The sequence below is a fragment of the Cronobacter muytjensii ATCC 51329 genome (assembly GCF_001277195.1).
Taxonomy (GTDB): Bacteria; Pseudomonadota; Gammaproteobacteria; order Enterobacterales; family Enterobacteriaceae; genus Cronobacter; species Cronobacter muytjensii.
The window spans coordinates 1,486,419-1,542,115 of sequence record NZ_CP012268.1 but is presented as its reverse complement, the minus strand read 5'-3'; the positions used below and the strand labels follow the sequence as shown (position 1 = coordinate 1,542,115).

Annotated in this window: 56 protein-coding genes (2 of these 56 cut by a window edge); 27 read left to right on the top strand and 29 right to left on the bottom strand. The window is 58.2% G+C overall.

The annotated features are described in order from the left end of the window. From ispE to dauA, 3 genes are all read left to right on the top strand, one after another. Positions 1-252, top strand: the end of a protein-coding gene (ispE, locus tag AFK63_RS07195) for a 4-(cytidine 5'-diphospho)-2-C-methyl-D-erythritol kinase (RefSeq protein WP_038862509.1). Its footprint begins 618 nt before the window's first position; the window shows 252 of its 870 coding nt (coding positions 619-870); its start codon lies beyond the left edge, outside the window; its stop codon occupies positions 250-252. 127 nt (positions 253-379) lie between these two features. Continuing rightward, positions 380-1,327, top strand: coding sequence for a ribose-phosphate diphosphokinase (prs, locus tag AFK63_RS07190; RefSeq protein WP_007729920.1), 948 nt, complete (start codon positions 380-382; stop codon positions 1,325-1,327). A gap of 119 nt (positions 1,328-1,446) precedes the next feature. Then, complete coding sequence (dauA, locus tag AFK63_RS07185) at positions 1,447-3,126, top strand: C4-dicarboxylic acid transporter DauA (protein ID WP_038862507.1); 1,680 nt, start codon at positions 1,447-1,449, stop codon at positions 3,124-3,126. A 6-nt stretch (positions 3,127-3,132) separates the two neighbouring features. Here the strand turns inward: dauA and AFK63_RS07180 are convergent, their stop codons facing one another. Next, positions 3,133-4,179, bottom strand: coding sequence for a MerR family transcriptional regulator (locus tag AFK63_RS07180; RefSeq protein ID WP_038862505.1), 1,047 nt, complete (start codon positions 4,177-4,179; stop codon positions 3,133-3,135). Between the two features lie 117 nt (positions 4,180-4,296). Next, complete coding sequence (gene ychH / locus AFK63_RS07175) at positions 4,297-4,569, bottom strand: stress-induced protein YchH (RefSeq protein ID WP_007682132.1); 273 nt, start codon at positions 4,567-4,569, stop codon at positions 4,297-4,299. A gap of 267 nt (positions 4,570-4,836) precedes the next feature. Here ychH and pth point away from each other — a divergent pair, with 267 nt between their 5' ends. The 3 genes from pth (at position 4,837) to AFK63_RS07160 (ending at position 7,548) form a co-directional block, all read left to right on the top strand. Beyond that, entirely contained in the window at positions 4,837-5,421 is a 585-nt protein-coding gene (gene pth, locus AFK63_RS07170) for an aminoacyl-tRNA hydrolase (protein ID WP_038862503.1), read from the top strand. Between the two features lie 139 nt (positions 5,422-5,560). Beyond that, on the top strand, positions 5,561-6,652 hold the full coding sequence (gene ychF / locus AFK63_RS07165; RefSeq protein WP_038862499.1) for a redox-regulated ATPase YchF: 1,092 nt from the start codon (positions 5,561-5,563) through the stop codon (positions 6,650-6,652). Positions 6,653-6,879: 227 nt separating this feature from the next. Continuing rightward, positions 6,880-7,548, top strand: coding sequence for a YecA/YgfB family protein (locus AFK63_RS07160; protein ID WP_038862498.1), 669 nt, complete (start codon positions 6,880-6,882; stop codon positions 7,546-7,548). A gap of 196 nt (positions 7,549-7,744) precedes the next feature. Here AFK63_RS07160 and AFK63_RS07155 read toward each other — a convergent pair whose 3' ends face one another. Continuing rightward, entirely contained in the window at positions 7,745-8,530 is a 786-nt protein-coding gene (locus AFK63_RS07155) for a DUF3750 domain-containing protein (RefSeq protein ID WP_038862497.1), read from the bottom strand. A gap of 159 nt (positions 8,531-8,689) precedes the next feature. Next, on the bottom strand, positions 8,690-9,277 hold the full coding sequence (locus AFK63_RS07150) for a TetR/AcrR family transcriptional regulator (RefSeq protein WP_038862496.1): 588 nt from the start codon (positions 9,275-9,277) through the stop codon (positions 8,690-8,692). 113 nt (positions 9,278-9,390) lie between these two features. Here AFK63_RS07150 and AFK63_RS07145 point away from each other — a divergent pair, with 113 nt between their 5' ends. Then, positions 9,391-9,987 (top strand): NAD(P)H-dependent oxidoreductase, encoded by a 597-nt coding sequence (locus AFK63_RS07145; RefSeq protein WP_038862494.1) that lies wholly within the window; start codon positions 9,391-9,393, stop codon positions 9,985-9,987. 6 nt (positions 9,988-9,993) lie between these two features. Here AFK63_RS07145 and AFK63_RS07140 read toward each other — a convergent pair whose 3' ends face one another. From AFK63_RS07140 to AFK63_RS07130, 3 genes are all read right to left on the bottom strand, one after another. Beyond that, entirely contained in the window at positions 9,994-11,652 is a 1,659-nt protein-coding gene (locus tag AFK63_RS07140; protein ID WP_038862492.1) for a DUF6138 family protein, read from the bottom strand. A 192-nt stretch (positions 11,653-11,844) separates the two neighbouring features. After that, complete coding sequence (locus AFK63_RS07135; RefSeq protein WP_038862491.1) at positions 11,845-12,552, bottom strand: phage antirepressor KilAC domain-containing protein; 708 nt, start codon at positions 12,550-12,552, stop codon at positions 11,845-11,847. 257 nt (positions 12,553-12,809) lie between these two features. Beyond that, positions 12,810-13,289, bottom strand: coding sequence for a carboxymuconolactone decarboxylase family protein (locus tag AFK63_RS07130; protein ID WP_038862490.1), 480 nt, complete (start codon positions 13,287-13,289; stop codon positions 12,810-12,812). Between the two features lie 121 nt (positions 13,290-13,410). Here AFK63_RS07130 and pdxR point away from each other — a divergent pair, with 121 nt between their 5' ends. After that, entirely contained in the window at positions 13,411-14,808 is a 1,398-nt protein-coding gene (gene pdxR, locus AFK63_RS07125; protein WP_038862489.1) for a MocR-like pyridoxine biosynthesis transcription factor PdxR, read from the top strand. A 6-nt stretch (positions 14,809-14,814) separates the two neighbouring features. On the opposite strand, the gene AFK63_RS07120 is transcribed toward pdxR, so the two are convergent. The 4 genes from AFK63_RS07120 to AFK63_RS07105 are packed head-to-tail and all read right to left on the bottom strand — an operon-like array spanning position 14,815 to position 18,721. Beyond that, a complete protein-coding gene (locus AFK63_RS07120) occupies positions 14,815-15,666 on the bottom strand; it encodes an ABC transporter permease (RefSeq protein WP_407638551.1) in 852 nt (283 codons plus the stop codon). A 5-nt stretch (positions 15,667-15,671) separates the two neighbouring features. Next, on the bottom strand, positions 15,672-16,505 hold the full coding sequence (locus AFK63_RS07115; RefSeq protein ID WP_038862488.1) for an ABC transporter permease: 834 nt from the start codon (positions 16,503-16,505) through the stop codon (positions 15,672-15,674). Positions 16,506-16,565: 60 nt separating this feature from the next. Beyond that, entirely contained in the window at positions 16,566-17,711 is a 1,146-nt protein-coding gene (locus AFK63_RS07110) for an ABC transporter substrate-binding protein (RefSeq protein ID WP_038862485.1), read from the bottom strand. A gap of 32 nt (positions 17,712-17,743) precedes the next feature. Further along, on the bottom strand, positions 17,744-18,721 hold the full coding sequence (locus AFK63_RS07105; protein ID WP_038862484.1) for an ABC transporter ATP-binding protein: 978 nt from the start codon (positions 18,719-18,721) through the stop codon (positions 17,744-17,746). A gap of 155 nt (positions 18,722-18,876) precedes the next feature. Here AFK63_RS07105 and AFK63_RS07100 point away from each other — a divergent pair, with 155 nt between their 5' ends. From AFK63_RS07100 to AFK63_RS07085, 4 genes are all read left to right on the top strand, one after another. After that, positions 18,877-19,626, top strand: a complete 750-nt coding sequence (locus tag AFK63_RS07100) for an MBL fold metallo-hydrolase (RefSeq protein WP_038862482.1) — start codon at positions 18,877-18,879, stop codon at positions 19,624-19,626. Then, entirely contained in the window at positions 19,623-20,639 is a 1,017-nt protein-coding gene (locus AFK63_RS07095; protein WP_038862481.1) for a LacI family DNA-binding transcriptional regulator, read from the top strand. The genes AFK63_RS07100 and AFK63_RS07095 overlap by 4 nt, the downstream gene beginning before the upstream one ends. Positions 20,640-20,772: 133 nt before the next feature. Beyond that, positions 20,773-22,704: an alpha,alpha-trehalase gene (locus tag AFK63_RS07090; RefSeq protein WP_038862480.1), complete on the top strand. Its 1,932-nt coding sequence runs from the start codon at positions 20,773-20,775 to the stop codon at positions 22,702-22,704. A 205-nt stretch (positions 22,705-22,909) separates the two neighbouring features. Beyond that, entirely contained in the window at positions 22,910-25,024 is a 2,115-nt protein-coding gene (locus AFK63_RS07085) for a TonB-dependent siderophore receptor (protein ID WP_038862479.1), read from the top strand. Positions 25,025-25,079: 55 nt separating this feature from the next. Here the strand turns inward: AFK63_RS07085 and AFK63_RS07080 are convergent, their stop codons facing one another. Continuing rightward, positions 25,080-25,334, bottom strand: coding sequence for a GlsB/YeaQ/YmgE family stress response membrane protein (locus AFK63_RS07080; protein ID WP_038862478.1), 255 nt, complete (start codon positions 25,332-25,334; stop codon positions 25,080-25,082). Between the two features lie 216 nt (positions 25,335-25,550). Between AFK63_RS07080 and ycgR the strand changes: the two genes are divergently transcribed. Beyond that, positions 25,551-26,282 (top strand): flagellar brake protein YcgR, encoded by a 732-nt coding sequence (gene ycgR, locus AFK63_RS07075; protein WP_038862476.1) that lies wholly within the window; start codon positions 25,551-25,553, stop codon positions 26,280-26,282. On the opposite strand, the gene emtA is transcribed toward ycgR, so the two are convergent. Then, positions 26,283-26,894 (bottom strand): membrane-bound lytic murein transglycosylase EmtA, encoded by a 612-nt coding sequence (gene emtA / locus AFK63_RS07070; RefSeq protein ID WP_038862473.1) that lies wholly within the window; start codon positions 26,892-26,894, stop codon positions 26,283-26,285. A gap of 129 nt (positions 26,895-27,023) precedes the next feature. On the opposite strand from emtA, the gene ldcA reads away from it, so the two are divergent. Beyond that, positions 27,024-27,959 (top strand): muramoyltetrapeptide carboxypeptidase, encoded by a 936-nt coding sequence (gene ldcA / locus AFK63_RS07065; RefSeq protein WP_038862472.1) that lies wholly within the window; start codon positions 27,024-27,026, stop codon positions 27,957-27,959. A gap of 414 nt (positions 27,960-28,373) precedes the next feature. On the opposite strand, the gene AFK63_RS07055 is transcribed toward ldcA, so the two are convergent. The 3 genes from AFK63_RS07055 to AFK63_RS07045 all read right to left on the bottom strand — a co-directional run bounded on the left by AFK63_RS07055 (position 28,374) and on the right by AFK63_RS07045 (position 30,444). After that, positions 28,374-29,006, bottom strand: coding sequence for a TetR/AcrR family transcriptional regulator (locus AFK63_RS07055; RefSeq protein WP_038862467.1), 633 nt, complete (start codon positions 29,004-29,006; stop codon positions 28,374-28,376). Continuing rightward, a complete protein-coding gene (locus AFK63_RS07050; RefSeq protein WP_038862466.1) occupies positions 29,003-29,398 on the bottom strand; it encodes a DoxX family protein in 396 nt (131 codons plus the stop codon). Before AFK63_RS07050 ends, AFK63_RS07055 begins: the two co-directional genes overlap by 4 nt. Positions 29,399-29,649: 251 nt before the next feature. Beyond that, positions 29,650-30,444 carry an AraC family transcriptional regulator gene (locus tag AFK63_RS07045; RefSeq protein ID WP_038862465.1) on the bottom strand — a complete coding sequence of 265 codons (795 nt, stop codon included), beginning with the start codon at positions 30,442-30,444 and terminating at the stop codon, positions 29,650-29,652. An 88-nt stretch (positions 30,445-30,532) separates the two neighbouring features. On the opposite strand from AFK63_RS07045, the gene AFK63_RS07040 reads away from it, so the two are divergent. Together AFK63_RS07040 and AFK63_RS07035 are read left to right on the top strand one after the other, a co-directional pair. Next, positions 30,533-31,723, top strand: coding sequence for a CynX/NimT family MFS transporter (locus tag AFK63_RS07040; RefSeq protein WP_038862464.1), 1,191 nt, complete (start codon positions 30,533-30,535; stop codon positions 31,721-31,723). Positions 31,724-31,794: 71 nt separating this feature from the next. After that, positions 31,795-32,376 carry an NAD(P)H-dependent oxidoreductase gene (locus tag AFK63_RS07035; protein WP_038862462.1) on the top strand — a complete coding sequence of 194 codons (582 nt, stop codon included), beginning with the start codon at positions 31,795-31,797 and terminating at the stop codon, positions 32,374-32,376. A gap of 138 nt (positions 32,377-32,514) precedes the next feature. Here the strand turns inward: AFK63_RS07035 and AFK63_RS07030 are convergent, their stop codons facing one another. Next, positions 32,515-32,808, bottom strand: a complete 294-nt coding sequence (locus tag AFK63_RS07030) for a DUF1330 domain-containing protein (protein ID WP_038862461.1) — start codon at positions 32,806-32,808, stop codon at positions 32,515-32,517. Between the two features lie 68 nt (positions 32,809-32,876). After that, the gene (locus AFK63_RS07025; RefSeq protein ID WP_038862460.1) at positions 32,877-33,935 is read right to left on the bottom strand and encodes an aldo/keto reductase; all 1,059 of its coding nucleotides are present in this window, start codon (positions 33,933-33,935) and stop codon (positions 32,877-32,879) included. 179 nt (positions 33,936-34,114) lie between these two features. Here AFK63_RS07025 and AFK63_RS07020 point away from each other — a divergent pair, with 179 nt between their 5' ends. Then, entirely contained in the window at positions 34,115-35,020 is a 906-nt protein-coding gene (locus AFK63_RS07020) for a LysR family transcriptional regulator (protein ID WP_038862458.1), read from the top strand. 259 nt (positions 35,021-35,279) lie between these two features. Beyond that, positions 35,280-37,010, top strand: coding sequence for a potassium/proton antiporter (locus AFK63_RS07015; protein WP_038862456.1), 1,731 nt, complete (start codon positions 35,280-35,282; stop codon positions 37,008-37,010). Between the two features lie 75 nt (positions 37,011-37,085). On the opposite strand, the gene dadX is transcribed toward AFK63_RS07015, so the two are convergent. Continuing rightward, complete coding sequence (dadX, locus tag AFK63_RS07010; RefSeq protein WP_038862455.1) at positions 37,086-38,156, bottom strand: catabolic alanine racemase DadX; 1,071 nt, start codon at positions 38,154-38,156, stop codon at positions 37,086-37,088. Between the two features lie 12 nt (positions 38,157-38,168). Next, entirely contained in the window at positions 38,169-39,467 is a 1,299-nt protein-coding gene (locus AFK63_RS07005; RefSeq protein ID WP_038862454.1) for a D-amino acid dehydrogenase, read from the bottom strand. 323 nt (positions 39,468-39,790) lie between these two features. Here AFK63_RS07005 and AFK63_RS07000 point away from each other — a divergent pair, with 323 nt between their 5' ends. Next, complete coding sequence (locus tag AFK63_RS07000; RefSeq protein WP_038862529.1) at positions 39,791-41,326, top strand: SpoVR family protein; 1,536 nt, start codon at positions 39,791-39,793, stop codon at positions 41,324-41,326. A 61-nt stretch (positions 41,327-41,387) separates the two neighbouring features. On the opposite strand, the gene fadR is transcribed toward AFK63_RS07000, so the two are convergent. Then, entirely contained in the window at positions 41,388-42,107 is a 720-nt protein-coding gene (gene fadR, locus AFK63_RS06995) for a fatty acid metabolism transcriptional regulator FadR (protein ID WP_038862453.1), read from the bottom strand. 211 nt (positions 42,108-42,318) lie between these two features. Between fadR and nhaB the strand changes: the two genes are divergently transcribed. From nhaB to yncL, 5 genes are all read left to right on the top strand, one after another. After that, positions 42,319-43,881 carry a sodium/proton antiporter NhaB gene (gene nhaB, locus AFK63_RS06990; RefSeq protein WP_038862452.1) on the top strand — a complete coding sequence of 521 codons (1,563 nt, stop codon included), beginning with the start codon at positions 42,319-42,321 and terminating at the stop codon, positions 43,879-43,881. A 135-nt stretch (positions 43,882-44,016) separates the two neighbouring features. Further along, complete coding sequence (gene dsbB / locus AFK63_RS06985; protein ID WP_038862451.1) at positions 44,017-44,550, top strand: disulfide bond formation protein DsbB; 534 nt, start codon at positions 44,017-44,019, stop codon at positions 44,548-44,550. A 151-nt stretch (positions 44,551-44,701) separates the two neighbouring features. After that, on the top strand, positions 44,702-44,791 hold the full coding sequence (locus tag AFK63_RS21610; RefSeq protein ID WP_225318200.1) for a hypothetical protein: 90 nt from the start codon (positions 44,702-44,704) through the stop codon (positions 44,789-44,791). A 222-nt stretch (positions 44,792-45,013) separates the two neighbouring features. Next, positions 45,014-45,241, top strand: coding sequence for a hypothetical protein (locus AFK63_RS06980; protein ID WP_038862528.1), 228 nt, complete (start codon positions 45,014-45,016; stop codon positions 45,239-45,241). A 164-nt stretch (positions 45,242-45,405) separates the two neighbouring features. After that, entirely contained in the window at positions 45,406-45,498 is a 93-nt protein-coding gene (gene yncL / locus AFK63_RS20270) for a stress response membrane protein YncL (protein WP_071601081.1), read from the top strand. Positions 45,499-45,685: 187 nt separating this feature from the next. On the opposite strand, the gene AFK63_RS06975 is transcribed toward yncL, so the two are convergent. From AFK63_RS06975 to AFK63_RS06965, 3 genes are all read right to left on the bottom strand, one after another. Continuing rightward, positions 45,686-46,132 (bottom strand): YcgN family cysteine cluster protein, encoded by a 447-nt coding sequence (locus AFK63_RS06975; protein ID WP_038862450.1) that lies wholly within the window; start codon positions 46,130-46,132, stop codon positions 45,686-45,688. Between the two features lie 88 nt (positions 46,133-46,220). Continuing rightward, positions 46,221-46,880, bottom strand: a complete 660-nt coding sequence (locus tag AFK63_RS06970; protein WP_038862449.1) for a fumarylacetoacetate hydrolase family protein — start codon at positions 46,878-46,880, stop codon at positions 46,221-46,223. A 137-nt stretch (positions 46,881-47,017) separates the two neighbouring features. Beyond that, a complete protein-coding gene (locus AFK63_RS06965; protein WP_038862448.1) occupies positions 47,018-47,293 on the bottom strand; it encodes a YcgL domain-containing protein in 276 nt (91 codons plus the stop codon). A gap of 125 nt (positions 47,294-47,418) precedes the next feature. On the opposite strand from AFK63_RS06965, the gene minC reads away from it, so the two are divergent. The 3 genes from minC to minE are packed head-to-tail and all read left to right on the top strand — an operon-like array spanning position 47,419 to position 49,221. After that, entirely contained in the window at positions 47,419-48,114 is a 696-nt protein-coding gene (gene minC, locus AFK63_RS06960; RefSeq protein ID WP_038862447.1) for a septum site-determining protein MinC, read from the top strand. 24 nt (positions 48,115-48,138) lie between these two features. After that, entirely contained in the window at positions 48,139-48,951 is an 813-nt protein-coding gene (gene minD / locus AFK63_RS06955) for a septum site-determining protein MinD (RefSeq protein WP_038862445.1), read from the top strand. Positions 48,952-48,954: 3 nt separating this feature from the next. After that, positions 48,955-49,221 (top strand): cell division topological specificity factor MinE, encoded by a 267-nt coding sequence (gene minE, locus AFK63_RS06950; RefSeq protein WP_004384978.1) that lies wholly within the window; start codon positions 48,955-48,957, stop codon positions 49,219-49,221. 101 nt (positions 49,222-49,322) lie between these two features. Here the strand turns inward: minE and rnd are convergent, their stop codons facing one another. The 5 genes from rnd to AFK63_RS06925 all read right to left on the bottom strand — a co-directional run. Next, complete coding sequence (gene rnd, locus AFK63_RS06945; protein WP_144420893.1) at positions 49,323-50,447, bottom strand: ribonuclease D; 1,125 nt, start codon at positions 50,445-50,447, stop codon at positions 49,323-49,325. Positions 50,448-50,517: 70 nt separating this feature from the next. Beyond that, positions 50,518-52,203, bottom strand: coding sequence for a long-chain-fatty-acid--CoA ligase FadD (fadD, locus tag AFK63_RS06940; protein ID WP_038862444.1), 1,686 nt, complete (start codon positions 52,201-52,203; stop codon positions 50,518-50,520). Between the two features lie 205 nt (positions 52,204-52,408). Next, entirely contained in the window at positions 52,409-52,993 is a 585-nt protein-coding gene (locus AFK63_RS06935; RefSeq protein WP_038862443.1) for a Slp family lipoprotein, read from the bottom strand. Positions 52,994-53,033: 40 nt separating this feature from the next. Next, the gene (gene tsaB / locus AFK63_RS06930; RefSeq protein ID WP_038862441.1) at positions 53,034-53,729 is read right to left on the bottom strand and encodes a tRNA (adenosine(37)-N6)-threonylcarbamoyltransferase complex dimerization subunit type 1 TsaB; all 696 of its coding nucleotides are present in this window, start codon (positions 53,727-53,729) and stop codon (positions 53,034-53,036) included. 69 nt (positions 53,730-53,798) lie between these two features. Beyond that, positions 53,799-55,697 carry the 3' portion of an ATP-dependent DNA helicase gene (locus AFK63_RS06925; protein ID WP_038862440.1) on the bottom strand. The gene runs 12 nt beyond the window's last position, so the window shows 1,899 of its 1,911 coding nt (coding positions 13-1,911); the start codon falls outside the window, past its right edge; the stop codon is at positions 53,799-53,801.

Here is a 55,697-nt window from a genome sequence, read left to right as displayed (position 1 = left end):
TTTCGCAACGATTGCGAGCATATCGCAAGAAAACGTTTTCGTGAGGTTGATGCCGCGCTTTCCTGGCTGTTAGAATACGCGCCGTCGCGCCTGACCGGCACCGGAGCTTGTGTGTTTGCTGAATTTAACACCGAATCCGAGGCCCGCCGGGTGCTTGAGAAAGCCCCGGAATGGCTGAAAGGTTTTGTTGCGCGAGGCGTCAACCACTCTCCGTTACAGCAAGCCATCGCCGGGCAAACTGAGTCCTGGTGACAACGTCACCCCTGTTCCAGACGTTGCGCCATGCTCTTTAAATACACCGCCTGGATGGCGAACCTGCTTCCTGTCGCGTTTTGCGGCGCCGCCATCCACCACTGGACGCATGCCTGAGGTTCTTCTCGTGCCTGATATGAAGCTTTTTGCTGGTAACGCCACCCCGGAACTAGCACAACGTATTGCCAACCGCCTGTACACTTCCCTCGGCGACGCTGCTGTCGGTCGCTTTAGCGACGGCGAAGTCAGCGTACAAATCAATGAAAATGTACGCGGTGGTGATATTTTCATCATCCAGTCCACTTGTGCCCCCACCAACGACAACCTGATGGAACTGGTTGTTATGGTCGACGCCCTGCGCCGCGCTTCCGCAGGTCGTATTACCGCCGTTATCCCCTATTTTGGTTATGCCCGTCAGGACCGTCGCGTGCGTTCTGCGCGTGTGCCGATCACCGCGAAAGTGGTGGCGGATTTCCTGTCAAGCGTTGGGGTTGACCGCGTTCTCACTGTGGACCTGCACGCAGAACAGATTCAGGGCTTCTTCGATGTGCCGGTAGACAACGTATTCGGCAGCCCGATTCTGCTGGAAGATATGCTGCAGCAGAACCTGGATAACCCGATCGTGGTTTCTCCGGACATCGGCGGCGTGGTGCGCGCCCGCGCCATCGCTAAACTGCTTAACGACACCGACATGGCGATTATCGACAAGCGCCGTCCGCGCGCCAACGTCTCTCAGGTGATGCATATCATCGGTGACGTGGCAGGCCGCGACTGCGTACTGGTTGACGACATGATCGACACCGGCGGCACCCTGTGCAAAGCCGCGGAAGCGCTGAAAGAGCGCGGCGCGAAACGTGTTTTCGCCTACGCCACCCACCCTATCTTCTCCGGTAACGCGCTTAACAACCTGCGCAACTCCGTGATTGATGAAGTGGTGGTTTGCGACACTATCCCGCTGGCGGAAGAGATCAAGGCGCTGCCCAACGTGCGCACCCTGACCCTCTCCGGCATGCTGGCCGAGGCGATTCGTCGTATCAGCAACGAAGAATCTATCTCCGCTATGTTCGAACATTAATCGGACTGTGCTTAAAAACCCGCTACGGCGGGTTTTTTTATTCCTTTATTTTTATTTGTATGATTTATCAATTCATCATCATATATTGATTGAGATGATGAGATCATGGACCGCGTATCGTGAACACTCAGTATCTTTCGCAAATTCTTCCTTTCCGCGCGCTGGTGGAGGCCTGCTGGCGTGAAAAATACACGCTTTCCCGGCTGAGCCGCGACCTGATTGCGGGTATCACAGTCGGGATCATCGCCATTCCGCTCGCAATGGCGCTGGCTATCGGCAGTGGCGTGCCGCCGCAGTACGGACTTTATACCTCTGCCGTCGCCGGGATCGTGATCGCGCTGAGCGGCGGGTCGCGCTTTAGCGTCTCCGGGCCAACCGCCGCGTTTGTTGTAATCCTCTATCCTGTCGCCCAGCAGTTCGGGCTGTCGGGCCTGCTGGTGGCGACGCTCATGTCCGGCGTGTTCCTGGTGCTGTTTGGCCTCGCGCGCTTCGGGCGGCTGATCGAATATATTCCGCTGCCGGTGACGCTCGGCTTTACCTCCGGCATCGGTATTACCATCGCCACCATGCAGATCAAAGATTTCTTCGGCCTTGAGATGGCGCACGTGCCGGAACACTATCTGCCGAAAGTGGCGGCGCTGGCGATGGCGCTGCCGGGTTTTAACGCCGGCGATGCGGCGATCGGTGTTGTCACGCTGGCAGTGCTGATCCTCTGGCCGCGTCTTGGCATCCGGCTGCCGGGGCATTTACCTGCGCTGCTGGCGGGCTGCGCGGTCATGGGTATTGTGCATCTGCTTGGCGGCAACGTTGCCACCATCGGCTCGCGCTTCCACTACCTGCTCGCGGACGGCACCCAGGGCAGCGGCATTCCACCGCTTCTGCCGCAGCTGATGCTGCCGTGGGATCTGCCGGGCTCAGGCTTTACGCTGAGCCTCGATTCGCTGCGCGCCCTGCTGCCCGCCGCGTTTTCGATGGCGATGCTCGGGGCTATCGAGTCGCTGCTGTGCGCGGTGGTGCTGGACGGCATGACCGGCACGCGTCATAACGCGAACAGCGAGCTTATCGGTCAGGGGCTCGGCAATCTGGTGGCGCCGTTTTTTGGCGGTATCACCGCGACTGCCGCCATCGCCCGCTCGGCGGCGAATGTGCGCGCCGGGGCCACCTCGCCTGTCGCTGCCGTTTTTCACGCGCTGCTGGTGCTGCTGGCCCTGCTGGCGCTGGCGCCGCTGCTCTCGTGGCTGCCGCTCTCGGCGATGGCCGCGCTACTTTTGATGGTGGCGTGGAACATGAGCGAGGCGCATAAGGTTATCGGCCTGCTGCGCCGCGCGCCGCAGGACGATATCATCGTGATGCTGCTGTGCATGTCGCTGACGGTGCTGTTTGATATGGTTATCGCCATCAGCGTCGGCGTGGTGCTGGCCTCGCTGCTGTTTATGCGCCGGGTGGCGCGGATGACGCGGGTTGCACCGCTTAACGTTAGCGTGCCGGATGACACGCTGGCCGTACGGATAACCGGGCCGCTGTTTTTCGCCGCGGCGGAAGGCGTCTTTACGCCGCTGCTGGCGCAGGCGGCGGGCAAACGGGTTATCGTGATGCAGTGGGACGCGGTGCCGGTGCTGGATGCAGGCGGTCTTGATGCGTTACAGCGCTTTATTGAACGCCTGCCGGAGGGCTGCGAGCTGCGCCTGTGTCATCTGGAATTCCAGCCGCTGCGCACGCTGGCGCGCGCAGGCGTCCAGCCCATCCCTGGGCGTCTCGCGTTCTTCCCGGACAGCCACGCGGCCTTAGCCGCACACTAAGTTAAGTTAACGCGCAGGCGCAGCCCCCTGCGCCTGCATCAGCGCGCCAAACGCCTGTTGCAGCCAGCCCAACACTTCCGGCGTCATCCAGGTGCCTTTAGAGAGATGCGGCTCGCGCATCATCGCCTCCCGAAATTTCTGCTGCGTTTGCGGGTTACGCCCCGCGAACGACTCAAACAGCGCCAGCCAGTGCGCGGCGAGCCCGCGCGCCTCTTCGCTTTCAGGATCGAGCTGCGCGTCTACCGCTTCATGCAGTTTCGCCACCAGCGGCGGCCACTCCATCATGCGATCGAAATAGTGCTCGCGGGTGAACGCAAACTCTTCCGGCGTCAGATAGCGCTGGTAGATAGCGAGCTTACTCTCGGCAAACGCGTGCGTTATCCAGTCGATGATATCAGGCGTAATCCCGGTCTGGTCGCGCATCATGGGTTCGGCAGCATGCATTTCATTAAGGCGCGTCAGAAACGCCGGATTGCCGGCGGTATCGCGCTCCAGCGTCTCCATCCAGCGTGTGGCGAGCGCCTGCGCGGCCGGGTCGCTTACCGACATACCCCGACGCACGGCTTCCTTTACCTCACTCACCAGCGCCGCCCACTGCGCCTCGCGATCGGTATTTTGCTGCGCGAACGGCAGCTGTTTCAGTTCGTCCGGGGAAAACCATTTCTCATACATCGTCATCAACTCCAGTGTCTTAAGCCATTCCTGAAGATCCGGTTCGTCGCCCGCCAGAAGCCCTTCACGCAGCGCCACCAGCCGGTCGCGCAGCGTCTCGGTACGTTTGAGCTGCGCGTTAAGCATGGCGATTTGCGTGTCGATAACCTCCGGCAGCGTCACGCTACCGCTCTCCAGGCACTCCCGCACCTGCGCCAGGCTCAGCCCCATCCGCGTTAGCGCCTGAATATGATGCAGACGCTGAATATCATCACGGTTATAGAGCCGATAGCCGGCGGCAGTACGGCCGGAGGGAATGAGCAGCCCGAGGCTTTCGTAGTGGTGTAGCGTGCGAACCGTCAGTCCGGCGCGCTTCGCGAGTTCACCCACCTGTAGCAACATAAACGCTCTCCTCTTCCCTTGCGAAGTCCACTGTGAGCCCTGACGTAACGTGAGGGTCAAGAGACTACCATAAAAAAAGCTCCCGACCGGCGGGAGCTTTTTCACAGCATTTAAGCATTAGCTGGAGTGATGGTTTCGCTTACAGCGTTTATCATAATGGCGCACCCACCAGTAGCGATCGCATACCTGTTCATGACCGCCGATACGGGCGCCCGCAAGCCAGAGCACAGCCCCGACAAAAATACTCAATATGGCGCCGTGCGCGAAAAATTGTGGCAGATTAAGCTGCGGCAACTGGTTAAGAATGGAGTAACCGACCCCGACGACCATGACAACTAACCCCAGCCCCATCAAAAAGTTGCCGAGCAACGACGCGTTTTTGCGTTTCATAGTCACCTCCGGAATGTTGGGCGGGAAAGTATCCCTGCGATTTATGTGTAAAGTATAGGCAACGCTTATGCGTGAGGGTTGCGCCGGGGATCACATTTATGAACATTCCAGGAACGAAACTTTACAAATAAGCCAATGAATTGAATGAAAATCTAATTATTCATGACAGTGATTATTGATTTTGCCGCCCCGCCGCGTCGCGGTTTTGTGATCTGCGCGGCGTCACAGTAAACTACGCCGCAAACAGAGATGTTCAGGAACAATAACGTGACGATTAAACTGATAGTGGGCCTTGCCAACCCCGGCGCGGAATATGCTGCCACTCGCCATAACGCGGGCGCATGGTATGTAGATTTGCTGGCGGAACGCTTTCGCGCGCCGCTGAAAGAAGAAGCCAAATTTTTTGGTTATACCTCGCGCATTAATATCAACGGCAATGATGTGCGTCTGCTGGTGCCGACCACTTTTATGAACCTGAGCGGTAAGGCTGTGGCGGCGTTGGCCACCTTTTACCGCATCACGCCCGATGAAATCCTGGTCGCGCATGATGAGCTGGATCTCCCGCCGGGCGTGGCGAAATTCAAGCTCGGCGGCGGTCACGGCGGTCATAACGGCCTGAAAGACATCATCAGCAAGCTTGGCAATAACCCGAACTTTCATCGTTTACGACTCGGCATTGGTCATCCGGGCGATAAAAATAAAGTTGTCGGTTTTGTACTTGGCAAACCGCCGGTCAGCGAGCAAAAGCTCATAAACGAGGCCGTTGACGAAGCGGCGCGCTGCACCGAAATCTGGCTGCAGGACGGCTTAACCAAAGCCACTAATCGCCTGCACAGTTTTAAAGCGCAATAACCGGCGCGGCGGCGCGGCGCGAGGGTGATTTCTCCCCCGTTGCGCGCCTGTTACGTGTATAATAGCCAAATAACACCATTTCTCATCATCGGGTTATTTCTAACCCCCTGATAAACCAGCAATTAAGGTAATGTAAAACATGGGATTCAAATGCGGTATCGTCGGCTTGCCGAACGTCGGTAAATCCACTCTGTTCAATGCGCTGACCAAAGCAGGTATTGAGGCGGCGAACTTCCCGTTCTGTACCATTGAGCCGAACACCGGCGTCGTGCCTATGCCCGATCCGCGTCTGGACAAGATTGCCGAGATAGTCAAGCCGCAGCGCATTCTGCCGACCACGATGGAGTTTGTGGACATCGCGGGCCTGGTGAAAGGCGCGTCGAAAGGCGAAGGTCTGGGCAACCAGTTCCTGACCAACATTCGCGAAACCGAAGCTATCGGCCACGTGGTGCGCTGCTTTGAAAACGACAACATCATCCACGTCGCGGGCAAAGTGAACCCGGCAGAAGATATTGACACCATCAATACCGAGCTGGCGCTCTCTGACCTCGACACCTGCGAGCGTGCGATTCATCGCATCTCCAAGAAAGCCAAAGGCGGCGACAAAGACGCCAAAGCCGAGCTGGCCGTGCTGGAAAAATGCCTGCCGCAGCTCGAAAACGCCGGTATGCTGCGCGCGCTGGATCTGAGCAAAGAAGAGAAAGATCTCATCAAATACCTGAGCTTCCTGACGCTCAAGCCGACCATGTACATCGCGAACGTCAACGAAGATGGTTTTGAGAACAACCCGTTCCTCGACCAGGTCCGTGAAATCGCCGCGAAAGAAGGGTCTGTCGTCGTGCCGGTGTGCGCCGCCGTGGAATCCGATATCGCTGAGCTCGACGATGAAGAGCGCGATGAATTCATGCAGGAACTGGGCCTTGAAGAGCCGGGCCTGAACCGCGTGATCCGCGCCGGTTATTCCCTGCTGAACCTGCAAACCTACTTCACCGCAGGCGTGAAAGAAGTGCGCGCATGGACCATCCCGGTTGGCGCGACCGCGCCGCAGGCGGCCGGTAAAATCCACACCGACTTTGAAAAAGGCTTTATCCGCGCGCAAACCATCGCCTATGACGATTTCATCACCTACAAAGGCGAACAGGGCGCGAAAGAAGCGGGCAAAATGCGCGCGGAAGGGAAAGACTACATCGTCAAAGATGGCGACATCATGAACTTCCTGTTCAACGTCTAAAGAAAATGTGCGCCGTATGAGGTTGTATTACCTCTCCTGAGGCAAACTTATTAAAATCCACGCCATCGCGTGGATTTTTGTTTTTATGTTTAGACACGCATTCAGAGCGACGGGCGATTACGAATAACGCCGCGGTTTCTCTCAGGCAGTCAGATTTATCGCTAAGCGCAGGAGAAAAGCGTGTACACTGCTGCGCTCTTTAACGTAAGCGCCCGGGAGGCAACAGTATGAACGAAGGCCCATTGACCGAAAAAGAGCTGCAATGGCTTGACGATATGCTGGAAAAATATGGCAGCGAGGAGTCGATTGTCGATGTCGCCGAGCTGGATGGCCTGCTGACCGCCGTGCTTTCCGGCCCACGCAGCATTGAACCGAGCGAATGGCTGGTGGCGCTCTGGGGCGGACAAAACCGCATTCCGCGCTGGAGCAACGAGCGTGAGATGAACCGCTTTATGGAACTGTGCTTCCAGCATATGAACGATATCGCCGATCGCCTCGCGGAGTTCCCGGAGCAGTTCGATCCGCTGTTTGGCGAGCGCGAGACCGAAGGCCAGGCGTTCACCGTGGTGGAAGAGTGGTGCTTTGGCTATATGCGCGGCGTGACGCTGAGCGACTGGTCGTCGCTGCCGGAGACGTTACAGCCCGCGCTGGACGCCATCGCCCTGCACGGCAAAGAAGAAAACTTCCCGCAGCTGGAGGCGCTTTCACCGCAAGAGCTGGAAGAACGTTTCGCCGCTATCCGCCCCGCCGCGCTGGCTTTACACGATTACTGGATTGCGCAGCCGGACGCGATTCCTGAGCCGCAGCAACCGGTAGTGTCCGAACAGAAACCGGGGCGTAACGATCCCTGTTTTTGCGGCAGCGGTAAAAAATATAAGCAGTGCTGTCTGCACTAAATATGATGCGCCTGCGGGCGCATTTTTTATGCCTCAACAGGCTCAGAAAGCCTGTTTAAGGGGTGCCATCACGCTTTACTGGCGATAAAAAAGTCGCACCTGCATGCCAGGGCCAGCCGCAAAATAAACCGCTAACGATAATCCTGCTAAAATTCGCCGGCTCGCTTTATCGTTTTTTCGTCACGCAGGCGTCAGTTTATTGCTCGCCGCCTTCGCGGTTTTTCTGCAAATTGTCGCGTCCCACCCCGCCAATAAATGGCAGCCTCAGTTTCAGCGGCGAGACATCCACGCCCATATTCAGCCCCAGCACATTGACCTCAAGGCCCTCTTCCGCGCCCAGCGTGATCCCCGCCACGCCCAACACGGAGATCTGAACGCCGCGCCCTGACGGCGGCAAACCAACGATATGGCGCAGCGAGCGGAAATCCTTACCAATAGCGTTAGCGGGCATATCCAGTTTCAGCGCCGGAACTTCCCGGCCGATATGGGCGATAAACGTATTGCTGTTTGGCCCAGGCCAGACGCGATAAGTCTCAGGCCAGGGCCAGGAGGTGATAGCGGCTTCAATTTGCGGGATCATCGCTTCGGCCTGTGTCCCGCGATGTTCCACCAGCAGACGGGGTTTCGAACCATACCAGTAGCCGTCTGGCGCATTGCGGTTGTGTCGCACTTTCTTACCCGCTCCCCAGCTAATGACTTCATAGCGGTGATAGTGCGTTTCTCCGGCGCGCTTATAGATTATCCACGGATGCACTGCGACCACGCCTTTCCAGCCCCAGGTCGGGGCGGCGTAAACCTGCACCACCGCCAACCCGGCGTTTTTGCGGGGATCGGGCGCCAGCCCCGCAGAGTCGCTGCGGGCGGCCCACCACCCTCGCTGCGCCTCGGGGTCGTGGTGATACACCGCCAGACCGACGCTCACGGCAAGTGAAAGCAGGGTAATGCAAAGAAAACTCAGCGAAAGTGTTTTAATCAGGAACATGCGAAGCCAGATGGGGTGAATAATACGTCATGCGGTACGTTATCCTGGCGCTGCGGTTTTATCCAGCAATGTCCGTTTGCCCCACAGATGCAGCCCCGGCGTTGAGAGCCGCGCATACAACATGCCAGAGCGCGTATTCTCGCCCCTTGCGGCCATACCTCATCCCTTCTCCACCATCCCTACTATCGCGTCGCGCAGTTCCGCTTTTGCCTGCGTGGCGTCAATGGCACCGATCGTCACGGCCCATGAGAGCCCCTCGGCTGCGCCGAACATCGCCCACAGCGCGGCGTCGCGCAGCGTGTCAGCCCCGCGAAACGGCGCAAAAAGCGTGCGGCATTTGGCGATAAAGTCGCAGGCGTACTCCTGGCGTAGTTTTTCCAGCTCCGGCGTACCGGTAAGCGCCGCCATCACGTTCGGCATTTCGCGGCCCTGCAACAGCACACATTCGATATAGGCATCGGCGATGACTGACGCAAGCGGTGCCAGTTCGGGCGTCGTGCGCGCAATCGCCTCGTCCATTTTGCGGTTCTGGCGCTGTTCATACTCGCGATAGAGCGCCGCCAGCAAGCCGGAGCGGCTGGTAAAGTGATCGTACACCACTGGTTTAGTAACGCCCGCCCGTTCCGCCAGCCGGCCCAGCGTCAGCGCCTCGGTGCCCTCGTCGCGGATAATTTCCCAGGCAACGGCCATTAACTGGATGTGCCGCTCATCGCGACTAAGGCGCGTGCGCGTACGGGTGTCAGACATAGGTTTTCTCCTTGACAACATGACCTACCAAAAGTAACTTACCAAAGGTAGGTTACCTTTGGTATATCAGATTACGTCCATTGCCGCCTGATGGCAACGCAGGAGGAGTAAACATGCACGCTTTGATCGTGGTTTCCCATCCGTCAGAACACTCTCTGTCCCACAGCGTCGCGCATGCGCTGGCCGACGGCGTGAAAAGCGCCAGCGCGCAGCACAGCGTGGAGATTGCCGACCTCACCCGCGAAGGCTTCAACCCGGTGTTTAACGAGGGCGACTACGCGGCGTTTATGAAAACCGCGCCGGTGCCGCCGGACGTCGCGAAAGAGCAGGCACGCATCGATAACGCCGACGCGCTGGTGCTGGTTTTTCCGGTCTACTGGTGGTCGATGCCCGGGTTGCTGAAAGGCTGGATCGATCGCGTCTTCGCGAACGGCTGGGCGTATGAAGAACGCCCTGAGGGCGGGATCGTGAAAAAGCTGGGGCATCTGCCGGTACACCTGGTCGGCATCGGCGGAGCGGATCGCAAAACGTACGAGAAACATGATTACCGCCAGGCGTACCACACGCAGATAGCTCACGGGATTTTCGACTACTGCGGCGCGCCGGTTATCAACAATGCGCTGCTGTTTCTGCCGGATCTCAGTACGCCCGACGCCGCAACCGACCGGGCACGCGCGATCGGCGCGAAGATCTTCGCCGCCCGGGCGTAACGCACGTTACGCCTGCGAAAGACCGGCGGCCTCCAGCAGCGCCTGCCAGCGCGCGTCAGTCTCACCACTGGTTTTCGCCGCCCGTTTCGCCAGCCGTTCCGGCTTGCCCCACAGCCGGAACAGCACAGCGCAGGCCTCGTCAGGCGATAAATCGCGAAACGCCATCGCCAGCGCATGCAGCAGATCGGCGTCTTCCGACGGTGAAAGTTTTAGCTTTAGCGCGTCGGTAGCGCAGCGAAGGCACGCCACCAGGGCGGGCGCCGTCCGGGCGTTAAGCGCATAGCGCGCCACAAAGGCGTTAATGAAACCATCCTGTACCGACTGGTGCTCGTCATCCAGCAGCGCCATATAATCCGCCAGCAGCGGGAAATACGCCTCGCTCGCCAGCGCCAGCCCGAAAACGGCGTAGCTGCCCGGCATACAGCATTTTTCCGCCTGCGCGTCACTGTACCACTCATACTGGCGCATCGCCGCGCGCGCGTAACGCTCAAGCGCCGGATGCAGCCTTTCAAACGTCAGCGCGTTGGCGAAAAACCGGTGCGTGTCATTGCGCGCGAGGCCCTTCACTGGCAACCCGTGCTTCGCGCCAGACTTCAGCTTAAGGGCATAGCTGCGCGGGAATTCATGGGCCAGCAGTCGACACAGAAACGCCAGCGCCTGCTCATAGGCCGCAGCCGTCTCCTCGCGGATCTGCACCGTCACCTGCGCGATAACATCGTTAGCGGCGCATTTCACCTGCTCGCTCTCAAACGTCGCTACGTCCTGCGCCAGCACGCCGGTGCCGGTTTTCAGATACGCGGCGGCTTTTTTAATGCCGAGCTGCTGCGCCAGCGTCAGAAGTTGCAGCCCTTTCGATTTGCTGTAAGAGGGCTCAAAACGCAGGATGATCACGGCGGTATACAGCAACAGTTCGCTTTCGTCTGCCGCAGGCGGCGGCGTGTCGGGCCTGCGCTCATACTGCCGCTCGCGCCAGGCGTTCTCCTGCACCGTAAACCAGCGCGGCAGACACTCGCGCTCCACATAGTCGCTCAGAAGATACGCTATCCAGTGGCGGTGTTCGGCAAGCGCGGCGCTGCCCTTATTCAGTTGCTGGATGCGCTCGCAGTCGCGCAACAGCGCCGGAAGATCCGGCTGCGGGAAGAGGTCATGATTTAGCGCGTTACCGCAATAAAAAAGCGTCGACGTCGGATCGGTTGGCGCGTCGCCCTTCTCCAGCACGTCGCGCTGATACGCCTGCATCGCCTGACGCAGCTCGTCGATGTATCGCGTATCACGATGCTCAAAGAGCGTGGTCTGCAACAGCCCCTCGCTCGTGGCGAAACGGGCTTCAATATGGAAACGGCAATAGCGGAACGGCGTCTCGCGCCGCAGCATGTCGAGCCGCGCCCCGATAAGCGCCGTCAGCGGCGCGAGCCAGTCGGCGCGCACCTCATCGGGCGACAGCGCGCCGTGCCACCCGGCAGGGTCGTCATCAGCCTCTCCCTCGTCCCTCTCCTCAAGCGTCACCCGACGCGACTCAACATTCAGCATCAGCGAATAGTCGCCCGCGCGCAGCGGATGATCGGGTGGCGCGTCGGGCGACGTAAAGCGTTCCGTGGTGTCGTCGAACCAGCGGTTAATCAGCGCCAGCGCCTGCGGGGCGCGTAATGGGGCAAACACAGACATCGCATTATCCTTTCAGACTGTTGCGAGGGTTATACGCGGCGCGCGCGCGGCGCTCAAGTGCGAAATGTGGTGGCGGGAAAGCGGCAGAATAAACAAAACCCGGCGCGCACGGTCTTGCCGCCTCCGCCTGCGGGCATCGCAGAAACAAGACGTAAGCCGGACATCGCCGGGCGATAGCGCGACACCTGGCCGTCAGGCCGCGGCGCCGCTGGTTTGTGCGGCAAGGTGCGCCGCCCAGAGGCTCGCCACCCATTTCACGCCGCGCGCCGTAAAGCGCGGTTGAGAGAACGTATGCAGGTTTTCGCCCACGCCCGAGCGCAGCGTAAAGTAACCCGCCTGGAGGTGATGGTGCTGCGGCACCAGCGTGCCGTTGGCGCGCTGCATAATGTTGCGCTCCAGCAGGAACTGGCGGAACTCCGGCTCCTTCACCTTGAGCATTTTGCACAGCTGGCGAAAGCCCAGCGACTCTTCAACCTGCACGAAACGGTCAAAGAACTCGGCTTTAGGGGCGAAGAGAGCCAGCTGCTGCTCCGCCCGCTGACGCTTTTCATACTGCTCGGCCCAGGCGCGCGCGGCGGCGGCCGGGTTGGTAAAGTCCGGCAGGCTGGCGTTACGTTCGCGCTCCTGCCAGCGGTCAAGCATTTCAGCGGTAAACGCCGGCGAAATACGCGCGACCGTCAGCAGCGAATCACGTTTGTTTAACAGGAACTCCTGACGCATCTCTCCATCCCGCTCGTAGAGCGTAATGCCGATGGGTTGGGACAGGCGCTGCGCCGTCTCCAGGCTTTTGATCATGCGCTTCACTTCACTGTGGGCAATACCTGTCAACTTAGCGATTTCACGGCTGCTCATTGTGACCGATTGATCCTGAGCATTAAGATTTTCCAGCGGAATCATCATAGGTTTCACCACTCATTCACTGACTCAATTACAACAACACCTGGTGCTTTGTAGAAATAGTATACAGGCACCTGGTTAAATATCCAGTAGATTTTTTAATCGGTTTCACTTAAGTCTCAGGCGCGGCGCGGGTTGCGCAAAGAGGTCTGCTATGTGCTTAAAAAATAAGCTTTTCTGGAGTCAGCCCTGTGACACCCGTGGATCAGGCCCATAAAAAAAGCCCGCACAGGCGGGCTTTCAGCGAGAAAAAAACGGGGTCATTCGAGCCCGGCGCGCGCCAGGCCGAACGCGGCATCCTGGCTGCCGGGCGCCATTTGCGACACCAATTGCAGTCGGTTCCAGCTATTGATGATAGCAATGGCAAAAGCGATTTCCGCGATCTCCGTTTCGGAGAAATGCTCGCGCGCTTTGTGGTACAGCGCGTCGCTGACGCCAGACTCATCAATACGTGTCATCGCTTCTGTTAAGGCCAGCGCCGCTTTCTCCTGCGCGCTGAAGAGCGGCGACTCGCGCCATACCGCCAGATGATACAGCCGCAGTTCGCGCTCGCCCGCCATCCTTGCCTCTTTACAGTGCATATCGACACAGAACGCGCAGCCGTTAAGCTGCGACGCGCGAAGGTCAATCAGATGCTTGAGTGTCGGCGACAGGCTGCTTTTTTTCAGCGCCGCGCTGGCGTTCATCAGCGTGTTGACCAGCGCCGGAACGGCCTGGTAATGGTTTACGCGCGTATTCATGGGAACTCCTTCATCACAAAAAATCACCCCGCGCGGTGCGGAGCGCGTCAGAAACTTTTCGTCTATCTTACGGGCCTATGACATAGTAAAAAGGGTCATAAATGATGAAACGAGGCAGGACATGAAACCGGGCTATCGCGAGATTTACCAGCGTTACCGCCAGAATATCCGCGACGGCGTATTGAAACCGGGCGACCGCGTGCCGTCCATCCGTCTGCTGGCGCAGGAGTTACAGGTCGCGAAGAAAACCGTCGAGGCGGCCTACGCGGTGCTGGTAGGCGAAGGCTATCTGGTAAGCCGCGGGCCGCAGGGCACCTGCGTCAACCCGGCGCTCGCGTCAGTACCGCGCCCGGCAGTGCCAGCGCCAGCGCACCCGGCCGGTAACGATGGCCTGCTCACCCTTCACGAACCTGACGGCTTTTTGCGCCCCGGCATTCCGTCGCTGGACCGCTTTCCTTATAAGAAATGGCTGCTGCTGTGCGCGCGCGCAACGCGCGCCATGCGCCCGGAAGAGATGGTAAACCCGCCCGTCGCGGGCTTCGCGCCGCTGCGCGCGGCCATCGCCAGCTATCTGACCATCTCGCGCGGCGTGGCATGTGACGCCGACGATATTTTCATCACCAGCGGCTATCGCGGCAACCTGCTGCTCACCCTCCAGGCGCTGCTGGGCCACGGCGACCGCGTGGCGCTGGAAGAGCCAGGGTATTTTGTGGGGCAGCGGCTGCTGAAAGCCCGCGCGCCTGCGCTGTATCCGGTGCCGGTGGATGATGAGGGCATACAGGTAGCGCATCTGCAACGCCACTGCCCGGACGCCCGGCTCGCCATCGTGACGCCCTCGCATCACAGCCCGCTTGGCGTCACGCTCTCGCTGCCGCGCAAGCAGCAATTGCTCGCATGGGCGTCTCAGCACAACGCGTGGATTGTGGAAGATGATTACGACGGCGAGTTTCACTACACGCGTAACGTGCTGCCGTCGCTGAAAAGCCTTGATACCGATGATCGCGTGATTTACATCGGCACCTTCAGCAAGACCATTATGCCCTCGGTACGCATCGGCTATCTGGTGATGCCGCGGTCGGCCAGACAGGCTTTCCTCGAAAGCGGCGCCCTCTTCACCGGCGGCCAGCCGCTGCTGATGCAGAAGATTCTGGCGGCGTTTTTAAGCGGCGGCGATTTCTACGCGCACCTGAAGAAAATGCGCGCGCTTTATGCCCGGCGGCGTGAAATGGCTATCAGGGCGCTGCACCAGGTCTATCCCGGCGTGTTTGCCACGCCGCTTGAGGATGGCGGCATGCATGTCGTGGCCTATTTAAAAACGGCCACCTGCGACGAGGCGCTCGCCCGCGTCTGGCAGCAGCACCAGTTGCAGGTGAACGCGCTCTCGCCCTGGTACCTGCTGCCCGAAAAACGTTACGGGTTAATTATCGGTTACACCAATCTTCGCTCGCAGGAAGAGGCAGTGGCGCTCCTGACGCGCGCCGTGGCCGACACGCGCGCGCTGCTCGGCGAGACAGGCTAAACGCCGTTATTTGCCGAGCTTCGAGAGCATCTCCGGGCGCATGAACTTATTCACCACCAGCATAAACACCACCGACGGGAGCAGCAGGATCAGCGCGGTAATCGACGAGATCTGATAATTGCCGGACATACTGGCGTTATAAAGCAGTAGCGGCAGCGTGCTGATATCCGGAGCGCCGACAAAAAACGCGCCGGTAAACTCATCCAGCGACTCCAGAAACACAAAAATGCTGGCGGCGATGATGCCAGGCGCCGCCTGCGGCAGCACGATGCGAAAGAACGTGTACGCCGCGCTCGCGCCGAGGTTGCGCGCGGCGCGCGGAAGTAGCGGGTCGACGCTGCTGAACGCCGCCACGCTTATCCAGATGGCGTACATCATGCCGTGAACGCTGTGGACCAGCACTACGCCCGTTATCGTCCCGTTCAGCCCCCACTGATAAAAGAGCCGCGCCACGTTCATATAGACCGTCAGTCCCGGAAACGCCTGCGGGATCAGAAACAGCAGCATAAAGAAAAAGCGCAGCGGCATTCCCTTGCGGGAGAGCGCGTAGCCGGCGGGCACCGCCACCACGAGACACACCGCCACGGTCAGTAGCGCGATGCCGATACTGGTGAGCAGCGATCCCCCGACATCGCTGTAGGGGCTGAATACCTGCGACCAGTATTTCATTCCCCATTCGGCGGGCAGCGCGTGCGGGAAATACCAGCGCTCCGCCACGGTCCAGATAAGCAGATTCAGCACCGGGCCGAGCAGTATCAGCAGCAGCAACACCAGCAGCAGCGTCTGCCAGAAGAGGCCCGCGCGAAACGGCGTCAGGCTAAAGGCGCGCGCGGGCGTGAACGCCGGGTTTTCCGCCATCGGGCTCATGCGTGGGCTCCTTTCTCTTTAAGCGTATGGCGCAGGTAAAACCACGACAGCGCGGCGCAAATCAGATATGAGATAACCCCGAGCGCGTTCGCGACGTGATAATCGCCATAAGAGCTGACGCGAAACGCCATATCGACGGTCATCATGGTGGGCGTGCCGGTGCCTATCATCAGCGGCACCGACAATACCGAGAGCATCGTGACGGTGGAGAGCACCAGCGCCACGCCGAGCGTCGGCAGCGCCTGGGGCAGCAGCACCTGCAACAGAATCCGCAGGCGCGACGCGCCGAGATTTTTCGCCGCCTGGATCTGCGAGGGCTCAATCGCCGCCATCGCGCCGCAGGTCAGGAGCGTCACAAACGCCATCTGCTTCCAGACGAACGTAATAATGATGCCCTTCCAGCCGAGCCAGGAGACGGTGTCGAGCGGCGTCATCAGACCGCCTGCCACCAGCGCGTTATTCATCAGGCCGTTTTTGGCGAGAAACGTGCGCATCATCTGCGCCGTCACGATAAACGGAATAAACAGCGGCAGACGGTAAAGCAGCCCGAACGCGCGCGCCAGAAGAGGGTATGGCGAGAGCACAATAACGCCGGAAAGCGTCACGGCGATAACCGCCAGCAGGGCCACCGACACCAGCACGATAGCAAGCGAGAACAGAATGTCCTGCGAGTAGAGGTCAAAAACTTTACGAAAGTGCGTCAGGGTAAACCCTGAGGCGTCGGTGACAAACGCCGACACCAGCGAAAAGCCCAGCGGATATAAAAACAGGACGGCGGTAAGCAGCGCGGCGGGCGCTACCAGCAGGCCGTAATGAAGGGATTTTCTCATCAGGTTATTCCCGGAAAGTCACCAGAACAGCGCCCGACGCGACCGTCGGGCGCGCGGGGGTCAGTTTGAGACCTGGCTCTCGTAGCCCTCTTTGATATCGTCAAAGTACGGGGCAATCGGGAAGCTCTTGCCGTAGTTCGCCAGCGTCTGCGGCGAGATTTCGGCGAACAATTTCTGCCAGGTCGGCGCGTCGAGCTTTGCTTTTACGTACTGCGCGTCGATGCCCGGATACCAGTTGAACTGCTTAACGATGCCCTGCGCCTGCACGTCCGGGCTTGTCGCGAGCGCGATAAAGTCCTGCGCAAGCGTCGCCTGCGCCGCACGGGCCGGGACGACGTAATACATCGGCTGGCCCGGCATCCCCGGCGCAATCAGCGCGAGCTTCAGCGACGGCGGCACTTTGCCCTGATCTTTCCAGCTATAAAACATATCCACCCACACAGGCCCCATGGCGATTTCGCCGCGGCTTAGCATATCGAGCGTGCCGGCGTTGCCCGGCGTGAAGGTCACGTTCTGGTTAAAAGCTTTGAGTTTTTCAAACGCGGGCCCCCAGCTTTTCTCGACGCTTTTATCATAAGGCTGCGCGCTGAGCCGCGCGGCGTCGGTGCCGTAAGCGTAGATCCAGCCCACCACGAAACTCACGCCGGACATGCCGTTTTTGATGCCGTTATAGCCAAACGCCTTCGGGTTTTTCTGCGCCCACCGCACCAGCTCGTCATACGAGGCGGGCGGCGTTTTTACCAGCTCGCTGTTGTAAGCAAGCGCCGTCTGGCTCAGGAACATCGGCATCACATAGCCGTCGACATCCACGCCCAGCGCATTGCGGGCGCTCGCCTGCGAGACCATTTTCCCGGTCGGGATCTGGTCGCGGAATTTCGCCAGCAGCCCCTTTTCCACAAGCTCCCCACCCGCCTTCTGATGCACAACCGCGACGTCGATATCCCACTGCGGCGACCCGCTCTGCTGCTGGGCGGTCAGCTTTTCGATGATTTTATTAGAGCCCGCACCCCCAGGCCCGGTGCCGACCACCCGGATTTTCACACCGGGATGACTCGCCTCGAAGCGTGGCGCAAGAAAGGTTTTAACGTAATCGACCATATTCTGGTCGCCCGCTGTCGCCACGTTCAGCACCGTTTCCGCCTGCGCGCTGGCAAGCGTGCCGAACGAGAGCGCCGCGCACAGCGCAATGTGAGTTTTAGCAAACATGAAATACCCCTGACTGTGTGAGTAAAAGAGAACTAAGGCTGGTTAAAACGGTGCAGCGCCCGGGCTGGCACATGCAGCGCCACGGCGGCGTTGACGGGCCAGCTCTGCGGGCTGTCCGCCTGGAAAAGATGATGGTCGACCCGCACGCTGTGGCGATACTGGTGCCCCATAAATGCGCTCTGCTCGACAACGCCCGCAAGCGTCAGCCCGCCCGCGAGGGCCGTGCCGGGCGCGGCGCTTATCGTCACGTCGGCGCTGCGAAAACAGAGCGTCTCGCCCGCCTGCGCGCGAATACGGTTCGTGGCGCCCATAAAATCGGCCACAAACGGCGTTTGAGGCTGCTGCCAGATGGCCTGCGGAGTGCCGACCTGTTCAATACGACCCTGGTTGAGCACCGCTACGCGGTCGGCCATCACCAGCGCCTCTTCCTGATCGTGGGTGACGATAAGCGAGGTAAAACCGAGCTGCTGTTGCAGGGTTTTGATTTCATGGCGCACATTCAGGCGCACGCGGGCATCAAGGTTTGAGAGCGGCTCGTCGAGCACGAGCACATCCGGCTCTACCGCCAGCGCCCGGGCCAGCGCCACGCGCTGCCGCTGCCCGCCGGACAGCGCGCTGATTTTGCGGTCTTCAAAGCCGGATAAATTCACCAAAGCCAGCATCTTTTTTATTTGCGCCTGGATGTCGGCCTTCGGTAATTTACGCAGGGTTAATCCAAAGCCAATATTTTGCGCCACCGTAAAATGCGGCCATAACGCATAACTCTGGAACACCATAATAATATTGCGCCGCTCCGGCGCCAGCGCCGTGATATTGCGCCCGGCGAGAATAATCTCACCGGATTCCACTGGCACAAAACCGCACAGCGCGTTTAACAGCGTCGTTTTCCCACAGCCGGACGGGCCAAGCAGCGCAATCATTTCCCCGCGATGCACGGATAAATCAATATTGTGAAGCACCGTGTTATCGCCATAGCCCATTTTTAATTGCGTTATCTGTAAATAACTCATCGCCCTCACCTGCATTCTCGCGACATTATTTTTAACGATGAACACGTGTTCACTACGGTGTAAAAAAAATGCAACGTCGCCCCGACATGATAGGCACCTACTTTGTCGCGCCTTTGTGACAATTTAATTAAGTGAGCGGGAAAACAGGTGGGAAAATGATTATTGATGTGCTCGGCAGCGGCAGCGCGTTTGCCACGCAGCAAAATACCTCGTCAATCACTATCCAGGGCGGCGGGCAGTGGCTGGTGGATTGCGGCCCGACGATCCCGCGCGCGCTGTGGCAGCGTAAAACGGACATTAACGCTATCGACGTTATCTGGTTTACCCATATCCACCCCGACCACTGCGCGGGGCTCGCCCCGCTGCTGAACCAGTGGAAAAGTTTCGGGCGCGTCAAACCGCTCACTATTTTTTGCGAGCCTGCCCAGCGCGCGGTGTTGCAGCAGTTGTCTCTGCTGGCGGTCTGGCCGCAGACCACGTTCTGTTTTGATATCGACTGGCAGGATATTACCGCCGAGTCGCGCTGGCGCGACTGGCGCATCCGCAGCGCGCCGACGCAGCATGAAATCCCGTGCCGCGCGCTGCGCATCGACGCGCACGGCATGGCGCTGTTTTACAGCGGTGACGGCCGGCCGACGCCCGACAGCCTGGCGCTGATGGCCGGCGCGACGCTGGCGTTTCAGGAGTGCGCCTCGTGGCAGGCGCTGGAGGATGACGCCTCCCACGGCGATTTCCCCTCCTGCCTGACGGTGTGCGAATGCCTGCAACTGCCCGCGCTGGGGCTTTATCACTGCTGGGAGGCGGATATTCCGGCTATTCGCGACGCCTGCGAGCGCCACCCGGCGCTGTTTTTAGCACAAGACGGCCAGCGTTACGATCTGGCTCGCCTGCGGGCGGCGTTATGAAGCCGCGTCAGACGCGGGGGGCGGTAACGGCGCAGGATGTCGCGACGCTTGCGGGCGTGTCGCGCGCCGTGGTGTCGCGCGCGCTTGGCGACAGCGGCAGCATTTCACCTGAGACCAAAGCGCGGGTGCTGGCCGCCGCCAGAGAGCTTGGGTATCAGGTTAATTTTCTGGCGCAGGGGCTTAACCGCCAGCGCAGCCAGCTTATCGGCGTGATTGTGGCGCGCATCGGCGATCCGTTTCGCAGCGCGCTGCTGGAGGCGCTCATTAAGGCTATTTCGCAGCGCGGCTACCAGGCGCTGGTGACGGAAATCGCCGGCGAGACGGAGCTTGAGGTGACGCTGCGCCGTTTTATGCAATATCGCGTCTCAGGCGTGGTGGTGACGTCCGGCCAGCCGCCCGAGGCCATTATCGATGACTGCGTGCGGCATCAGATCCCGGTGGTCGGCATTAACCGCCCGGCAACGCATGCGCGGGTGGACACGGTCTGCTCCGATAACGCCCAGGGCGCGCAGCTTGCCGCCGCGCAGCTGTGCGACGCGGGCTGTCGCCGCTTCGGCTGGCTTAACTATCCGCACTCGACCTGGGCGGGCGTTGAGCGCGGCGCGGCGTTTCAGGCGGCGCTCCGCGCGCGCGGAGTGCGCGAGGCGCATGCCACGCCACTTAACGCGCCGGAAGACGGCTACCAGGGGGGCCTTGCGGCGGCGCGCAGCGCTCACGCCTCGCTGGACGGGATTTTCTGCGCCAACGCGCAGCTCGCCTGCGGCTTTCTCGACGGCATGCGGCGGCTTGGCAAAACCGCGCCGCACGATTTTCATCTGATCGGGTTCGACAACACCCCGCAGACGGCGTATGACGCTTATCAACTTACCACGCTGCATCAGGATGTGACGGCGCTTGCCGCACGGGCGCTCGACTGTCTCGCCGACCGCGCGCGCCAGCCGCATACGCCCGCGCGCGTCGAGTGGGTTCCCGTCACGCTCGTGCACCGGCAGACCTCGCCCCGGCTAACCTAAACCGGGGCTGAACCGGGGGCGAAAAACAGAAATTTCCCCTTTACGCGCCCTCGTAACGGGAATATTCGTCTAAGGTTTTCATATGGTTGATTCGCAGTGGTGTGCGCTGCGCCCCGTTAAGGAGAATTAATTGATGACACAAGCCGTTACGCGCCGTCCCCGGACGCTGTTTTTCGCCATTCAGGTCGCCCTCAGCGGCGCGCTGCTGGCCTTCTCCACGCTGCCTGCCAGCGCGCAGGACGCGCCCGCGGAACGCGCCGCGCCGCAGTCGCCGGATCAGCTGCTCGGTCCGCTGTTTACCGATGTGCAGAGCGCGAAGCTGTTTCCCGATCAGAAAACCTTCGCCGATGCGGTGCCCAAAAGCGACCCATTGATGATCCTGGCCGACTACCGCATGCAGCGTAACCAGTCGGGCTTCGATTTACGCCACTTCGTCGAGCTGAACTTTACCCTGCCGCAGAAAGGTGAAGCCTATGTGCCGCCCGCAGGCCAAAGCCTGCGCGAGCATATCGACGGCCTGTGGCCGGTGCTGACGCGCTCCACCGATTCCGCCAGCAAATGGGATTCCCTGCTGCCGCTGCCGAAGCCTTACGTGGTGCCGGGGGGACGTTTTCGCGAAGTCTATTACTGGGACACCTACTTCACTATGCTGGGCCTCGCCGAGAGCGATCGCTGGGATAAAGTGCAGGATATGGTCGATAACTTCGCCCATGAGATTGACGCCTGGGGCCATATCCCGAATGGCAACCGCAGCTACTATTTAAGCCGTTCCCAGCCGCCGTTCTTCTCCTTTATGGTGGAACTGCTGGCGACCCATGAAGGCGGCGACGAGACGCTGAAAAAATATCTGCCGCAGTTGCAAAAAGAGTATGCCTACTGGATGGAAGGCAGCGAAAATCTCGCCCCGGGCGACGCCCATGAGCGCGTGGTGAAGCTGAAAGACGGCGCGCTGCTGAACCGCTACTGGGACGATCGCGACGCGCCGCGTACCGAATCCTGGCTTGACGACGTGACCACCGCTAAAAACAACCCGGATCGTCCGGCGACGGAAATCTATCGCGATCTGCGCGCAGGTGCCGCCTCCGGCTGGGATTTCAGCTCGCGCTGGATGGATAACCCCCAGCAGCTCGGCTCGATTCGCACCACCACGATCCTGCCGGTGGATCTCAACGCCCTGCTGTTCCAGCTGGAAAAAACCCTGGCGCGCGCCAGCAAAGCGTCGGGCGACGCCGCGGGCGCTACCCGCTATGAATCGCTCGCAAGCCAGCGTCAGCAGGCGATGGAAACCCACCTGTGGAACGCGAAGCATGGCTGGTATGCCGATTACGATCTGAAAACTAATAAGGTGCGCGATCAGCTGACCGCCGCCGCGCTGTACCCGCTGTATGTGAAAGCGGCGGCGCAGGATCGCGCCGAGAAAGTGGCGGCCGCCACCCGCGCGCAACTACTGAAACCGGGCGGTATTCTGACCACCACCGTTAACTCCGGCCAGCAATGGGATGCGCCAAACGGCTGGGCGCCGTTGCAGTGGGTCGCCACTGAGGGGCTGATGAATTATGGTCAGAAAGATCTGGCGATGGACGTCACCTGGCGTTTCCTGACTAACGTGCAGCACACCTATAACCGCGAGCAGAAACTGGTGGAGAAATATGATGTCTCCTCTACCGGCACCGGCGGCGGCGGCGGTGAATACCCGTTGCAGGACGGTTTCGGCTGGACGAACGGCGTGACGCTAAAAATGCTCGACCTGCTGTGCGGCACGGAAAAACCGTGTAATGACGTGCCGCAGACGCGTCCTGGCAGCGCTAGCGCACCGCAGCAGGACAACAAAATGCTGAGCAAACCCGCCGCGCAGAACACGCCTGCCGAAGCGGAAACCGCCGCACCGGCGAAAGCGGAATCTGCGGCACCGCAGCAGGACGGCAAAATGCTGAGCAAACCCGCCGCGCAGAACACGCCTGCCGAAGCGGAAACCGCCGCGCCGGCGAAAGCGGAATCTGCGGCACCTGCCGAAGCTAACGCGCCTGCCGCGCCGACCAGCAGCGCTCCGGCTCCGGCACAGTAATACCGGCGTGACCTCCCACTGCCCTCGTTCGGGGGCAGTTTTTTTCGCTTTCTGACGCGCTTCGCGCTCTTTTTCACCAGATATATTTTCCCCGCCAATTTTGTCAGTTGAAATCCCCCGCCCTTAACGATAATAATTCGCATTCTTTATTACATATCGTTACGTCCCTGTTACACCAGCAGCGGGCAAACCTGAGAAGACAACAATGAAAATGGCTTTAACCCTGAAACGCTCCGCAGCGCTCTGTGCGCTGGCGCTGGCCGCGCCGCACGCAACGCTTGCTGAAGAGACCATCACCGTCAGCGCCGCCCCTGCGCAAACTGCTACCTCCCCCACTGAAGGCTATACGGTAAAAAGCAGCACCGGCGCGACCAAAACCGACCAGCCGCTCATCACGACCGCGCAGTCGGTATCTGTAGTGACGCGTCAGCAGATGGAAGATCAGGGGGCCAGCACGTTTACAGAGGCGCTCAATTACACGCCGGGCGTTTTCTCAAATGTGGGCGGCGGCGCGACGCGCTTTGACGCGCTGGCGCTGCGCGGTTTTCACGGCGGCGATGTCGATAATATTTTCCTCAACGGCATGCGCCTGATGAGCGACGGCGGCAGCCATAACATTTTGCAAATCGATCCGTGGTTTATTGAACGCGTGGATGTGATTAAAGGCCCGTCATCCGCGCTTTACGGACAAACCATTCCGGGCGGGCTGGTGAATCTCACGGCTAAACGTCCGCAGTTCGATTCCGAGGGGCATTTCCGCCTGTCCGCCGGCACGCAAAATACCAAAAGCGCCGCGTTTGATTACACAGACGCCATTAACGATCAGTGGGCATACCGCCTGACCGGCATTACCCGCAACACAGATACCCAGTACGACAATACCCGGGAAGAGCGTTACGCGATTTCGCCCTCCCTGCTCTGGCAACCGGACAGCGATACCAGCCTGCTGTTAAGCGCGTATCTGCAAAAAGATCCGTCAGGCGGCTATCACGGCTCTTCGCCTGCCGAGGGATCGCTTTATTCACACAATGGCCGCAAAGTCAGCCACACCTATAACGAAGGCGACGCCGGCGATGGCTATCGCCGCCGCCAGCAGATTTACAGCGTGGAGTTTGATCACCGCTTTAACGAGACGTGGTCGGTACACTCCAGCGGCAGCTATACCCACAGCAACGCCTCGCTGGATCAGGTTTACCAGACAGGGTGGCTTAGCAATAACCAGCTGGCGCGCGGCTATGTCGGCTATGAGGAGTCGCTTAACGCGTGGTCAACCGATAACCGCCTGCAGGCGGATTTCGCGACGGGCGAGGTGAACCACACCGTCGTGCTGGGCGCGGAATATCATCGGTTCCGCAATGATATCCAGGGCGCGTACGGCACCGCCGCGCCGTACAACCCGTTCACCGGCGATACGGCGCAAACCGGGCATGTGGTCACTTCCACGAATGACTTTAATCGTCGTTACTATCAGACCGGCGTCTATCTGCAGGATGAGCTGGAGTGGAATCGCTGGCACGCCACGCTTTCTGGCCGCTATGACCGCATCGTATCCCGACAGGTAAGTGATACCGCAGGCACCACGATCCGTCGCTCTGATGACCATGTTGGCGGGCGCGCCTCGCTGCTCTATGCCTTCGAAAACGGGTTATCGCCCTATATCAGCTACAGCCAGGCGATCACCCCATCCATCCTGTTCGATGCCAGCGGTGATTTTCTTAAGCCCAGCACTTCTGAACAGTATGAAGGCGGCCTGAAGTACCAGCCGCCAGGCACGTCGGATATGTACACCATCGCTATGTACGATCTGAAACAGAAAGATGTCTCCCAGCGCGATGAAAATATCGCGACGTCGAGCTATCAGGCCGTCGGTAACGTGAAGTCGCAAGGCGTGGAAATTGAAGCGCGTAACCAGCTTACGCCGCGTTTGAGCACCATTGCAGGCTACAGCTGGAACCGTGTGCGTTTTGAAGACTCTCTCGGGGGTAAAAATGGCAACACGCCGCTGCTGACGCCGGATCAGATAGCCTCGCTCTGGGCGCACTATCAGTTCGATTACGGCATTAGCGCGGGCGCGGGCGTGCGCTATATCGGCAAGCAGTGGGCGGATGACCAGAACACGCGTCGCGTCTCTTCCGTGACGCTGATGGATGCGATGGTCAAGGCCGATCTCGGCGCCTGGAACAGCGCGCTCAAAGGGGCGTTTGTTCAGGTGACGGCGAATAACCTGACCGATCGCGACTATATTTCCGGCTGCTATACCACCAACTGCTACTGGGGGGCGGAGCGCAGCGTGACCGCAACGGTCGGCTACGATTTCTGACATAAAAAAACGGCCCCGCGGGGCCGTTTTTTATAAACGCGTGGATGCCGTGGGGTTAATCCCTGCGCACCATGCGGAACACCAGCAGCACCACAATCGCGCCGACAACCGCCACCAGGAAGCTTGGCAGATTAAAGCCCGTCACGCTGCCGCCGATACCAAAGAAGGTCGCCAGCCAGCCGCCGACCACGGCGCCGACAATCCCCAGCACGCAGGTCAGAATAAATCCGCCGCCGTCGCGGCCTGGCATAATCAGTTTGGCGATGATGCCTGCAATAAGCCCAAACACTATCCAGGACAAAATACCCATAGTCTCCACCCTCTTGGTTAAGTTCTCAGAATGGCTTGCCGCAAGCCGCGGTAAACCGAAGTGATTCAAGTATAGGTAATAAATAAAGATTCTTCCGGTAAGCTCGGATTATCCTCATACTGAAATAAAAATATTTTAGGATAAATCTTAAGTTTCAGGCGCGCGGGCCGATAACCATCCACATCTCTCTGTCAGTATTTAAAGGAATCACGCGACGTGAGCAATTACAGTGAGCAGTTTCTGAAGCAAAACCCGCTGGCCGTACTGGGGATTTTGCGCGACTTGCAAAAAAGCCAGGCGCCGATCCGCCTTTCATGGGGTAGCTGGCAATTTATCAGCCGCATTCTCGATGCGTCGCCGGACCAGCTGGTGCTGGATTTCGGCAGCCAGACCAGCGAAAACCAGGCGGTGCAAAAAGCGACGCATATCCAGTTCAGCGCCGAAGCCCAGGGCGCCAAGGTGGAGTTTAATCTGCCTGCGCTGAACGCCGGGGAGTATCAGAATCTGCCTGCCTTTGTCGCCCCGCTGCCAGAAGCGATATGGTTTGTGCAGCGCCGCGAGCATTTTCGCATCAGCGCGCCGGTACAGCCGCAGTTTTACTGTCTGGCGCGGATGCCGGACGGCAAACTGTTTCGCGGGCGCTTACAGGATCTGTCGCTCGGTGGTATGGGAACGCTGCTGGAAGGCACGATGCCGGAAGGGCTGGAAGCCGGCATGCAATTCTCGCCGCTGGAAATCGATCTGCTGGAGTGGGGAAAATTTCGCTTCGACGCGCAGCTGCTGACTATCAGCGAGCGCAAAGTGGTGGACAGTAAAAACGAAACCATCGCCACGCCGCGCCTGAGCTTTCGCTTCTTAAACGTCAGCCCGGCGACGGAGCGCGAGCTCCAGCGCATTATCTTCGCGCTGGAGCGTATCGCCCGGGAAAAAGCCAGCCGGGTGCGCTAATCACATGGCGTTCATCGCCTGCTGCACTTTCCAGATATAACGCGGGGCCTGCGGCGCCGGATGGTTTTTCGCGACATGGTCGACAAACTCATCCGGGCTCAGGTCGTTAATCTTCTCGATAGCGGTTTTGCGATCCGACGAGAACGTACGTAGCAGTGCGCCCGCGCCATTCACATAAGAGACCACCAGCGCGTACTGCATGGTTTGCGGCTCTTCAATGCCCTTCAGCACGCCGTGCTCCAGAATGCTCAAATACGCGGTGCCAAGCGAAATATTGCGCTCCGGGTTTTTCAGCTCGCTGGACGACGGCTGACCGCTCCAGCCCATATAGCGGTAGACTTCGCGCCCGGCGGTGGAGGCTTTGATCTGCATCAGCCCGACGGCGTTGGATTTGCTCACAAGCGTCGGGTTGCCGCCCGATTCCACGGCGATAATCGCCGTCACCAGACGCGGGCTGACGCCCCAGGCCTCGCCAGCTTTCACGGTGATTGGCATCCACTGCATCGCGCGTTTTACCGGCACCTCAGGGTTCCAGGGCGGGTTTTTATAATCCGGCGTGGAAGAACACCCGGCGAGAAACACCACTAACCACATCAACCATCTCAATTTCACGCAACTTTCCTTTCCATATCAGTGCAAAACAATGCGTCGTCCCGAACCGCAGCGCGGGCGTCCGGGTGACAACCGCTAAGGTTAGCGGCATGATAGCGGTTTCGCCTGGTATGTCAGCAAGGATTTGTTATGGCCCGTATTCATCTCATCGCCCCGTCCGGTTATTGCCTTAATCAGGATGCCGCCTGGCGCGGCGTCCGCCGTCTCGAAGAAGCCGGTTTAACGGTTAATAATCAGCAGGTTATCACGCGCCGCATGCAGCGTTTCGCCGGGCGCGACGATGAGCGGCTGGGCGATTTACAGGCCTTGAGCGCATTGTCTGAAAATGACGTTATCGTGATGCCGGTGCGCGGCGGCTACGGCATGACGCGCCTGCTGGACATCTTCGATCCGGCGCCGCTGATTGCCCGCCAGAAAGAAAACCCGCTGCTGATTTGCGGCCACAGCGATTTCACGGCGCTGCAGATGCGCCTGCTGGCGCGCGGCAACACGATAACCTTCAGCGGCCCGATGCTGGCGGGCAATTTCGGCGCGCCGGAGATGAACGATTTTACCTGGCGTCACTTCTGGCAGGCGCTGACCGAACCGGAATTTACGCTCGCGTGGCGCAGCGACGGCGCGCCCTGCGCTGTCGCAGGCACCGTCTGGGGCGGTAACCTGGCGATGCTGGCATCCATCACCGGCACGCCGTGGATGCCGCAGATTGACGGCGGCATTCTGGTGGTGGAAGACATCAACGAACACCCGTTCCGCGTGGAGCGCATGCTGCTGCAACTGCACGCCGCCAGGATCCTGGCACGCCAGAAGGCCCTGATTCTGGGCAGCTTTACCGCCGCCGCGAGCAATGATTATGACGACGGTTACTCGCTGGAAAGCGTCGCCGCCCTTCTGCGCGAACGGCTCAATATACCGGTGCTGACCGGGCTCGCGTTCGGCCACGAGCAGGAGACCGTCACGCTGCCGCTCGGCGCGCACGGCGAATTACGCCACGACGGCGAACGCGCGCAGTTGCGCCTGAGCGGCCATCCGGTGTTGTCTTCCATCCCCCCCTGCGCAGGGCTGTAAAGCGGGAACATCAGACGGCGCGGGCCAACGGAAAACAGGGCGTGCGCTGTGTCTGAATGCCGGGCATCCGCCGTCAGGAGTTTTCAGGGGTAACGAGTGCTTTCAGACAGGAGCGCATCGTGAAGCTGGCGGTTATATCAACACATGGCAATATTTTCGCGCCTGAGGCGGTTCTTGAGGATAGTGCAAAGCAACACGTCGACCTGACTGTCAATCCTGGCGATATCCTCTCCGGTGGGTGATGGCCTGCACAAACCGCCGACAGGCTCTTGCCGCTAAATTTGCCGGCTATTAAAGGCAACCGAATGAAAACGCCGGGTTTAAACGCCTCCGCTTCTGGCGCAAACGGGACGCGTTAGCTTATCCAAAGTTCCGCTTTGAGCGAGGGATGGGCCTTGATGTTAGGCCAATGCTTCATCGCTGCTCAGGAGAGTAAGCTCTCATAAATACATCAAGAGCATGCGAAACCCGGCGTTGGATTTCACTCTCAGTCAACGCTTTTCTTGCGCCGAGTTTTATCTCAAGGCTCGTCATACCCAGCCATAAACCGGCCAGATGGTCAGCTGCTTCATGGGCATTACACGCCCTGAGAAGCCCTGCTTCTGTAGCTTCAGTAACAATCGTTTCCAGCATCTGCTGCGCCCGGCCCGGCCCGGCTGCATAGAAGCGCCCGGGCAGATCCGGGTGACGGATAGCAGCAGACGCAATAAGCCTGTCCCAGCCGGTCAGTTCTTTCTGGTTTATGAAACGTACAAACCTTCTACCAAAAGCGGTTAAAACTTCCTGCAGGGGCAAATCGTGGCGTTGCGAAAACTCACTGTCACTGATGGTCAGATCGGATTCGTTACGCAGCACAGCTTCAATCAGCGTTTCCTTATCAGCGAAGTTCACGTAAAGCGTGGCTTTCGCCACTCCTGCAATACGCGCTATTTCTTCAGTTGTAACGCTAAGTCCCTTTTCCAGAAACAATTTTCGAGCCGCCTGCAGTATGGCCTGTTGTTTCAGGGGATCTTTAGGCCGGCCTTTCTGTCTTTTATTTTCGTTCATCTTTTACGACCCGAAAGCAGCATGCTCATCATCAGCCCCCCGACTACGCTAATGTGCTCAAGAGCGATATGGAATTCCTGCGTGCGTGCAGGTTCACTGAATGTCCAGAAGGGATGGCCCACCGGAATAGTGAGCAATGTAAACACAATCAGCATTATCGATCCAACCCAGCCATACCCGGCTCGGTCAGAAATCACCAGAGCGGAGCCCCCAAGCTGGCACAGGATGGTTCCGGCAGCGAACAGGGTAGGCAGTGGCAGGCCCACAGCCACCATTTCCTGAACAATAATGTCGAAGTTGAACAGGCCGAAGATGCCCGCCATCCAGAAAAAAAAGGTCAGCAAAATGCGTGAGAAATACAGTGTCACCGAAGAAGATTTTTGGTTGAACATGAGAATGACCACATAAATGATTAAGCAGACTGGCAAGTCTACTTATATTTATCAGACTGGCAAGTCTGTAAAATGCGATTGGTTATGAGTTTTTGACAACGAGCGTAATGCCGCTTCTGGCACAAAGCGCACGGGCCCGGGCGTAAGGTCGGCTTTGAGCGAAGCGTGAACGTCTGTAATCACTGTCATCATTAACTTAAGGGGGTTTCTGTCCCTTCAACGTCTTCAAGGCTATGTTTACCTGAACTGCCTCAGTTCAACGAAGCAAAATAGTGCGTCGGCGATTTACCCAGCGCCTTCCTGAACATGGTGATGAAGGCGCTCACCGAGTCATATCCCAGCGTGCCGGCCACGTTCTGCACTGACATCCCCTCAGCAAGATGATTCAGGGCAATCATCAAATGAAGCTGCTGGCGCCAGCGTCCGAAGCTCATTCCCGTCGCGCTTTGCACCACTCTCGCCAGCGAGCGTTCACTGGTTGCAAGACGCACAGCCCACTGCTGCAACGTCGTTCTGTCTCCCGGATCGGCAAAAAGCGCCTCGGCCATATGGCTGATTTTAGGATGGTCGGATACAGGTAAGTGGAGTGCTTCAACAGGTACGCCGGGAATTTGTTCCAGGAGTACGGTAGCCAGTCTGGACGTTTTACCGTCAGGCGAATACGAGGGGTCCTGCTCAGCCAGATAAAGAATGAGTTCGCGGACAAGAGGCGTAATGGCGACTGTACAGCATGTTTCAGGCATCACTGCGGCGCCGGGCTCAATAAACAGAAAACAGGTACGGGCGTTTTGCGTTACGCGGCAACGGTGAGGCGTATTACCCGGGATCCAGACAGCATGACGTGGTGGGACAAGCCACAGGGCATCCTTAACTTCACAGCTCACGGCGCCGTGTAAGGACAGGATAAGCTGACCTTTCCGGTGAGCGTGCGGAGTGATACCGGAATATTCTTGCGCCGGTGCCGCGTGCAGAGCAATCGCAGACTGAGAAAAGGTATCGGCGTCAAATTCGTCAGGCGAGGAAACCACTTTTTTATGAGCTGGCATAATTTAGCAATATGTTGTCTGATTAGCTATATCTTGTAACCGACATGTTTCTTAAAGTCTCTCTCTTTTTTTAGAGAACGTAAGAGATATGTCAGACACAACGAACAAGTGGCCCTCTGTTGCCCTTGTGACCGGAATTCTTTTTATCGCTATTAACCTGCGTGTTCCCTTTACGGCGACAGCGCCCGTTTTGCAGCTCATCCAGGAGCACTTTCAGCTGAGTATCACGTCTGTTGGATGGCTTAACGCATTGCCGTTATTTGCCTTTGCGCTGTTTTCGCCAGTCAGCGCGACCATTGCCAGGAAATGTGGTCTTGAGCGCACCCTTTTCGGCGCGCTGATGGTTATTTCAGCGGGTATTCTGCTGCGTTCAGCAGGTAGCGTCTGGGCGCTTTACGTCGGAACGATGCTTATAGGGATCGGTATCGCGCTGGGGAATGTCCTGCTGCCAGGGCTTATCAAGCGTAACTTTGCTGGAAACGTCGCATCAATGACCGGCGCGTACTCTATCACCATGGGAGCGGCGGGTGCCGTGGGTTCAGCCATCATCATTCCTCTGGCACAGCTATGGGGGTGGAACGTTGCCCTTTCTCTGTTAGTGATAGCGCCTGTAGTTGCTCTGGTTTTATGGTTCCCGCAACTGAGCAATCACCATAAGCACAAACTCTCAGGTCCGCATCAGACCAGGAGCGTCTCCGTATGGACATCTCCTCTGGCGTGGCAGGTCACTCTGTTCATGGGATTAAACGCAATGCCCTTCTATGTAGCGGTGGGCTGGCTGCCAGCGATCCTTACCGATAATGGTATTTCGCCTGAAAAAGCGGGAGCCATCCACGGGATGCTGCAATTCACCACCGCTATTCCTGGGCTAATACTGGCGGCCACGCTGCGTCGTCTGAAGGACCAGAAAATGGCAGCCGTTGTTGTCAGTTTGCTGTCCGGAATATCCCTTATCGGAATGTTGTATACACCAGGCCTGTCAATGCTGTGGGCTGCGATTCTGGGATTCGGTTGCGGCGCCAGCATGATGTTGGGGCTGACGTTCATCGGTCTACGCACGAAAAATGCTGGCGATGCTGCAGCACTATCAGGCATGGCCCAGTGCGTAGGCTATCTGATGGCTGCAATGGGTCCCTTGCTGCTGGGTAAAGTCCACGACTGGTCCGGCGGCTGGACGGTACCGCTGCTGATGACCGCAGCCATTACTGTGGCCAGCGCCTGTACCGGTCTGGCAGCCGGACGAAACGTCTATCTGGAACCCGCCGCCTCGACAGGCTGATTCTTATCGCTCGCTAAACCGGTGGAAAACTTGTTAAGAAAAACTTTAATTGTTTGAAAAGGCAGTGTTTTATGAGCAATATTCTGATTATTAATGGCGCCAAAAGTTTTAATTTCGCCAAAGGCGAGTTAAACGAACTCTATGTCAACACTGCGCGTGAGGTGTTGAGCCAGCTAGGGCACCATGTGTCCGTGACTAAGGCTGACAGCGATTTTGATCCGCAGAACGAGATCAGCAAAATTCATAACAGCGATGTTTTGATTTATCAGATGCCGGGATGGTGGATGGGCGAACCCTGGACGGTGAAGAAATGGGTCGATGAAGTATTCACCCAGGGGCATGGCTCTCTGTATGAAAGCGATGGTCGTACGCGCACTGATGGATCAAAAAAATACGGTTCGGGTGGTCTTCTTCACAATAAAAAATACATGTTGTCCCTGACATGGAATGCCCCTCTGGAAGCTTTTAACGATCCTGAGCAGTTCTTTGAGGGCTTTGGTGTGGACGGGTTATACCTGCATTTTCATAAGGCCAATCAGTTCCTGGGCATGACAGCGCTGCCTACCTTCATCACCAATGATGTAGTCAAATCGCCGGATGTGGAAAATGAAATCCGACGTTTCAGGGATCACTTGATAGCGACATATTCCTGATCCATGACAATGCCTTTGATTTTCAGACTCAGGTTTTCACCGTCCGGATTCCTCAGCAGGTGTTTACCTTACCCAACGTTAGCAGGGCAATAAATAATGTCCGCTTCTGGACGAAGCGGACAAACCCTTTTTAACCGATCAGATACGCGTTCCTTCAACCAGAACAAACGTGCCGGTCGCCGCGCCGGAGCGTAACGCTCTGGCCGCCTGATACGCCGGGCTCTCATAAAAACGTTTTGCCTCATCAAAGGACGCGAACTCAAAAATCACATGCTTTTGATGAGATTCGCCTTCAAGGTTCTCATACTGCCCTGACCAGGCAACAATATGAGGGCTGAATTCCTGCATGGCGCTGGCGGCGGCCTCGGCATATTTCGCGTAGGCAGCCGGATCGGTGATGGTGACGTGAGCCACCAGATAACCTTTATTCATGGTGTTTTCCTTCATTAACAGTGGGGTTGACGCGCGAAGGCGGGAGCCGGAGCGCACGCAAAAGGGGTTTAGCTGTTCGCTGCCTGAGCGCCGGCAGGTGCCGGATAGCGCGCGGCATCCTGACGCTCAATCATCCATGCCGGGTAATGCGGCGGCATCGCGCTTACCGCATCCAGACGCGCCAGTTCATCGGTAGTGAGCGTAATGGCGGCCGCCGCGAGATTATCGGTGAGCTGTTCAGAGCGTTTTACTCCGATAATCACACTGGTGACCGCCGGACGGGCAAGAAGCCAGGCGATGGCAATCTGGCTGACCGATACCGAACGCGCGTCTGCGATAGCCCGCATTTCGGCCACGCATCGCCAGGCGTGGTCACGGTCGACAGGCGGGAAATCGAATGTGCTGCGGCGCGCATTGCGATCCGCAGACGCACCGGGGCCGAATTTCCCGGACAGTAAGCCCCCGGCGAGCGGCGACCAGACCATCAGCCCCAGTTTTTCTTCGTTAACCAGCGGCACCAGTTCGCGCTCGATGTCGCGGCTGGCAATGGAATAATAGGCCTGCAATGTCTCAAATCGCGTCGCGTGCAGCGCCTCACTCAGGCCCAGCGCCTTACCGAGCCTGCCAGCGGCCCAGTTGGAGACACCCACATAACGCACCAGCCCCTGGCGGGTGAGATCGTCAAGCGCACGCAGCGTTTCCTCGACCGGCGTAACGCTGTCGCTGGCGTGGATCTGGTATAAATCGATATGGTCGACCTGCAACCGCTCCAGGCTCCGCTGTACGGAATCCATAATGTGCCCGCGCGATGCGCCCCGATCGTTAGGCCCTTTACCCATCACTCCCCCCGTTTTGGTCGCCAGAATGATGTCGCTGCGCGCCACGCCAAGTTCTTTAAGCGCTACCCCCGTTATCCTTTCTGACTGACCGAAGGAGTAAATATCGGCGGTGTCGATAATGTTAATTCCGCCTGCCAGCGCCTGCGCGATAAGCTGGTTGGCCTCGTCCTGCGCGACCGCGCCGACAGAAGCCCACATACCCGCGTCGGCGTTACCACCAAGCGTCATCGTGCCGAGGCACAGTTCCGACACGAACATGCCTGTCCGTCCCAGTTGTTTATATTTCACGGTATTCTCCTTTGAGCATCGGCTGCCCGGTGTTGCACGCTCATCGTTTAAGCGTGATGCTCGCCGGCCTGTCTCTGGCCGACGTTATGCGGGGTACGCGGTGTGAAAGCAGTCTATTAAGTATTAATATGGGTATAAATAATCGTAAAAAGAACGTACTGTTACTCGTGAGATGAACAATGAGAAACCTTGAACCGCTGATGATCTTTGCGCGCGTGGCGGAGATGAAGAGTTTTACGCAGGCGGCTGAAAGCTTAGGGATCCAGAAAGGGCGCGCCTCTGTGGTCGTCCGCGAGCTTGAACAGGCGCTCGGCGCCACGCTTTTGAACCGCACGACGCGAACCGTTCAACTCACCGAAGAAGGCCGCGCGTTTTATACCCGCGCACGCGATTTGCTCTCAGAAGTCGAAGAACTGACCTCCATGTTCGCTCTCAGCACGACGCCGCTACGGGGGCGTTTACGGGTCGATATGCCGGCGGTGCTGGCAGAGAACGTGGTCATTCCCGCCCTGCCCTCACTGCTTGAAGCCCATCCTGAACTTGAACTGGAGATTTCCAGTACCGACCGTCGGGTTGATCTTATTCAGGAAGGGTTCGACGGCGTGATCCGCCTGGGGCCCATCGTTGATGAAACGCTGGTGGCCCGGCCGCTTGGCAAATTACGGATGATCAATGCCGCCAGTCCGGATTACCTGGCGCGCTATGGCGTGCCGCAGACCCTTGATGACCTGATCCGGCAAGGGCACAGGATGGTGCATTACATGCGCAGTTTTAGCGCCAGGCCTGATGGATGGGAGTATCCGACAAAAGAGGGTTACCAGTCGCTGATGTTACCGGGAGCCATCAGGGTCAATAGCGTGCAGGCGTATCATAAGGCGGGGCTGGCGGGTTTAGGGCTGATTCAGGGCGGTTATTCCACCCTCGCGCCTTGGGTTGCGCGCGGTGCGCTTATTGAAATCCTCCCGGATCTACGCCCCGCCCCGCTGGATGCGTCTTTCGTCATCGCGCACCGACGCAATTTGTCGCGGCGCGTCAGGGCCTTTATGGCCTGGATTGAAGAGGTGTTACGCCCGTATTTTGACTGACGCCGGTAAGCCGCAGAGCGGATCAGATTTACCCGGATGCCTTAAGAATATGCTCAATCCCGAGCCGTCGATGAAACCGCGCGTTTGGTGCGGAAAAAACGTAACAGGACGGCGGGCAAGCCTGCTCATCGGCTCCCCTGACGTGCAGATTCGCCTGAAACCGCAGGAAAAGTATATTCACCATGCTAATTAAACCGATTGGTTCATAATTAATATGTTAAGTTTTTAAAAAACACATCAGCAGAGGAGAGCGCGCACGTTGGACGCCGGGACGATAATTAGTCTGTTTATTCTGGGTTCGGTACTGGTCACCTGCAGTATCCTGTTAAGTTCATTTTCGTCGCGTCTTGGTATCCCCATTCTGGTGATTTTCCTGGCTATCGGCATGCTTGCGGGCGTCGATGGCGTAGGCGGCATTCCGTTCGACAACTACCCGTTAGCGTATCTCATCAGTAACCTGGCGCTGGCCGTGATCCTGCTTGATGGCGGGATGCGTACCCAGGCGAGTTCGTTTAAGGTCGCGCTCGGCCCTGCGCTGTCGCTGGCGACCGTCGGGGTGCTTATCACCTCGGGGCTGACCGGCATGGCCGCCGCGTGGCTGTTTCACCTCGACCTTATCGAAGGGCTTCTGATTGGCGCGATTGTCGGCTCCACCGACGCCGCGGCCGTCTTTTCACTGCTTGGCGGCAAGGGGCTTAACGAACGCGTCAGTTCCACGCTTGAGATTGAATCCGGCAGCAACGACCCGATGGCGGTGTTTCTGACCATCACGCTTATCGCGATGATTCAGGAGCATCAGACCGCCCTGAGCTGGCTGTTCCTGGTGCACATTGTCCAGCAATTCGGGCTTGGCATTGTCATCGGTCTCGGCGGCGGCTGGCTGCTGCTGAAGATGATTAACCGCATTCCGCTGCCTTCCGGGCTCTATCCGCTGCTGGCGCTGAGCGGCGGGATCATGGTCTTTTCTGTCACCACCGCGCTGGACGGCAGCGGCATTCTGGCGGTCTACCTGTGCGGCTTTGTGCTGGGTAATAAGCCGATTCGCAACCGCTACGGCATTCAGCAAACCTTCGACGGCCTCGCCTGGCTTGCGCAAATCGGCATGTTCCTCGTGCTGGGCCTGCTGGTGACGCCCTCTCACCTGCTGCCTATCGCCGTGCCCGCGCTGCTGCTGTCGCTGTGGATGATTTTTATCGCCCGTCCGCTCTCCATCTTTACCGGACTCCTGCCGTTTCGCGGGTTTACGCTGCGCGAGCGCGTGTTTATCAGCTGGGTGGGGCTTCGCGGCGCGGTGCCGATTATTCTCGCGGTATTCCCGATGATGGCGGGCCTTGAGCGCGCCAGTCTGTTCTTCGACGTGGCGTTTTTCGTGGTGCTGGTGTCGCTGCTCTTTCAGGGCACGACGCTTGGCTGGGCCGCGAAAAAGGCCAAAGTGGTGGTGCCGGAAGTCGGACGCCCGCAGTCGCGCGTGGGGCTTGATATTCACCCGGAAAACCCGTGGGAGCAGTTTGTTTATCAGTTGAGCGCCGATAAATGGTGCGTGGGCGCGGCGCTGCGCGACCTGCATATGCCGAAAGAGACGCGCATCGCGGCGCTGTTCCGTGACAACCAGCTGATGCACCCGACCGGCAGCACGCGTCTGCGCGAAGGCGATGTCCTGTGCGTGATTGGCCGCGAACGCGACCTGCCGGCGCTGGGCAAGCTCTTTAGCCAGTCGCCGCCGGTCGCGCTCGATCAGCGCTTCTTCGGCGATTTTATCCTCGAAGCGGACGCCAAATTCGCCGACGTGGCGTTTATCTACGGGCTTGACGATCAGTCGGCCGTCGATAAAGAGCGCACCATCGGCGAAGTGGTGCTGGCGCTGATTGGCGCCGCCCCGGTGGTGGGCGACCAGGTGGATTTCGCCGGAATGACGTGGACAGTGGCGGAGAAAGAGAACAACCAGATCCGCCGCATCGGTCTGAAAGTGGCGGAAGACGACGACGAATAAACGCGTTGCGCTGTTACGTCGCAACAAAAAGGGAAACCCACGGGTTTCCCTTTTTTATGGCCAAAGGCGACAGGTTTAGCGTGCGCTGACCGGCACGCGCGGCGCCAGCGCGCACATCAGCTCATACCCGACTGTACCGCTCGCTGCGGCCACGTCGTCTATCTTAATCTCGTTGCCCCACAGCTCCACCGGGCTGCCGATGCCCGCCTGCGGACAGGGCGTGAGATCCACCGCCAGCATATCCATCGATACCGTCCCGACGATGCCGGTACGCACGCCATCCACCAGCACCGGCGTGCCGTCCGGCGCGTGGCGCGGGTAGCCGTCGGCGTAACCGCCCGCGACAATCCCGATGCGCTGCTCACGCCCGGCGCGATAGCGGCTGCCATAGCCGACCGTCTCGCCCGGCCTCAGCGTCTGGACGCCGATAATCTCGCTTTTGAGCGTCATCACCGGTTGCAGCCCGCTGGTGGCGATATCGCGCCACTGGCCGCTCGGCGAGGCGCCGTAAAGCACGATGCCGGGGCGCACCCAGTCGAAATGCGCCTGCGGGTGCCAGAGCGCCGCGGCGGAATTTGAGAGCGAACGCGGCGCGTCAATACCTTCCGCTGCCTGGTTGATGCGCACCATCGCCTCGTCGATGCCGTCCGGGCGATCGGCGTCGGCGAAGTGCGCCATCAGGGTTACCTGTCCCACATTCGCAATCGCCTTTAACTGCTGGAAGATGCTGTGTACCCGCTCCGGCGCAAAGCCGAGGCGGTTCATGCCGCTGTTGATTTTGAGATAGACATCGAGCGGCGCGTTGAGCTTCGCCCCGGCAAGCGCCTTCAGCTGCCAGTTGCTGTGCACGCTGGTGGTGAGGCGATATTTATCCAGTAGCGCCAGTTCATCGGCATGAAAAAAGCCTTCCAGCATCAGGATGGGGCCTTTCCAGCCGCGCTCGCGCAGCAGAATGGCCTCTTCGAGATTGAGCATCGCGAAGCCGTCGGTCGCGCCAAGCGCCGACCAGACGCGGTCAAGCCCGTGCCCGTAAGCGTTCGCCTTGACCACGGACCAGACGCGCGAACGCGGCGCGGCGCGGCGGACCACTTCCAGATTGTGACGCAGAGCCTGCAAATCCAGGCTCGCCTGTATCGGACGAGACATGCGGGTTCCTTCTCAGGGATGCGCGCCATGCAGGCGGTGTGAGGATGAAGGCGTAAAGCCGGGCGCGTAGCGGGCCACCGAAAGATCTTCAAACGGAATGGCGGGCGTGCGACCAGAGATAATATCGCTCAGTAACTGGCCTGAGCCGCAGGCCATCGTCCAGCCGAGCGTGCCGTGGCCGGTGTTAAGCCACAGGTTTTTAAACCCGGTGCGCCCCACGACCGGCGTGCCGTCTGGCGTCATCGGGCGCAGGCCGGTCCAGAATTTCGCCTGTTCGATATGACCGCCGCGCGGGTAGAGGTCACGCACCACCATTTCCAGCGTCTCCTGACGCGGTTTCAGCAGCTCGGTGTTAAAGCCCACAATCTCTGCCATACCGCCGACGCGGATGCGGTTATCAAAGCGCGTAATGGCGATTTTGTAGGTTTCATCGAGCACGGTGGAGACCGGCGCGCCGGTTTCATCGGCGATCGGGATGGTGAGCGAGTAGCCTTTCAGCGGGTAGACCGGAATATCGACAATGCCTTTGAGCATCGCAGTAGAGTATGAGCCGAACGCCATCACGTAGCCGTCCGCCTTGATAATTTCCTCGCCGCACTTCACGCCATAGATGCGCTGGCCTTCCGAAAGCAGGCGGTCTACCGGCGTGTTGTAGCGAAATACGACGCCCGCCTCTTGCGCCATCTGCGCGAGGCGCGTGGTGAAAAGCTGGCAGTCGCCGGTTTCGTCGTTCGGCAGTTGCAAGCCGCCAGTAAGCTTATGCGCGACGTCGCCCAGCGCCGGTTCCACCTGCGCCAGCTCGGCCGCTTTCAGCAGCCGGAACGGGACGCCTTCACTTTCCAGCACCGCAATATCGCGCGAGGCGTTTTCATACTGCTGTTCGGTGCGAAAGAGTTGCAGCGTGCCGCCCTGGCGGCCTTCATACTGAATGCCGGTGGATTCACGCAGCGCTTTTAAACAGTCGCGGCTGTATTCCGCAAGGCGCACCATGCGGCCTTTATTCTGCATATAGTGGCGGGTGTCGCAGTTGCGCAGCATCTGCCACATCCACTTAAGCTGGAAGTGCGTGCCGTCCAGGCTTATCGCCAGCGGCGCGTGGCGCTGGAACATCCACTTGATGGCCTTCAACGGCACGCCGGGCGCAGCCCATGGTGCTGCATAACCGGGCGAGATCTGTCCCGCGTTGGCGGCGCTGGTTTCCAGCGCCGGGCCCGGCTCGCGATCGATAACCGTCACATCATGCCCCGCCTGGCGTAAATACCAGGCGCTGGCCACGCCGACTACCCCACTCCCCAGCACGACTACATGCATGTCCTCTTCCTTCTCAGGCTAAAGAATAATTAACTGATTACAAATTGATAACCCAGAAGAAAATATTATTCAACATATGGCTTTTTTATGGTGAGCCGACTCACATCTTTCCCCGCCACAGCAGGAATGGCGCTTTCAGGATCTCCTGCTTCCCTTCCCTGCCCGGCAAAATAAAATTCTGCGCCGCCCGCGATTTACCGACAGGCGGGCTCAGGAAATCGCGCAGAAAAAATTTTTGCCGTGGCGCTGATAAGGCGGGGGTGATCTATGCTTGAAAATAAGGCTCTCCCCGGATGAGAGCCGCTAACAATGAGGGCGCGCTGATGGCTACCGTAACTGATTCCCTGAAAAAGGATACCCAACGTCTGAGCGACGGGCCGGACTGGACGTTTGAATTGCTGGACGTGTATCTCGCCGAAATCGACCGTGTGGCGAAACTCTACCGGCTGGACACTTACCCGCACCAGATTGAGATAATCACCTCCGAGCAGATGATGGACGCCTACTCCAGCGTCGGGATGCCGATTAACTACCCGCACTGGTCGTTCGGCAAAAAATTCATCGAAACTGAGCGGCTCTATAAGCACGGCCAGCAGGGGCTCGCCTACGAGATTGTGATTAACTCCAACCCGTGCATTGCGTATCTGATGGAAGAGAACACTATCACCATGCAGGCGCTGGTGATGGCCCATGCCTGTTACGGTCATAACTCGTTTTTCAAGAATAACTATCTGTTTCGCAGCTGGACCGACGCCAGCTCGATTGTCGACTACCTGATTTTCGCTCGTAACTACATTACCGAGTGCGAGGAGCGTTATGGCGTTGATGAGGTCGAAAAACTGCTGGACTCCTGCCATGCGCTGATGAATTACGGTGTCGACCGCTATAAACGCCCGCAGAAGATTTCGTTACAGGAAGAGAAAGCGCGCCAGAAAAGCCGCGAAGAGTATCTGCAAAGCCAGGTGAATATGCTCTGGCGCACCCTGCCACGGCGCGAGGAGGAGAAAACCGTCGAGGCGCATCACCGTTTTCCGGCCGAGCCGCAGGAAAACCTGCTCTATTTTATGGAGAAGAATGCGCCGCTGCTTGAGTCGTGGCAGCGCGAAATCCTGCGTATCGTGCGTAAGGTGAGCCAGTATTTCTACCCGCAGAAACAGACCCAGGTCATGAACGAAGGCTGGGCGACATTCTGGCATTACACCATTCTTAATCATCTCTATGATGAAGGGAAAGTGACCGAGCGCTTTATGCTGGAGTTTCTGCACAGCCACACTAATGTGGTGTTCCAGCCGCCCTATAACAGCCAGTGGTACAGCGGCATTAACCCTTACGCGCTCGGCTTCGCCATGTTCCAGGATATCAAACGCATCTGCCAGAACCCGACGGAGGAAGACCGCTACTGGTTCCCGGATATTGCCGGCTCCGACTGGCTGGAAACGCTGCATTTTGCGATGCGCGATTTCAAAGACGAGAGTTTTATCAGCCAGTTCCTGTCGCCGAAAGTGATGCGCGATTTCCGCCTGTTCACGGTGCTGGACGACGATCGTAATAATTATCTGGAAATTGCGGCGATCCACAACGAAGAGGGCTATCGGGCGATTCGCAACGAGCTGTCGGCCCAGTACAACCTGAGTAACCTGGAGCCGAATATTCAGGTGTGGAACGTCAACCTGCGCGGCGACCGCGCCCTGACGCTACGCTATATCCCGCAAAACCGGGCGCCGCTCGACAAAGGCCGCCGCGAGGTGCTCAAGCATGTGCATCGCCTGTGGGGCTTTGACGTGTTGCTGGAGCAGCAGAACGAGGACGGCAGCGTCGAGCTGCTGGAGCGCTGCCCGCCGCGCATTAATACCCTGTAAGCGGCTTGCAACTCAGACAAAAAAGGCTTCCCGAAGGAAGCCTTTTTTCTGCCTGCCGCGCTTAGCGGCTGTGCATCGCCAGATCGCCCGGCAGGTTTTTCTGCATCCGGTGCCAGATCTCGCCGCTTTCACGTCCGTACGTGCGCACCACGTCGTAGACCTGATCGTGCTGCCCTTCGCGCGAGAGCGTGCCGAGCTTGTGGTAAAAGCCCAGCGCCAGGCTGCGCGCTTCCGGGTTTGAGAAATAATGGCGGCCGATGCGGGTATAGAGCCCTTTCATACCGTTAAGGATAAGCCCATAGATTGGGTTACCGGACGCAAATGCCAGACCGCGGAAAATGTTGTAGTCGAGATCCGCGAACGCATCCGCGTGATCTTCCACTTCATCCGCCGTGGCGAGCACTTCACGCGCGCGTTCCGGGTGCATACGCAGCGCGGTGCGAATAAATATCGTCGCGATGTTGGTGCGCACGGAGAGCAGGTTGTCGATGAGCTGCGGCACGCTTTCGTGGTCAAGACGCGCCAGGGTTTCGAGGATATTGAGGCCCGACGTTTCCCAGAAGTTATTTACTTTTGTCGGCTTGCCATGCTGGATAGTCAGCCAGCCGTCGCGCGCCAGGCGCTGCAACACTTCGCGCAGGGTGGTGCGCGTCACGCCAATCAGTTCAGAGAGTTCGCGTTCAGCAGGCAGAATAGATCCCGGAGGGAAGCGGTTATTCCAGATGCTTTCAATAATGTACTCTTCCGCGAAACCCGCCGGGCTCTGCGCCTTAATCACCATAATGATCTTTCCAATACACCTAAGATGCAAAATTCACTCATCATACCAGACGCACCGCGGCGCAGATAGCATGAGGAAATGTAAAAAAAGGGATCGGGGTTCGGTTTTTAGCCATCCCCGCCGCCCCGCCCCACGCGCCCGCGGCTTGATTGCCGCCCCGCTGCCGGTTACCCTGACATGTTAACGAACTATAACCGTAAAGGATCATGGCATGGAAATTTCATATGGCCGGGCGTTGTATCGTAACTTTTTAGGACAATCTCCGGACTGGTACAAGCTTTGTTTACTTGGCTTTTTGATTCTGAATCCTCTGGTGTTCTGGGTAAGCCCCTTCGCGGCGGGCTGGCTGTTGGTCGTTGAATTTATCTTCACGCTGGCGATGGCGCTAAAATGTTACCCCCTGTTGCCGGGCGGCCTGCTGGCCGTAGAAGCCCTGTTTATCGGCATGACCAGCGCCGAACACGTGCGCGAAGAAGTGGCGAATAACCTCGCCGTGGTACTGCTGCTTATTTTTATGGTAGCGGGTATTTATTTTATGAAACAGCTGCTGCTGTTGATTTTTACCCGTCTGCTGCTGGGTATACGCTCTAAAACCCTGCTCTCGCTCGCGTTCTGCTTCGCGGCGGCGTTTCTCTCCGCTTTCCTCGACGCGCTGACGGTCGTCGCGGTCGTAATCAGCGTGGCGGTCGGTTTTTACGGCATTTATCATCGCGTCGCGTCTCACCAGGACGAGAGCAGCGAACTGGTTGATGACGCGCAGCTCGATGACGAACGCCGCGCCACGCTCGATCGCTTTCGCGCGTTTCTGCGCAGCCTGATGATGCACGCGGGCGTCGGCACCGCGCTTGGCGGCGTAATGACGATGGTCGGCGAGCCGCAGAACCTGATCATCGCCCATGCGGCGGGCTGGGGCTTCGGCGATTTCCTGCTGCGCGTGGCGCCAGTGAGCGTACCGGTGTTCATCTGCGGCATTCTGACCTGCGTCCTGGTGGAAAAAACCAAATCTTTCGGTTACGGCGAACCGTTGCCGGAGCCAGTGCGTAAGATCCTGCGCGACTATGACGACAAGAGCCGTCAGAAACGCACCCGTCAGGATAGCGTTAAGCTGATTATTCAGGCGCTGATCGGCGTCTGGTTGATTACCGCGCTGGCGCTGCATCTGGCGGAGGTAGGCCTGATTGGTCTGTCGGTGATTATTCTCGCGAGCGCGCTTTGCGGCGTGACTGACGAGCACGCCATCGGCAAAGCTTTTACCGAAGCGCTGCCCTTCACCGCGCTACTGACCGTCTTCTTCGCCATTGTGGCGGTGATTATTGACCAGCATCTGTTCGCGCCGATTATCGCGTATGTGCTGGAAGCCTCGCCGCATAACCAGCTGTCGCTGTTCTATCTCTTCAATGGCCTGCTGTCGTCGATCTCCGATAATGTATTTGTCGGTACGGTCTATATCAACGAAGCGAAAAGCGCGCTGCAACAGGGCGTGATTGACGCTAAGCAGTTTGAGCTGCTCGCGGTCGCGATTAATACCGGCACCAACCTGCCGTCTGTCGCCACGCCGAACGGCCAGGCAGCGTTTCTGTTCCTGCTGACCTCAGCGCTGGCACCGCTCATCCGTCTCTCCTATGGCCGGATGGTGTGGATGGCGTTGCCGTATACGCTGGTTCTGACGCTGGTGGGCCTCGCCTGCGTGCAGTATACGCTGGTGCCCTTTACCGACTGGCTGCTGCAAAGCGGCTGGCTCAGCACGCCCACCGCCACGGCGCTGCTGCATTAATCTTTATCGGGCCCTCGCGGCCCGTTTTTTTATTCACCGTCCCCCGATAAATGCGTTATTTTTGATGCCGCTAGTGGCGTGTAAAAGGAATTCGTTTACACTGCCGGTTCAACGCAGATTGCAGAGATAATCATTATGTTGCGATTTTTAAACCAGTGTTCGCGTGGGCGCGGCGCATGGCTGTTGCTGGCGCTCACCGCTTTCGCGCTGGAAATGGTGGCGCTGTGGTTCCAGCATGTCATGATGCTGAAACCCTGCGTGTTATGTATTTATGAACGTTGCGCGCTGTTCGGCGTGATGGGCGCAGGGCTGGTGGGAGCCATTGCACCGAAAACCCCCTTACGCTTTGTGGCGATCGGTATCTGGATCTACAGCGCCTGCAAGGGCCTGATGCTCTCATGGGAGCATACGATGATGCAGTTGCACCCATCACCGTTTGTGACCTGCGATTTCGCGGCCCGCTTCCCGGGCTGGCTGCCGCTTGATAAGTGGCTGCCACAGGTATTTGTCGCGAGCGGTGACTGCTCCGAGCGCCAGTGGTCTTTCCTGACGCTGGAGATGCCGCAGTGGCTGGTGGGCATTTTCGCCGCCTACCTGCTGGTCGCGCTGCTGGTGTTGCTGGCGCAGGCGTTTAAACCGAAAAAACGCGATCTCTTCGGCCGCTACTAAGTCGAACTTATTAGCGCCACACCACGCCCACCGCGCCCTGCCCGGTGGGCTTTTTTATGCGCCTGACTGCGTTCCGCTCCCCTGCCGCCTGGCTTGTTTCGCCGCTCCCTGTCTATACTTTCAGGGTGAACATGAAACGACAGGAGGACGTATGCTTAATTATCCACTCAGCGTCGAAAAAGACGATCCGAATGAAGCCCCGGAATCTGGTGATAAAAAACCGAGTCCGAACCAGAAGTAATGATAAGGTCGCTGAGGCGGCCTTTTTTGTACACTTTTCCGCCTGACGCTGCATTAATATACAAATTCACCTTTACGTAAATTTACTGTTAAAACAAAGTGTTAACTATTACTACAATAGAGATTAGCTATCAGTTCAATCACTATAAAAAGGTGAATTGTATCAAGACGGGAGATGTGCTATTTGTGTGGTCAGATGATTTTGCTAAGCCTTTTCAGCCCTATGAATCCACTGATCCTCCGTGACGACGTTTCCGTCAAAGCTATCCTTACGCCTTCCGGCACTCTGCGCGGCGTATCGCTTATTCGCAAGCCAGGTAATGACGCCTGGATGACGATTATTGCGCAGCCCTGCGACCACCTTCAGGAACAGATTGCGCGTTTTTTATCCCTTACTGTGGATGAACAAAATACGCTCCGAGCGTTTCTCGAACAATTTTCAGAACCGTAATTAACTCTTCTTCATCCTCAATTAATGAAAATGCAACTATTCAGTCATGCTTAAGAAATATCTCAACACCTGATGACCGAATAATCCGATTTTTCAAAAAGGCAGATGCAGGCTATTAAACTCTGGCTATACTCCCTGTGTCACAAACAAGCCCGGAGTATTGTATGGAGATTTCAAGCAGAACTGCGGTTTTACTTAACCTGTTCGCCTTTGCTGGTCTACTCCTTTCCTTATCCGTCAGGTTTGGCTGGCTCTGACAGGCGCGCCGCGTCTCGCAACTGCTTTCAAACCCTCTTCAGCACGGTGTGTTGTACGCCCACAGGGCGAAAAAATACGCAACGCGTCATAATCGGATAAAAAAAGCCGCTATTAAGAGCGGCTTTTTTATTGAATGATTATTTAACACGGCTTATATCAGCGATAGCATAATGATCGCATCTGATATTATTCTGCCCAGTCTGGTTTATTTAAAATATGGTCCTGCCAGTCGCGGACTTCTGATTCTTTTACTGCTATATGGCGCACTGAAATACGTTCAGCATGCATCGCGGCTTTGGAGCCGGCGCGCAGCGGGTGCCACAGCGGCAGGTTTTTGCCTTCGGCCAGCAGACGATAGGCGCAGGTGGGCGGCAACCATTCAAAAGTTGGCAGGTTGTCGCGTGTCAATTTGATGCAGTCCGGCTCATACTCGAAGCGGCGCTCATAGTTACGGCACTGGCAGGTTTTAATGTTCAGCTGACGGCAGGCGACGTTAGTGAAATAGATTTCATCGGTATCTTCGTCCATCAGCTTATGCAGGCAGCACTGACCGCACCCGTCGCAGAGGGATTCCCACTCGGCGTCGCTCATCTCATCCAGGGTTTTACGCTGCCAGAAAGGCGTTTCGGTCATAACGGTGTCCGCGCATCAAAAATTAAGCTGCACCTTATAAACACTCTGGCTCCCGGATGCAAGTTTTGCCGCCCTATGGGCGGCATCTTTACAGAACGCGGGTGCTCAAGGTGTGGTCGTCAAAAGCAATTTCCAGCGCGTCGCCGCTGGTGAGCGGGCCGACACCCTCTGGCGTGCCGGTGAGGATGACATCGCCCGCGCGCAGCGTGAAAAAGCGGCTCATGTAAGCGATCAGGGGCACTATTTTGTGGATCATCTCGGCGGTATTGCCGCTCTGGCGCACCTCGCCATTAATGCGCAGGCTGAGCGGCGTGTTTTGCGGATCGCCTGAAAATTCCCCTGCCGGAATGAACCCGGAGATCGGGCAGGAATTATCGAACGCTTTCGCCTTCTCCCACGGCTGTCCGGCTTTTTTCATTTTGCCCTGAATGTCGCGCAGGGTGAGATCGAGCGCGACGCCGTAACCTGCAATCGCTTTCGCAACATGCTCTTCGCTCGCCTGACGCAGCGTGGCGCCAATCAGCACCGCCAGCTCCACCTCGTGATGCACCGAGCCGAGCCCCTGCGGCAGCGCCAGTGGCTGGCGCAAATCGCACAGCGCGGTTTCCGGCTTGATAAACAGCACCGGCTCTTCCGGCGTGGCGCTCCCCATCTCCTGAATATGCTTCGCATAATTGCTGCCTACGCAGACCACTTTGCTGACCGGATAATCGAGCAGCGCGCCCTGCCAGTGATGATGTTGGTACATCGCTTTCCTCGCCTTTTTATGATGTTGGTAAGACAGTACTAACTATTCGCCCCGGCAGCGCGAAAAGTCAAACCCGGCGGGGGCGGCACAGGCGGCAGATGAAAAAACGCGCCGTTTGGGATGAACGGCGCGCCTTGCTATTTTTTACCGAGCGATTCGAGGTGCTGTTTTAACAAATTTTCCGGCGGCGGCGGCATTTGTAAATAATAGCCCTGCTCTTTTAGCGCCTGTTTCACTTTTTCGAGATCGGCGTGCGCTAATTTTTTACGGCCGTCTAACGGCAGCATCATGGTCATAATTGGCTGACCGAATCCCGCCAGCAATTCTTCCGGCACGCGCGAAAAATCGTCTTTTTTTTCAACATAAAGATAAGTCTGTTCGCGACGCGCGCTTCGATAGATCACACAAAACATGTTTTTACTCTAATTTAGCCAGATGGTTACTTGCCTGAATATAAGGCTGACTATAACATGCCTGATGTGCTTCGGAATATCATCCCACTGCGGTGGGGATTTAAACTGAATTGAGTAAGGCCAGGATGTCAAACACGCCCATCGAGCTAAAAGGCAGTAGTTTCACCTTATCAGTGGTTCATTTGCATGATGCTCACCCCGAGGTTATTCGCAAAGCGCTTGAAGAAAAAATTGCTCAGGCGCCGGCCTTTCTCAAAAATGCGCCAGTAGTAGTGAATGTCGCAGGGCTCGACGGGTCGATAAACTGGCAACAGCTGCATCAGACTTTTGTCGACAGCGGGCTGCATCTGGTGGGCATCAGCGGCTGTCAGGACGACGCGCTGAAAGCGGAAATCTCCCGCGCGGGGCTCGCCCTGCTGACGGAGGGCAAGGCCAGCGCGCCGCGTGCCGCAAAGCCTGCTGAAGCACCCGTTGCGCCGCCAGCGCCCACACCCCGTACGCGTTTAATCGATCTGCCGGTGCGGTCCGGCCAGCGGATCTACGCGCCGGACGCCGATTTGGTGGTCACAAGCCACGTCAGCGCGGGCGCGGAGCTTATCGCCGACGGCAATATTCATGTCTATGGCACCATGCGCGGGCGCGCGCTCGCAGGCGCCAGCGGCGATAAAGAAGCACAAATTTTTTCAACAAATCTCGCGGCGGAGCTGGTTTCCATCGCCGGGGTTTACTGGCTGAGCGATCAAATCCCGGCCGAGTTTTACAACAAAGCGGCACGCCTGCGTCTGGCCGACGGCGCGCTGACGGTTCAACCATTAAATTAAGCCCTTTTAACAAGGAATTCCTTTATGGCACGCATTATTGTAGTTACATCAGGTAAAGGGGGCGTTGGCAAAACCACCTCCAGCGCGGCCATCGCTACGGGTCTGGCCCAAAAGGGAAAGAAGACCGTAGTTATCGATTTCGATATCGGCCTGCGTAACCTTGATCTGATCATGGGTTGTGAACGCCGTGTCGTATACGATTTCGTCAACGTCATTCAGGGCGATGCCACGCTGAATCAGGCGTTAATCCGCGATAAACGCACCGAAAGCCTTTACATCCTGCCCGCGTCGCAAACGCGCGACAAAGACGCCCTGACTCGCGAGGGCGTGGAGAAGGTGCTGGATGAGCTTAAAAAAATGGAGTTCGACTTTATCGTCTGCGACTCCCCTGCCGGCATCGAAACCGGCGCGCTGATGGCGCTCTATTTTGCCGATGAAGCCATCATTACCACTAACCCGGAAGTCTCCTCCGTTCGCGATTCCGACCGTATCCTGGGCATTCTGGCCTCTAAATCGCGCCGCGCTGAAAACGGCGAAGCGCCGATTAAAGAGCACCTGCTGCTGACCCGTTATAACCCGGGCCGCGTCAGCAAGGGCGACATGCTCAGCATGGAAGATGTGCTGGAGATCCTGCGTATTCCTCTGGTGGGCGTTATCCCGGAAGATCAGTCCGTGCTGCGCGCCTCCAACCAGGGCGAGCCGGTCATCCTTGATGCCACATCCGACGCAGGAAAAGCCTACGCCGATACCGTTGATCGCCTGATGGGAGAAGAACGTCCTTTCCGCTTCATTGAAGAAGAGAAGAAAGGTTTCCTCAAACGCCTGTTCGGAGGATAAGTTATGGCATTACTCGACTTTTTTCTCTCCAGAAAAAAGAACACCGCCAGTATCGCCAAAGAGCGCTTACAAATTATTGTTGCCGAGCGTCGTCGTAGCGACGCAGAACCGCATTATTTACCGCAGCTGAAGCGGGATATTCTGGAAGTAATTTGCAAATACGTTCAGATTGATCCGGAAATGGTCACCGTTCAGCTAGAACAAAAAGGCGACGACATTTCGATTCTCGAACTTAACGTCACGTTGCCAGAAGCGGAAGAGACAAAATAACGCTAAAAAATACCCCGGTCATGCCGGGGTATTTTTTTAATGCATCCACTGTATATATTCTCAGTGGCGCTTCACTTTCCTGTAAATAATCACAGGGTACGTCATGAATATTGCTGTAACAGCGTTTTTAATGATTCGCCTAATAACTCGCCACGCCAGCCGCTGATTAATTCCGGCAGCTGATTCTGCGGTTTCAGTTTCCAGTGCCAGTTCAGCAGCTGGTTAATCTGGCGACGCGACGCCATCAGCTCAGCGCTGATACCGTGTTTCTGGCTCGTCTCCTGCACCAGCGCTTTGATATCTTTAAACACTTTGCGGTAACCCGGCATGTCGATGAGGTTCGCAAGCGGCGCCGGCAACGCGTCCTCCGGCAGCGCCTGCGCCTCGGCGACCAGCGCAATCAGGGTCTTGCCGTGAAAACGGATCTCACTGCCTGAAAGCCCCAGGCTGTCGAGTTCGCCAAGCGAGCCCGGCATGTGGCGCGCCACTTTCCAGAGGTTCTCTTCACGCACCACGAAATTGACCGCCATATCGCGCTCGCGCGCTTTACGCAGGCGCCAGCCGGCCAGCAGTCGCAGACAGGCGAGCTGACGGGTGCGCAGTTGCCAGGCATTGGTGATTTCACGCCACGCTTCGTCGGGATCCAGCACCTCGCCGCGACGCTGGGTCATCAGGCGGCACTCGTTGAGCGCAGCGGTCAGCCAGCCCGCTTCACGCACCTGCTCCATCAGCTTATGGGCGATGGGCAGCAGATACCAGACATCCGCCGCCGCGTAGTCGCACTGGCGTTCCGTCAACGGGCGCGCCAGCCAGTCGGTACGGGATTCGCTTTTATCCAGCACCACGCCGGTGTGGTGTTCCACAAGCGTCGCGAAACCGCAGGAGAGCGGATGGCCGACAAACGAAGCCAGCACCTGGGTGTCGACAAACGGGTCGGGCATCATGCCAAACGCGTTCTGGAACACCTCCAGATCTTCGCTGCCCGCATGCAGGAATTTGGTGACGTTCTGATCCTGCAACAACGCCTGGAACGGGGCCCAGTCGGTAATGGTCAACGGATCGATAAGGGCGACGTTTTCGCCGTCGTAAAGCTGGATAAGCCCCAGTTGCGGGTAATAGGTGCGGGTACGGACAAATTCAGTGTCCAGCGCCAGAGCGCGCTGCGTGCGTGCGGTATCGCACAGCGCCGCCAGCGCGTCGTTGGTGGTAATCATCTGGTAATTCAAATCGCTCTCTCTTTGTCTGCGCCCATAAAAAACGCCGGTAGCACCGGCGTCAGGGCGACGTGATTGCAGCTCAGGCGGTATTGTCACCTGCCCGGCGCGCTTCGTCACGTAGTTCTCGTCGTAAAATTTTCCCGACGTTGGATTTTGGCAGCTCGGTGCGAAACTCCACCTGTTTCGGCACTTTATAGCCGGTCAGGTGACGGCGGCAGAAAGTAATCAGCGCCTCTTCGGTCAGCGAGGCCTCTTTCTTCACCACGAAGATTTTCACCAGCTCGCCGCTCGGCTCGGAGGGAATGCCCACCGCCGCCACTTCCTGAACGCCGCTGTGCTGCATCACCACATCTTCGATTTCGTTCGGGTAGACATTAAAGCCGGAAACCAGAATCATATCTTTTTTGCGATCGACGATGCGCAGGAAGCCCTCTTCGTCCATTACCGCGATATCGCCGCTGCGCAGCCAGCCTTCCTGAAGGATCTCATCGGTGGCGTCGGGACGCTGCCAGTAACCGAGCATCACCTGCGGGCCTTTAATGCACAGTTCGCCAGGCTCGCCCGGCGCGACTTCGTGGCCTTCGTCATCAATCAGCTTCACTTCGGTGGACGGCACCGGCAGGCCGATACTGCCGCTGTGGTAGTCGATATCGTGCGGGTTGACGCTCACCAGCGGCGAGCATTCGGTCAGGCCGTAACCCTCCAGCAGGAACTGGCCGGTCAGTTTTTCCCAGCGCTCCGCCACAGCGTGATGTACCGGCATCCCGCCGCCCGCAGAAAGATGCAGCGAGGAAAAATCGAGCTTATGGAACTCTTTGTTATTCAGCAGCGCGTTAAACAGCGTGTTCACGCCTGTCATCGCGGTAAACGGATATTTGCCGAGCTCTTTCACCAGCCCCGGAATATCGCGCGGGTTGGTGATAAGCACGTTCTGACCGCCCAGTTCGATAAACAGCAGGCAGTTCATGGTCAGGGCAAAAATGTGATAGAGCGGCAGCGCGGTGATCACCAGCTCTTTGCCGCGATGCAACAGCGGCCCGTAGGTGCCGAGCACCTGTTCCAGGTTGGCGAGCATATTGCGATGGGTCAGCATGGCGCCTTTTGCTACGCCCGTTGTGCCGCCGGTATATTGCAGGAAGGCTAAATCGTCCGGCGTTACGTCCGGTTTGATGTACTGCATCCGGTAGCCGTTATGCAGCGCGCTGCGAAACGAAATGGCGTCCGGCAGGTGGTACTTCGGCACCAGGCGTTTCACGTACTTCACCACGAAATTCACGAGCGTGCCTTTGGCGGTAGAGAGCTGATCGCCCATACGCGTCAGGATGACGTGCTTCACCTGGGTTTTCGCGACCACTTTTTCCAGGGTATGCGCGAAGTTAGAGACAATAACGATGGCGCTGGCGCCGCTGTCGTTCAGCTGGTGCTCCAGTTCGCGTGGCGTATACAGCGGGTTGACGTTCACGACAATCATGCCGGCGCGCAGAATGCCGAACAGCGCCACCGGGTATTGCAAAAGGTTGGGCATCATCAGCGCCACGCGGTCGCCTTTTTGCAGGCCCAGGCCCTGTTGCAGCCAGGCGGCGAACGCACGGCTGCGCTCTTCCAGTTTACGGAAGGTCATCACCTCGCCCATGTTAGTAAAAGCGGGCTGATCGGCGAAGCGTGTGCAGGATTGCTCAAACAGATCCACCAGGGAGTGATAACGGTCCGGGTTTATCTCCGCCGGAACGTCCGCCGGATAACGGTTAAGCCAAACCTTCTTCAATGCGTCACCTCTGAATATATTATTCGTCGTCATCACAACCCCAAAACAATAAACACGGCGTTAACATAATATTAACTCATTGTACCAGTTTATTAATTCACCTGATTTAAGGTTGCGAAGCGCGTCACTAATTATTTTTGTTATGCCGATAAAACGAATAAACAGCGGACCAGCCGCTGTTTATTTTTCTTACTTAATCAATAAGTTACTCAGTGACCACGGTCTGTACCTGAGCGGGGCCGGGATTATACCAGCCCCACGGCCCATAGCCATACCCCCAGCCGGGGCGCGGCCCCCACATCCACGGGTCGAGGGGCTGCGGCGGCATCACCACCTGCTGCGTCACGCGCCAGCGTTTGAAGCCGTTCACCTGCATCACCATAAATTTATAAGGGCTGGCGCCGACTTTACCGTCCGCCGTGCCGGTAATAGGGCCTACCACGGTCACCAGCTGGTTACGGAAATCGACCGGGTCGAGAAAACCACCGACATCGGCGTAAATGCGCCCGCGCGACGGCTGGCCGAGTAAAGGTCGGGCCACGCTGTCGAGCGGCAGCGTCGCTATCTCAAGCCGGGTTTTCCCCTGTTGATTATCGACATTCACCACCCGCCCGCCGAAGCGCGCCTCCTGGCCGACGTAGAGCTGCGGCGCATTCATCACGCGCACCAGATCCTGCTGGGGCGTAGGGCTGGTGCCTTTAATCGCGTCAGGCACGCTGACGCAACCGCCCAGAAGCAACGCGCCAAGCGCCAGTAGACTGCTGCGCATCATTGATTGTTGACCCACCATAAGCGACTCCTTAAACCCGCCCGCGGCTTGCGTCGGGGTGTTATTCCCGGCCTGGCAATTTTTTCCACGCCACTTCGTTGCGCAGATAGACCGGTTCTGCATGTTCGACCGCAACAACGCGCTGTTGTTCGAACAGCCAGCACGCCAGCGGCAACATATCTTCTGCTGCCGGGAGCGTTACCTGCCCGTCGGTGAGCGTAAGGCCACTCTCTTTCGCCAGATCGGGCCACGCCTGCCAGCCGGTGCCGACAGTCGCCCACTCGCCACTGAGCGTTTTCAGACGTTCAGCGACCGCCTCCGGTTTGAGCACCGCTTCGGTCTCTTCGCCATGCCAGACGCCCTGCGCGTCGCGCTGGTATTCCGCCCAGTAGACTTCGCCCATACGGGCGTCAATGGCCGCCAGCACGCGGGTGGCGCCGCATGCGCGCCATGCGCCCTGCGCCATTGTCATCAGCGTCGAGACACCGACCATCGGCAGTTCTGCGCCGAGCGCCAGCCCTTGCGCGATGCCAATGCCGATTCGCACGCCGGTAAAGCTTCCCGGCCCGCGGCCAAAGGCCAGCGCGTCCATCGCCGTCAGCGCGACGCCGCGCTCAGCGAGGATCTCGCTGACCATCGGCAGAATACGCTGGGTGTGTTCGCGCGGGCAGAGTTCAAACAGGGCGGATGTTTTACCGTTATCCCACAAGGCGACGGAACAGGCCTCGGTGGCGGTATCAATAGCCAGAATTCGCATGGATCAATAACACTCTTACGCGTCGTGGTGGTTCAAAAAGGGGCGCATCTTATCACAGTCTGGCATAAATTACTGCCGCGCGGCGTCGGTGAGAAACCGCGCCGCCTCGCCGATATCACGGGTGCGCGGGGTCGGCGGCAGGCTTTTCAGGAACACGGCGCCATAAGGGCGCATCACCAGCCGGTTGTCGCAAATCACCAGCACGCCGCGGTCGTCCACGTCGCGGATAAGACGCCCGACGCCCTGCTTAAGCGTGATCACCGCCTCCGGTAACTGCACTTCGTCAAACGGATCGCCGCCACGCAGGCGACAATCTTCCATACGCGCTTTCAGCAGCGGATCATCCGGCGAGGTGAACGGCAGTTTATCGATAATCACCAGCGACAGCGCGTCGCCGCGCACGTCCACTCCTTCCCAGAAACTGCTGGTCGCCACCAGCAGGGCGTTGCCCGCGCTGATGAATTGCTCAAGCAGCTGGCTTTTGCTGGTTTCACCCTGCAACAGGACCGGCAGCGTCATGGTGGCGCGAAAATGCTCGGCCAGCTCGCGCATCATGGCGTGGGAGGTACAGAGCATAAAGCAGCGCCCCTGGTTGGCCTCGATAAGCGGCTGAAGCATTCGCGCCAGCGCTCTGCCCGCCTGCGGCTGGTTGGTCTGCGGCAGACCGCGCGGCACACAGAGCAGCGCCTGGCGAGCGTAATCGAACGGGCTTGGCAGCAGCAGCGTTTGCGCCTCGTGAATACCGAGCCGCTCCGTAAAGTGATGCAGTTCATCGTTTACCGAGAGCGTCGCCGAGGTGAAGATCCAGCTGCCGCCCTTTTCGGCGATCACGTCCTGAAATTTATCGGCGACGGTCAGCGGCGTCAGCGCCAGCGTGAAGTGGCGCGAGTTGCACTCGTACCAGTAGCTGTATCCCGGCTGGTTGATCTCTTTTAAGCGCTTGAGGCGCGCGCGGTAGAGCGTGGCGCGCTCAAACGCGGCATCCAGCAACGCCGAGCGGCCCAGCGACAGCTTCGCCACGTCGTAACAGAGCTCCAGCGCGTCGTCGAGCAGCAGCAGCGCGCGGCTGATGGAAGCATCCGCCAGGAGTTCGCGCAGGTTGCCGCGAAAGCCTGGGTCGCCCAGTTGCAAACGGAAATCGTGGGTGCTTTGCGCCAGGCGATCGGCGCACTTTTGCAACTGCTGGGTATCTTTCACCTCGGTGCGATACGCGATGACGATATCTTTGGCGAGATCCAGCAACTGGCGGCTTGAGAGCGACTGGCCGAAATACTGGCTGGCGATATCCGGCAGCTGGTGGGCTTCGTCGAAAATAATAACGTCAGCCTCAGGAATAAGCTCCGCGAAGCCGCTCTCCTTTACCACCATATCGGCGAGAAACAGGTGATGGTTCACCACCACCACGTCGGCTTCCATCGCTTTTTTACGCGCCTTCACCACGAAGCAGTCTTTATAGAGCGGGCAGTCGCTGCCGAGGCAGTTATCGTTGGTGCTGGTGACGAGCGGCCAGACGGGGGCGTCCTCGGCCACGCGCCCGCAGGTGCTGATATCGCCATCCACGGTTTCGTTGGCCCAGCCGCGCAGCTGGATGACGTCGCTTAAGGTTTGCACAGGGAGATCGCCGCCCGCCAGCGCCTGCTGTTCAAGCCGCTCCAGGCACAGATAGTTGGAGCGCCCTTTTAACAGCGCCAGACGGCCTTTGAATTCGAGCGCCCTGGCGACAGTCGGCAGGTCGCGGCTGTAGAGCTGATCCTGCAACGCCTTCGAGCCGGTAGAGACGATCACTTTCTTACCGGCGCGCAGCGCAGGCGCCAGATACGCGTAGGTTTTTCCGGTCCCGGTGCCCGCCTCCACCACCAGCGGCTTTGCGGCCTCAATGGCGGCGGTGACCGCCTGCGCCATCTGACGCTGCGGCTCGCGCGGTTTAAAACCCGGTATCGCTTTGGCTAGCTGGCCATCTGCTGCAAA

Excerpts from the sequence above, each read along its gene's own strand:
- AFK63_RS07080 (WP_038862478.1), bottom strand. The coding sequence starts at position 25,334 with ATGGGTATTTTGTCCTGGATAGTGTTTGGGCTTATTGCAGGCATCATC.
- AFK63_RS07020 (WP_038862458.1), top strand. The coding sequence starts at position 34,115 with ATGAGAAACCTTGAACCGCTGATGATCTTTGCGCGCGTGGCGGAGATG.
- AFK63_RS06965 (WP_038862448.1), bottom strand. The coding sequence starts at position 47,293 with ATGTTTTGTGTGATCTATCGAAGCGCGCGTCGCGAACAGACTTATCTT.
- AFK63_RS07040 (WP_038862464.1), top strand. The coding sequence starts at position 30,533 with ATGTCAGACACAACGAACAAGTGGCCCTCTGTTGCCCTTGTGACCGGA.
- AFK63_RS07050 (WP_038862466.1), bottom strand. The coding sequence starts at position 29,398 with ATGTTCAACCAAAAATCTTCTTCGGTGACACTGTATTTCTCACGCATT.
- pdxR (WP_038862489.1), top strand. The coding sequence starts at position 13,411 with ATGAAACCGGGCTATCGCGAGATTTACCAGCGTTACCGCCAGAATATC.
- AFK63_RS07085 (WP_038862479.1), top strand. The coding sequence starts at position 22,910 with ATGAAAATGGCTTTAACCCTGAAACGCTCCGCAGCGCTCTGTGCGCTG.
- tsaB (WP_038862441.1), bottom strand. The coding sequence starts at position 53,729 with ATGCGAATTCTGGCTATTGATACCGCCACCGAGGCCTGTTCCGTCGCC.
- nhaB (WP_038862452.1), top strand. The coding sequence starts at position 42,319 with ATGGAAATTTCATATGGCCGGGCGTTGTATCGTAACTTTTTAGGACAA.
- AFK63_RS07045 (WP_038862465.1), bottom strand. The coding sequence starts at position 30,444 with ATGCCAGCTCATAAAAAAGTGGTTTCCTCGCCTGACGAATTTGACGCC.
- AFK63_RS07155 (WP_038862497.1), bottom strand. The coding sequence starts at position 8,530 with ATGTTCCTGATTAAAACACTTTCGCTGAGTTTTCTTTGCATTACCCTG.
- AFK63_RS07035 (WP_038862462.1), top strand. The coding sequence starts at position 31,795 with ATGAGCAATATTCTGATTATTAATGGCGCCAAAAGTTTTAATTTCGCC.
- AFK63_RS06980 (WP_038862528.1), top strand. The coding sequence starts at position 45,014 with ATGAATCCACTGATCCTCCGTGACGACGTTTCCGTCAAAGCTATCCTT.
- ychH (WP_007682132.1), bottom strand. The coding sequence starts at position 4,569 with ATGAAACGCAAAAACGCGTCGTTGCTCGGCAACTTTTTGATGGGGCTG.
- AFK63_RS07055 (WP_038862467.1), bottom strand. The coding sequence starts at position 29,006 with ATGAACGAAAATAAAAGACAGAAAGGCCGGCCTAAAGATCCCCTGAAA.
- AFK63_RS07000 (WP_038862529.1), top strand. The coding sequence starts at position 39,791 with ATGGCTACCGTAACTGATTCCCTGAAAAAGGATACCCAACGTCTGAGC.
- AFK63_RS07090 (WP_038862480.1), top strand. The coding sequence starts at position 20,773 with ATGACACAAGCCGTTACGCGCCGTCCCCGGACGCTGTTTTTCGCCATT.
- AFK63_RS06975 (WP_038862450.1), bottom strand. The coding sequence starts at position 46,132 with ATGACCGAAACGCCTTTCTGGCAGCGTAAAACCCTGGATGAGATGAGC.
- AFK63_RS07115 (WP_038862488.1), bottom strand. The coding sequence starts at position 16,505 with ATGAGAAAATCCCTTCATTACGGCCTGCTGGTAGCGCCCGCCGCGCTG.
- AFK63_RS07095 (WP_038862481.1), top strand. The coding sequence starts at position 19,623 with ATGAAGCCGCGTCAGACGCGGGGGGCGGTAACGGCGCAGGATGTCGCG.
- fadR (WP_038862453.1), bottom strand. The coding sequence starts at position 42,107 with ATGGTGATTAAGGCGCAGAGCCCGGCGGGTTTCGCGGAAGAGTACATT.
- AFK63_RS07100 (WP_038862482.1), top strand. The coding sequence starts at position 18,877 with ATGATTATTGATGTGCTCGGCAGCGGCAGCGCGTTTGCCACGCAGCAA.
- ychF (WP_038862499.1), top strand. The coding sequence starts at position 5,561 with ATGGGATTCAAATGCGGTATCGTCGGCTTGCCGAACGTCGGTAAATCC.
- AFK63_RS07135 (WP_038862491.1), bottom strand. The coding sequence starts at position 12,552 with ATGATGATTCCGCTGGAAAATCTTAATGCTCAGGATCAATCGGTCACA.
- ldcA (WP_038862472.1), top strand. The coding sequence starts at position 27,024 with ATGGCCCGTATTCATCTCATCGCCCCGTCCGGTTATTGCCTTAATCAG.
- dsbB (WP_038862451.1), top strand. The coding sequence starts at position 44,017 with ATGTTGCGATTTTTAAACCAGTGTTCGCGTGGGCGCGGCGCATGGCTG.
- AFK63_RS06970 (WP_038862449.1), bottom strand. The coding sequence starts at position 46,880 with ATGTACCAACATCATCACTGGCAGGGCGCGCTGCTCGATTATCCGGTC.
- AFK63_RS07140 (WP_038862492.1), bottom strand. The coding sequence starts at position 11,652 with ATGTCTGTGTTTGCCCCATTACGCGCCCCGCAGGCGCTGGCGCTGATT.
- AFK63_RS07160 (WP_038862498.1), top strand. The coding sequence starts at position 6,880 with ATGAACGAAGGCCCATTGACCGAAAAAGAGCTGCAATGGCTTGACGAT.
- AFK63_RS07120 (WP_407638551.1), bottom strand. The coding sequence starts at position 15,666 with ATGGCGGAAAACCCGGCGTTCACGCCCGCGCGCGCCTTTAGCCTGACG.
- AFK63_RS07150 (WP_038862496.1), bottom strand. The coding sequence starts at position 9,277 with ATGTCTGACACCCGTACGCGCACGCGCCTTAGTCGCGATGAGCGGCAC.
- AFK63_RS07180 (WP_038862505.1), bottom strand. The coding sequence starts at position 4,179 with ATGTTGCTACAGGTGGGTGAACTCGCGAAGCGCGCCGGACTGACGGTT.
- AFK63_RS07130 (WP_038862490.1), bottom strand. The coding sequence starts at position 13,289 with ATGAATACGCGCGTAAACCATTACCAGGCCGTTCCGGCGCTGGTCAAC.
- AFK63_RS07005 (WP_038862454.1), bottom strand. The coding sequence starts at position 39,467 with ATGCATGTAGTCGTGCTGGGGAGTGGGGTAGTCGGCGTGGCCAGCGCC.
- AFK63_RS07105 (WP_038862484.1), bottom strand. The coding sequence starts at position 18,721 with ATGAGTTATTTACAGATAACGCAATTAAAAATGGGCTATGGCGATAAC.
- AFK63_RS06935 (WP_038862443.1), bottom strand. The coding sequence starts at position 52,993 with ATGGTGGGTCAACAATCAATGATGCGCAGCAGTCTACTGGCGCTTGGC.
- AFK63_RS21610 (WP_225318200.1), top strand. The coding sequence starts at position 44,702 with ATGCTTAATTATCCACTCAGCGTCGAAAAAGACGATCCGAATGAAGCC.
- AFK63_RS07110 (WP_038862485.1), bottom strand. The coding sequence starts at position 17,711 with ATGTTTGCTAAAACTCACATTGCGCTGTGCGCGGCGCTCTCGTTCGGC.
- minD (WP_038862445.1), top strand. The coding sequence starts at position 48,139 with ATGGCACGCATTATTGTAGTTACATCAGGTAAAGGGGGCGTTGGCAAA.
- minE (WP_004384978.1), top strand. The coding sequence starts at position 48,955 with ATGGCATTACTCGACTTTTTTCTCTCCAGAAAAAAGAACACCGCCAGT.
- minC (WP_038862447.1), top strand. The coding sequence starts at position 47,419 with ATGTCAAACACGCCCATCGAGCTAAAAGGCAGTAGTTTCACCTTATCA.
- AFK63_RS07145 (WP_038862494.1), top strand. The coding sequence starts at position 9,391 with ATGCACGCTTTGATCGTGGTTTCCCATCCGTCAGAACACTCTCTGTCC.
- AFK63_RS07030 (WP_038862461.1), bottom strand. The coding sequence starts at position 32,808 with ATGAATAAAGGTTATCTGGTGGCTCACGTCACCATCACCGATCCGGCT.
- yncL (WP_071601081.1), top strand. The coding sequence starts at position 45,406 with ATGGAGATTTCAAGCAGAACTGCGGTTTTACTTAACCTGTTCGCCTTT.
- dadX (WP_038862455.1), bottom strand. The coding sequence starts at position 38,156 with ATGTCTCGTCCGATACAGGCGAGCCTGGATTTGCAGGCTCTGCGTCAC.